50 protein-coding genes and 3 pseudogenes (2 of these 53 cut by a window edge) are annotated in these 57,512 nt (G+C 69.6%); 27 read left to right on the plus strand and 26 right to left on the minus strand.

Annotated features, from left to right (window positions below; translation table 11 throughout):
- From ABD378_RS19855 to ABD378_RS19880, 6 genes are all read right to left on the minus strand, one after another.
- Window positions 1-442 carry the 5' portion of a phospholipase effector Tle1 domain-containing protein gene (locus ABD378_RS19855; RefSeq protein WP_344522259.1) on the minus strand. 884 nt of this gene lie to the left of the window's left edge, so the window shows 442 of its 1,326 coding nt (coding positions 1-442); the start codon lies at window positions 440-442; its stop codon lies beyond the left edge, outside the window.
- A 521-nt stretch (window positions 443-963) separates the two neighbouring features.
- Entirely contained in the window at window positions 964-1,266 is a 303-nt protein-coding gene (locus ABD378_RS19860) for a hypothetical protein (RefSeq protein WP_344522260.1), read from the minus strand.
- Window positions 1,267-2,489: 1,223 nt separating this feature from the next.
- Window positions 2,490-2,639: a hypothetical protein gene (locus ABD378_RS19865; RefSeq protein ID WP_344522261.1), complete on the minus strand. Its 150-nt coding sequence runs from the start codon at window positions 2,637-2,639 to the stop codon at window positions 2,490-2,492.
- A complete protein-coding gene (locus tag ABD378_RS19870; protein WP_344522428.1) occupies window positions 2,603-3,673 on the minus strand; it encodes an ISAs1 family transposase in 1,071 nt (356 codons plus the stop codon). Before ABD378_RS19870 ends, ABD378_RS19865 begins: the two co-directional genes overlap by 37 nt.
- A 1,082-nt stretch (window positions 3,674-4,755) precedes the next feature.
- Window positions 4,756-5,445, minus strand: a complete 690-nt coding sequence (locus ABD378_RS19875; RefSeq protein WP_344522262.1) for an SH3 domain-containing protein — start codon at window positions 5,443-5,445, stop codon at window positions 4,756-4,758.
- Between the two features lie 121 nt (window positions 5,446-5,566).
- The gene (locus ABD378_RS19880) at window positions 5,567-5,881 is read right to left on the minus strand and encodes a hypothetical protein (protein ID WP_344522263.1); all 315 of its coding nucleotides are present in this window, start codon (window positions 5,879-5,881) and stop codon (window positions 5,567-5,569) included.
- A 502-nt stretch (window positions 5,882-6,383) separates the two neighbouring features.
- Here ABD378_RS19880 and ABD378_RS19885 point away from each other — a divergent pair.
- The 16 genes from ABD378_RS19885 (at window position 6,384) to ABD378_RS19960 (ending at window position 26,440) form a co-directional block, all read left to right on the plus strand.
- Window positions 6,384-7,196, plus strand: coding sequence for a peptidoglycan-binding protein (locus ABD378_RS19885; protein ID WP_344522264.1), 813 nt, complete (start codon window positions 6,384-6,386; stop codon window positions 7,194-7,196).
- A 117-nt stretch (window positions 7,197-7,313) separates the two neighbouring features.
- Window positions 7,314-9,173, plus strand: a complete 1,860-nt coding sequence (locus ABD378_RS19890) for a phage tail sheath family protein (RefSeq protein ID WP_344522265.1) — start codon at window positions 7,314-7,316, stop codon at window positions 9,171-9,173.
- Between the two features lie 29 nt (window positions 9,174-9,202).
- Complete coding sequence (locus tag ABD378_RS19895; protein ID WP_344522266.1) at window positions 9,203-9,724, plus strand: phage tail protein; 522 nt, start codon at window positions 9,203-9,205, stop codon at window positions 9,722-9,724.
- Between the two features lie 5 nt (window positions 9,725-9,729).
- A complete protein-coding gene (locus tag ABD378_RS19900) occupies window positions 9,730-10,443 on the plus strand; it encodes a hypothetical protein (protein WP_344522267.1) in 714 nt (237 codons plus the stop codon).
- Between the two features lie 1,783 nt (window positions 10,444-12,226).
- Window positions 12,227-13,429: a Pvc16 family protein gene (locus ABD378_RS19905; protein ID WP_344522268.1), complete on the plus strand. Its 1,203-nt coding sequence runs from the start codon at window positions 12,227-12,229 to the stop codon at window positions 13,427-13,429.
- Entirely contained in the window at window positions 13,426-13,722 is a 297-nt protein-coding gene (locus tag ABD378_RS19910) for a hypothetical protein (RefSeq protein WP_344522269.1), read from the plus strand. The genes ABD378_RS19905 and ABD378_RS19910 overlap by 4 nt, the downstream gene beginning before the upstream one ends.
- Window positions 13,719-14,357, plus strand: a complete 639-nt coding sequence (locus ABD378_RS19915) for a hypothetical protein (RefSeq protein ID WP_344522270.1) — start codon at window positions 13,719-13,721, stop codon at window positions 14,355-14,357. Before ABD378_RS19910 ends, ABD378_RS19915 begins: the two co-directional genes overlap by 4 nt.
- Before the next feature lie 45 nt (window positions 14,358-14,402).
- Window positions 14,403-14,729, plus strand: coding sequence for a LysM peptidoglycan-binding domain-containing protein (locus tag ABD378_RS19920; RefSeq protein ID WP_344522271.1), 327 nt, complete (start codon window positions 14,403-14,405; stop codon window positions 14,727-14,729).
- A complete protein-coding gene (locus tag ABD378_RS19925) occupies window positions 14,729-15,847 on the plus strand; it encodes a hypothetical protein (RefSeq protein WP_344522272.1) in 1,119 nt (372 codons plus the stop codon). The genes ABD378_RS19920 and ABD378_RS19925 overlap by 1 nt, the downstream gene beginning before the upstream one ends.
- Window positions 15,844-16,383 (plus strand): phage baseplate assembly protein V, encoded by a 540-nt coding sequence (locus tag ABD378_RS19930; RefSeq protein WP_344522273.1) that lies wholly within the window; start codon window positions 15,844-15,846, stop codon window positions 16,381-16,383. Before ABD378_RS19925 ends, ABD378_RS19930 begins: the two co-directional genes overlap by 4 nt.
- Before the next feature lie 7 nt (window positions 16,384-16,390).
- On the plus strand, window positions 16,391-16,744 hold the full coding sequence (locus ABD378_RS19935) for a hypothetical protein (RefSeq protein WP_344522274.1): 354 nt from the start codon (window positions 16,391-16,393) through the stop codon (window positions 16,742-16,744).
- 7 nt (window positions 16,745-16,751) lie between these two features.
- Entirely contained in the window at window positions 16,752-17,114 is a 363-nt protein-coding gene (locus ABD378_RS19940) for a GPW/gp25 family protein (RefSeq protein WP_344522275.1), read from the plus strand.
- A complete protein-coding gene (locus ABD378_RS19945) occupies window positions 17,111-19,816 on the plus strand; it encodes a putative baseplate assembly protein (RefSeq protein ID WP_344522276.1) in 2,706 nt (901 codons plus the stop codon). The genes ABD378_RS19940 and ABD378_RS19945 overlap by 4 nt, the downstream gene beginning before the upstream one ends.
- Window positions 19,813-22,959, plus strand: a complete 3,147-nt coding sequence (locus ABD378_RS19950; protein ID WP_344522277.1) for a putative baseplate assembly protein — start codon at window positions 19,813-19,815, stop codon at window positions 22,957-22,959. The genes ABD378_RS19945 and ABD378_RS19950 overlap by 4 nt, the downstream gene beginning before the upstream one ends.
- Window positions 22,956-25,076 carry a hypothetical protein gene (locus tag ABD378_RS19955; protein WP_344522278.1) on the plus strand — a complete coding sequence of 707 codons (2,121 nt, stop codon included), beginning with the start codon at window positions 22,956-22,958 and terminating at the stop codon, window positions 25,074-25,076. Before ABD378_RS19950 ends, ABD378_RS19955 begins: the two co-directional genes overlap by 4 nt.
- Before the next feature lie 53 nt (window positions 25,077-25,129).
- A complete protein-coding gene (locus ABD378_RS19960; RefSeq protein ID WP_344522279.1) occupies window positions 25,130-26,440 on the plus strand; it encodes a DUF6519 domain-containing protein in 1,311 nt (436 codons plus the stop codon).
- Between the two features lie 38 nt (window positions 26,441-26,478).
- Here the strand turns inward: ABD378_RS19960 and ABD378_RS19965 are convergent, their stop codons facing one another.
- Both ABD378_RS19965 and ABD378_RS19970 read right to left on the minus strand, forming a co-directional pair.
- Window positions 26,479-26,826: a hypothetical protein gene (locus ABD378_RS19965; protein ID WP_344522280.1), complete on the minus strand. Its 348-nt coding sequence runs from the start codon at window positions 26,824-26,826 to the stop codon at window positions 26,479-26,481.
- Between the two features lie 309 nt (window positions 26,827-27,135).
- Window positions 27,136-27,630 carry a hypothetical protein gene (locus ABD378_RS19970; protein ID WP_344522281.1) on the minus strand — a complete coding sequence of 165 codons (495 nt, stop codon included), beginning with the start codon at window positions 27,628-27,630 and terminating at the stop codon, window positions 27,136-27,138.
- A gap of 263 nt (window positions 27,631-27,893) precedes the next feature.
- On the opposite strand from ABD378_RS19970, the gene ABD378_RS19975 reads away from it, so the two are divergent.
- Entirely contained in the window at window positions 27,894-28,421 is a 528-nt protein-coding gene (locus tag ABD378_RS19975; protein ID WP_344522282.1) for a peptidoglycan DD-metalloendopeptidase family protein, read from the plus strand.
- Window positions 28,422-28,617: 196 nt separating this feature from the next.
- On the opposite strand, the pseudogene ABD378_RS19980 reads toward ABD378_RS19975, so the two are convergent.
- Window positions 28,618-29,198: pseudogene (locus ABD378_RS19980) on the minus strand (IS5 family transposase); the annotation flags it as partial.
- Window positions 29,199-29,488: 290 nt separating this feature from the next.
- On the minus strand, window positions 29,489-30,121 hold the full coding sequence (locus ABD378_RS19985) for a TetR/AcrR family transcriptional regulator (RefSeq protein ID WP_344522283.1): 633 nt from the start codon (window positions 30,119-30,121) through the stop codon (window positions 29,489-29,491).
- Window positions 30,122-30,252: 131 nt separating this feature from the next.
- On the opposite strand from ABD378_RS19985, the gene ABD378_RS19990 reads away from it, so the two are divergent.
- Window positions 30,253-31,374, plus strand: a complete 1,122-nt coding sequence (locus tag ABD378_RS19990) for a serine hydrolase domain-containing protein (RefSeq protein WP_344522284.1) — start codon at window positions 30,253-30,255, stop codon at window positions 31,372-31,374.
- A 254-nt stretch (window positions 31,375-31,628) separates the two neighbouring features.
- On the opposite strand, the gene ABD378_RS19995 is transcribed toward ABD378_RS19990, so the two are convergent.
- The 6 genes from ABD378_RS19995 to ABD378_RS20020 form a co-directional block, all read right to left on the minus strand.
- Window positions 31,629-32,486, minus strand: a complete 858-nt coding sequence (locus ABD378_RS19995) for a carbohydrate ABC transporter permease (RefSeq protein ID WP_344522285.1) — start codon at window positions 32,484-32,486, stop codon at window positions 31,629-31,631.
- Window positions 32,483-33,469: a carbohydrate ABC transporter permease gene (locus ABD378_RS20000; RefSeq protein ID WP_344522286.1), complete on the minus strand. Its 987-nt coding sequence runs from the start codon at window positions 33,467-33,469 to the stop codon at window positions 32,483-32,485. The genes ABD378_RS19995 and ABD378_RS20000 overlap by 4 nt, the downstream gene beginning before the upstream one ends.
- Complete coding sequence (locus tag ABD378_RS20005; RefSeq protein ID WP_344522287.1) at window positions 33,466-34,782, minus strand: ABC transporter substrate-binding protein; 1,317 nt, start codon at window positions 34,780-34,782, stop codon at window positions 33,466-33,468. The genes ABD378_RS20000 and ABD378_RS20005 overlap by 4 nt, the downstream gene beginning before the upstream one ends.
- Before the next feature lie 71 nt (window positions 34,783-34,853).
- Window positions 34,854-35,696: a sugar phosphate isomerase/epimerase family protein gene (locus ABD378_RS20010; protein ID WP_344522288.1), complete on the minus strand. Its 843-nt coding sequence runs from the start codon at window positions 35,694-35,696 to the stop codon at window positions 34,854-34,856.
- Window positions 35,693-36,715, minus strand: coding sequence for a Gfo/Idh/MocA family protein (locus ABD378_RS20015; RefSeq protein WP_344522289.1), 1,023 nt, complete (start codon window positions 36,713-36,715; stop codon window positions 35,693-35,695). Before ABD378_RS20015 ends, ABD378_RS20010 begins: the two co-directional genes overlap by 4 nt.
- A gap of 111 nt (window positions 36,716-36,826) precedes the next feature.
- The gene (locus ABD378_RS20020; protein ID WP_344522290.1) at window positions 36,827-37,966 is read right to left on the minus strand and encodes a GntR family transcriptional regulator; all 1,140 of its coding nucleotides are present in this window, start codon (window positions 37,964-37,966) and stop codon (window positions 36,827-36,829) included.
- A 122-nt stretch (window positions 37,967-38,088) separates the two neighbouring features.
- On the opposite strand from ABD378_RS20020, the gene ABD378_RS20025 reads away from it, so the two are divergent.
- The 5 genes from ABD378_RS20025 to ABD378_RS20045 all read left to right on the plus strand — a co-directional run bounded on the left by ABD378_RS20025 (window position 38,089) and on the right by ABD378_RS20045 (window position 44,129).
- A complete protein-coding gene (locus ABD378_RS20025; protein WP_344522291.1) occupies window positions 38,089-39,123 on the plus strand; it encodes an NAD-dependent epimerase/dehydratase family protein in 1,035 nt (344 codons plus the stop codon).
- Window positions 39,123-40,184, plus strand: a complete 1,062-nt coding sequence (locus ABD378_RS20030) for a dihydrodipicolinate synthase family protein (protein ID WP_344522292.1) — start codon at window positions 39,123-39,125, stop codon at window positions 40,182-40,184. Before ABD378_RS20025 ends, ABD378_RS20030 begins: the two co-directional genes overlap by 1 nt.
- Before the next feature lie 95 nt (window positions 40,185-40,279).
- The gene (locus ABD378_RS20035; RefSeq protein WP_344522293.1) at window positions 40,280-41,197 is read left to right on the plus strand and encodes a polysaccharide lyase; all 918 of its coding nucleotides are present in this window, start codon (window positions 40,280-40,282) and stop codon (window positions 41,195-41,197) included.
- Between the two features lie 80 nt (window positions 41,198-41,277).
- A complete protein-coding gene (locus ABD378_RS20040; protein WP_344522294.1) occupies window positions 41,278-43,080 on the plus strand; it encodes a glycoside hydrolase family 20 zincin-like fold domain-containing protein in 1,803 nt (600 codons plus the stop codon).
- Entirely contained in the window at window positions 43,077-44,129 is a 1,053-nt protein-coding gene (locus tag ABD378_RS20045; protein WP_344522295.1) for an acyltransferase domain-containing protein, read from the plus strand. The genes ABD378_RS20040 and ABD378_RS20045 overlap by 4 nt, the downstream gene beginning before the upstream one ends.
- A 152-nt stretch (window positions 44,130-44,281) precedes the next feature.
- Here ABD378_RS20045 and ABD378_RS20050 read toward each other — a convergent pair whose 3' ends face one another.
- Entirely contained in the window at window positions 44,282-44,920 is a 639-nt protein-coding gene (locus ABD378_RS20050; protein WP_344522296.1) for an HAD family hydrolase, read from the minus strand.
- A 381-nt stretch (window positions 44,921-45,301) separates the two neighbouring features.
- Between ABD378_RS20050 and ABD378_RS20055 the strand changes: the two genes are divergently transcribed.
- Window positions 45,302-45,721 (plus strand): FKBP-type peptidyl-prolyl cis-trans isomerase, encoded by a 420-nt coding sequence (locus ABD378_RS20055; protein ID WP_344522297.1) that lies wholly within the window; start codon window positions 45,302-45,304, stop codon window positions 45,719-45,721.
- Between the two features lie 221 nt (window positions 45,722-45,942).
- Here the strand turns inward: ABD378_RS20055 and ABD378_RS20060 are convergent, their stop codons facing one another.
- The gene (locus ABD378_RS20060) at window positions 45,943-46,284 is read right to left on the minus strand and encodes a restriction endonuclease (RefSeq protein ID WP_344522298.1); all 342 of its coding nucleotides are present in this window, start codon (window positions 46,282-46,284) and stop codon (window positions 45,943-45,945) included.
- A 234-nt stretch (window positions 46,285-46,518) separates the two neighbouring features.
- A complete protein-coding gene (locus ABD378_RS20065; protein WP_344522299.1) occupies window positions 46,519-47,214 on the minus strand; it encodes a L,D-transpeptidase in 696 nt (231 codons plus the stop codon).
- Window positions 47,215-47,400: 186 nt separating this feature from the next.
- Between ABD378_RS20065 and ABD378_RS20070 the strand changes: the two are divergent.
- Window positions 47,401-47,517 (plus strand): annotated as a pseudogene (locus tag ABD378_RS20070) (IS21-like element helper ATPase IstB); the annotation flags it as partial.
- Window positions 47,518-47,807: 290 nt separating this feature from the next.
- On the opposite strand, the gene ABD378_RS20075 reads toward ABD378_RS20070, so the two are convergent.
- The 4 genes and pseudogenes from ABD378_RS20075 to ABD378_RS20090 all read right to left on the minus strand — a co-directional run bounded on the left by ABD378_RS20075 (window position 47,808) and on the right by ABD378_RS20090 (window position 51,274).
- Complete coding sequence (locus ABD378_RS20075) at window positions 47,808-49,529, minus strand: chitinase (RefSeq protein WP_344522300.1); 1,722 nt, start codon at window positions 49,527-49,529, stop codon at window positions 47,808-47,810.
- Window positions 49,530-49,846: 317 nt separating this feature from the next.
- A pseudogene (locus ABD378_RS20080) lies at window positions 49,847-50,238 on the minus strand (transposase family protein); the annotation flags it as partial.
- 296 nt (window positions 50,239-50,534) lie between these two features.
- On the minus strand, window positions 50,535-50,723 hold the full coding sequence (locus ABD378_RS20085; protein ID WP_344522301.1) for a helix-turn-helix domain-containing protein: 189 nt from the start codon (window positions 50,721-50,723) through the stop codon (window positions 50,535-50,537).
- A 194-nt stretch (window positions 50,724-50,917) separates the two neighbouring features.
- Window positions 50,918-51,274: a DUF1801 domain-containing protein gene (locus ABD378_RS20090; RefSeq protein WP_344522302.1), complete on the minus strand. Its 357-nt coding sequence runs from the start codon at window positions 51,272-51,274 to the stop codon at window positions 50,918-50,920.
- Between the two features lie 737 nt (window positions 51,275-52,011).
- On the opposite strand from ABD378_RS20090, the gene ABD378_RS20095 reads away from it, so the two are divergent.
- Window positions 52,012-53,529, plus strand: coding sequence for a SpoIIE family protein phosphatase (locus ABD378_RS20095; RefSeq protein ID WP_344522303.1), 1,518 nt, complete (start codon window positions 52,012-52,014; stop codon window positions 53,527-53,529).
- Window positions 53,530-53,917: 388 nt separating this feature from the next.
- Here the strand turns inward: ABD378_RS20095 and ABD378_RS20100 are convergent, their stop codons facing one another.
- The 3 genes from ABD378_RS20100 to ABD378_RS44195 form a co-directional block, all read right to left on the minus strand.
- The gene (locus ABD378_RS20100) at window positions 53,918-54,457 is read right to left on the minus strand and encodes a GNAT family N-acetyltransferase (RefSeq protein WP_344522304.1); all 540 of its coding nucleotides are present in this window, start codon (window positions 54,455-54,457) and stop codon (window positions 53,918-53,920) included.
- A gap of 1,044 nt (window positions 54,458-55,501) precedes the next feature.
- Window positions 55,502-56,602, minus strand: a complete 1,101-nt coding sequence (locus tag ABD378_RS20105; protein WP_344522305.1) for an endonuclease/exonuclease/phosphatase family protein — start codon at window positions 56,600-56,602, stop codon at window positions 55,502-55,504.
- Between the two features lie 32 nt (window positions 56,603-56,634).
- Complete coding sequence (locus ABD378_RS44195) at window positions 56,635-57,057, minus strand: M15 family metallopeptidase (protein ID WP_386546422.1); 423 nt, start codon at window positions 57,055-57,057, stop codon at window positions 56,635-56,637.
- Window positions 57,058-57,496: 439 nt separating this feature from the next.
- On the opposite strand from ABD378_RS44195, the gene ABD378_RS20115 reads away from it, so the two are divergent.
- Window positions 57,497-57,512 carry the 5' portion of a cytochrome b gene (locus ABD378_RS20115; RefSeq protein ID WP_344522307.1) on the plus strand. 551 nt of this gene lie beyond the right edge of the window, so 16 of the gene's 567 nt are visible here — the first part of the coding sequence; it begins with the start codon at window positions 57,497-57,499; its stop codon lies beyond the right edge, outside the window.

Raw genomic sequence — 57,512 nt, forward strand, 5'->3', positions numbered from 1 at the left:
CGTATGTCTGGCGGAACAAGATGGAGGCCGTGCCATTCGGCTTCTTTTTCTTCCTCCCGCTGCGGTACAGGTCCCACGCTTCCTCGATCCTGCCGGTGTGCGTTTCGGGCAGGATGCCGCAGTTGCGCACCAGGCCGGCCAGGCTGCGTACGGTGAACGCTCCCCGGCTAAAGCCGAACAGGTACAGCTTGTCGCCGGGCCTGTAGGTGCGGACGAGCCAGTCGTAGGCGTGCAGGACATTGGCGGACAGTCCCCTGCCGAACGCGCCGCCCCGCAGGCGCATCTCTTGGGGTACGCCGACACCATGGCGGTAATACACGACCTGGTCGGCTTGCGGGCAGACGGATACGGCGACCTTGGTGACGTTCGTCGCGCTGGGCTGGTCGGCGAAGTTCCACGTGCCGTCACAGCAGACAATCAGACGTCGTCCCTCCTTGGCCATGGCATCCCTTTCCGGGAGAGTCGTTCGTGATCGCACGCGCTGGTTGGCGCGGCGCTGGGGTGCCCCCGTCATCCCGGGCACCCGGAAGGCCGAGGTTCAGCACGGTTGGTGCCCCTGCTGGCCCGCATGCGTCCGCAACCAGGCGATCAGAGAGTGCGCCCGTGCGCATCTGCGGCCTCCGCTCAGCTCCGCCACCTAGCGCAAGCGGGCCGGTCGGTGCCCCTGCCGCCGCCCCCAGCGTGGCCAGCGAAGTGCCGTGCGGCGTAGCCGCCTCGTTCGGCGGTAGTCCGAATGCGGTAGGGCGGGCGGGGAACCAAGCTGCCCATACAACCTGCACGAGGAGGTTCGTTCATGGCTACTTCCGATTGGGCAGTCGTCTCCGTCGAATCGCCAAGACCACCCGCGCCATTCGCCACGAACCCGAAATAGCACTCGCCATCCTGGGCATCACCAACAACCCAGACACTCACGGAACTTGATCAAACCCTGGGGGCTGGGATGGCACACGGAATGCTAACGAGTTACCATTCGATGCGGACGTGGACAATATTATTGGAGCCGGGGTCGCCACTGATCGTAATCTTGTAGTGCAGGTCAACGGCGGCGGGCACGGAAAACGACAAGCCCACATCATCGGTACCGTTCGTATCCGTTTCTTGCCTATCAGCGTAGGTTGCGCCTTGGTCATCCTCAGACCATATGTCGACGCCGATATGTGTTACGTATGCGCTAGAGAATGAGAACGATACAGAGGTCGAGCTTTGATTGACAATCTCACCATCAACAGGAGTGAAGCTCGACATTTGAAATGACGAAGTAGACATGATCTCCTCGCTAACTCCGGACGGGACCGCCATTTACCCCAGGCCCACCGTCTCGGGAACTCCACAGTACGGGAAGCCAGGGGATTAGGCGCTTATCGCCAACCATGATCATAGTGCTGCGAGTGCCGACTAACCGACCTGTGGCATCTAGCGGCACTCCCCTCTTCACAATTTGACGTCCGCCTGATGATGCTATGTTGAAGGACACATCGGCTCTGGCGACTGGGTGAACGTTATTCGCCCGTTTCGGGGAGCCAGTGCCCCTCTATCCAGGATCGGCGCAGTTATGACCAGTCAGAGTCAAATATGGAGAATCGGACTCCTGCGATTCCTTCTGGATTTTCACCGGTTCCGCCTGAGCAGGCCCCGCCCCCTTCCGCTGAAAGGAAATAGTGGGCGGCCGTCGGATATGGGGTATGTCCCATATCGCCTTGCTCCAAATCCCAATTGATAAGCTGCGTCTCTTGTCCCCCTGGCGCGATCGAGCCGAAAGTCCCATCAGCGAAATTTCCGGTCCCAAAGGGAGCTGCTGTAAGTCGCACTGTGCCGCCCGTGGCGATAGTGCGACTTGATTTGTTGAATATCGTTGCCAGGATCGTAGCGCTGGACGCGTTCGAGTCCACTACAGCGGCGTCGATCTCTGTCATTGCGCATCTCCAATCTCGCGTTTCTCAGCTGGTAGAAACCCATGCCCTTGTTGGCGCGTAGCGTCCGGCCCATCGATCGCCGTCGAGACCTCCAGGCAGTCGCCCACCGGTCATCTCGCCGATCGTGCCGCGGTCGGTCACGCTGGCGCGGTGGTCGTGTGTTATTTCCAGGATGAGCCATATGGCCGGTTCCGCAACTTCGCGCAACCATGCCACTCGGTCTTTGTCAACCTGGTTGAGAACGGCGCGAGTTGGCGTTGGTGCTGTGAACCGCAGGTAGTGGTGTGGGTGATGCGCCGGTGCGGGAAGTACGTGGGGGACACCCCGTATCTCCCCGTCGGCGACGGTCAGTTCCCTTATCCGGCGACGCTGCTGGACCTGCACTCCAAGCGGCTGGTGGGCTGGTAGATCGCCGACCCATATGCGCACCGAACTGGTCATCGACGCCCTCAGGACGGGAGCCTGCGCGGAGCGATCATCCACTATCAAAGGGGGAACCCCTGTGAAGTTCCGAATAAAGCGTCGGTTCGCGCGCATGGCGCCGATGGTCTTCCGGGATGGCCGTGCAGGGCTTGATCAAGTTCCGTGAGTGTCTGGGTTGTTGGTGATGCCCAGGATGGCGAGTGCTCGTTCGGGTTCGTGGCGCATGGCGCGGGTGGTCTTGGCGATGTTGTCGGCTCCGAGGATCTTCAGGGTGCCGATGGCGAGGTTGCGGATGGTGGCCATGGCGCGGGGTGCAGTGCCGGTGTGAATGGTCGAGGCGTCCTCAGAGAACGTGACATCTCGGATGTAGTGGGAAGAATTTTCGATTCCCCAATGCCCGCGAATGGCGGCGGCGAGGTCGATGGGGCGGGTTTGATGGGCGGCGAGGCTGGTGACCGCGTAGACGTTCTCGCGGGTTTCGGGCCGGCCGGTGGGCTTGCGGCGGCGGTGGACCCGGATGGCGAGGTGGGCGTGGGGGAAAGCGATGCCGCCGAGGTTGTCGGCGATAGCGCAGGTTTTGATCGAGCGGGACTCGCGGCGGCCGAGGCGGTGGCGGAGGCGGTGTGCTGGACCTTGATCGAGGTCCAGGGTAGGGCGGCGAGTTGGGCGTAGGCGGTGGGCTGGTTGGTCTTGATGACGGCGATGTAGTGGGCCTTCTTCGTCTCGACCAGCCAGGTGATGTTGGCCTTCACCGAGTGGAGGGCATCGAAGGTGACGACGGTGTCGGCGAGGTCGAGCGGTGCCAGCAGGGGTTTGAAGTGGCGCACTTCGTTGGTCTTCGCACCGACTTCGACCTGGGCAATCGTGGCGACGCGGTCGTGGGTGACCGCCGAGAGCAGGTGGCGCCGCGGCGCGGCCAGGCGGGCTGAGCCCGTGAGGGCCTTGCCGTCCACGGCGATGCTCTGCCGCGATCGGGTCTCGGGCATGTCCGCGGACGCGGTGATGCGGTGCCGGTCGGCCAGGTAGGCGCCCACAGCCTGGTCCAGGGCGTCGCCGTCAAGTGCCTGAAGGACGCGTCCGAGAGTGACCGGCTTGGGGCTGCACCGCCAGCCGAGCAGGTGACGGCGTACCCCGAGGGATGCCAGCAGCGAGTTCGTGGCCCGCTCGCCGAACTCGGCGAGTTCATCGATGCTCTTCGCACCGCAGACGGCCGCGCAAGCACACATCAGCAAGATCGCCGTCAGCGAGTACCACCGGCCCCGGCGTGAGCGCGGATCCGGAACCGATTCGAGGTAGGGGCCCAGGTCAGCGATCCGGTCCGCATCCAGCGGCCCCAGCTTCTACAGCACGGCAGGGATAGGGGAAGCTGCAACAGCAGGCAAGGGACGTCCTCGTGATCATCTGGCTTCGACACCACAATGATCACGAACCCCCGTGCCTGCTCTGCCATCCGCCCCTACCGGCCTGATCGTCAACCCTCCACGCAAGCACGGAACTTGACGGAGCCCTGGCCTTGGCAGAGTCACTTTCGGCAGCCAATGGCGCCTCGTACGACGGCTACTGGCCGAGCAGGAGCGCGAACGCCCTGCACAGTTCGTCGAGCTGGGGTAGTGGAGGGCGGTCATTCCTGCGTCGCGGACTGCCGTGACGTTGGCGGCGGTGTCGTCAATGAACAGGCAGCGGTCAGGCGGCCGCCGCACACCGGCACCCGCGGCTCGGCGAGCTCCAGCCTCACAACAACCTCCGCCTCGCACGATCACCCGATCCAGCGATCGCACCATATCTGTTGCACAGGATAGAGTCTGACGCATAACCGCTGAGCTGCACGGATTCTCCCGAAGCTCACCCGCGACAGGCATCTCCCCCAGAGAATCCGGCGCGATGCCAAGAGCCAGGCCCAGCTGGTGAGGCTGCGGGCGCTGGCGCTGTACGGCATCAACAGCACCGCGGGCGTAGCCCCCAACGCGAATCCGGCGGCTTCGCCGATTCCCACAGGGCTGCAGTCCAGAACCCTCAGCCTACTTCGGAGTTGGCAGCGGACGTGCGGCGGGTTCCTGGACTTGAGCATGCGCGCGCAGGGTGCCGAGAAAAGGTGGTGGGCATAGGCGGGTGTTCTTCCACGTTCGGCTCATGCAGCCGAACTGGCAAGCCTGGCTTGGTGTTGAAGGAGCGGGCCCGACGGATTGGCCACGGGCAGTTGCGCCGGGGCGTGCGGACATCGACTGCGACATCTTGGAGGGGCCTAGACTGCGGGCGACGCCAGCCGCCCGCGTCCGGGCCGCATAGCGCCAACCACCCCGCCCGACAGCAGCGGGCACGGCAGCTGCCCACGGGTCGGCACGGGGCGGCGTGCTGACGCTTAGTTATGACCGACGATCAGGGTCAGGCCGAGCAAGCCTTGAACTCGCCGTCACGAGGGTCAGCATTCACCAATGCCCGGAAGCCAGGCGTCCGGGTGGTCGATGAAGATGTTGGTGACATATCCGCCGAGGTCTGGGACGAACGCCCAGGCATCGTTGCTGCGGCCTGCGGTGTTGACCATGTCGCCTCTGGTCTGGCAGGACACCGTCACACGCGTCGGCCCCGACAGCACGGCGACGACAGGAGCGTCGAGGCGGGGCTGCGCCCGTACGTTGACACCCGTGCCCCACGTGACGAAGTTGCCGGCACTGCCGTCGCCGCCCCCACCGTCCGGAGCCTCATCCAGGATGGGCAGGCTCCAGTTCTGGGACTCGTCACAGCGGGGGTCGGCCACGACGGACAGATGGAAGTGCGCCTCGTGCGGGTTTGCACCCTCGTACGGCCCCCACTGCCAGCTCGTGTTGACAGCAATCCGGCGGTTGGCGATGACGTACTTGATCCGCGGATCGCGGCTGTCGAGCAGTTGGTCGGCCATCTGCTGGATGTCCAGGCCGTGCGCCGGATCGTGAGTGAAGTCGCGCGCGGTGACGATCCCGGGCCCGTACCACGGGTTGTGGTCGCTGTCGCGTCCGCGCTTCTCGTGGGCCGCATCGCCGATGCTGCCGTCAGCCGCGACGCTGCGTGCGGGGAAACGCGCGTCGATCTGACGCCGAAGGGTTTCCAGGCTGTTCGCGACTCGCCAGGACATCGCGACCTCCTAAGGCTTGTCCCGTCAATGATCTTCGAGTGGAGTTGGACACGAGTGTTCGCGGTGCCACCTGTCTGTCCAGCGAGGAGCGTGATGCACGCCGTTTCCTGCTATTGCGCGGTCATGCGCCGTCTGGAACGAGCTTCTTCAACTCTTCCCGCGGAATGATCAAGATTGGGGTCACGCCACGTTCGGCGATCCAGTGTGCGACCTCGCCCACGAAGTGGCCCACCTCAAGAACCCCCTCGAAGAAACGCGCGATCCCCTCTCCGGTAACCGCGCCCTCCATGTCGAAGTCGAGCAGAGGCAGCTCGCTGCCGTCGCTGGAGTTGGGCCCTGCATTGCCTGCTGCAGAGAAGCCGCCTTCTCCGGCCGCTCCGGACATGCCGCCTTCGTGTCCACCCGCCGCTTCGGCGGCTTGGATCTGCTCGAGCACGTCGGGGGCGAGTATCAGTATTGGCCCTCCGGACCCGTTGGCCTGCAAGAAGTCTCGGGCTTCTTCGGCTGTGCTGCAAGATGCCGATGGCTGAGTCATCGCTACCCCTCAATTCGCCGCTTACCTCTACAGGCCTTGACCTCTAACATTGGGATGGCCGCGAATGGCGTCCTTGGGTCAAGTACCGGGTCAGGCTCACCGATTACTCGTCAGACGTCACTGCTAATCCGGCGATTCCCGTGACGTTCCAAGGTTGGCCATCAAAATAAGCATCGAGCTGTCGGAGAAGCACCGCAACTTGGCATCTGACGCAACTGCATCCCTGCGGACTACCTGACGGGCCCGGTACGGACATCGAATTGCTGCCAAGAACTCCCCGGCTTCACACTGGAAACAACGAAGGGCGACCCATTTACGCCGATCGGAAGGCAGCACCATGCACCAGAGCGTTCGCGATTACTGGATCACCTTCAACGACCCGCTCGAAGGGCGGGTCAACTTCATGTACCTGGACGTAAAAGGGTACGTGAGCACCGGTATAGGCAACAAGATCGACCAGACGGAAAGAGACAACTCCTCGCCGACCGAGGGGGAACGGACCGCCTCCCTGGCAGCCGCCAGCAGGCTGCGCTGGCTGGTCAATGACGCGAACACCGAGGCGACACCTGAGGAAGTCGCCAACGAGTGGGACACGGTGAAGTCGCACATGGAGCTGGCCCCCCTCGGACACCTCAGCTTCCAGCCGCCCCTGACCCGCCTTCATGTGGACGACGACGAGATCGACCGCCATGTCTTCGAGAAGCTCGACGAAATGGAGGGCGTGCTCACCACGCGCCCGGAGTTCGGCGACTTCGCGTCATGGCCAGCCAACGCGCAGCTGGCCACGTTGAGCATGTGCTGGGCCTTGGGTCCCAAGTTTCCCTTCCCCAAGTTCCAGGGGCACGTGGCGTCGCGGAATTGGGTCGGCGCCGCAGACGAGTGTCACTTCACGCCGGACGTGGGCACGATCATCATCCGCAACAAGCTCGACCGCGCTCATCTGCTGCTGGCGGACAAGGTGGAGGTCCAGGGCCTGCCGACGGAACAGATCGCGCTGGACCTGTCCGATGTCTTCGGTGTCCAAGGCGCGCTTCTCACCCTGGGGTTCAAACCGTTGGCCCAGGACGGCGCGGACGGCCCTCGCACCCGGGGCAAGGTCACGGAGTTCCAGTCGGCCAACGGCCTTGCCCAGAACGGGGCCTTCAACGATCCGGACACCGTGAGCGGCCTCGCCTCCCAGCTCTCCGGCCTGGGGTTCACCGTATTCGGTGTCTGACCCGCGGGGACTTCGCACCACCCGGACGGCGTAGCCAGGTCACCACACAGAGTGCGGAATGGCGATTTGTCCTCTTATGGTGATCACGGATCGTGAGCAGCATCGGAAGGGGCCAGCGTGCCGGTCAACGTCACATACCCGGGTGTCTACGTCGACGAGGTCAAGAGTGCCGTCAAGACGATCACAGGCGTGCCCACCTCCGTGGCCGCCTTCGTCGGTCACGCGCCCCGCGGCCCGGTCGACCGGCCCGTACACATCACCGGCTGGGCCGACTACCAGGCCATCTTCGGCGGCTTGCGGGCGAACTGCCCACTGAGCTACGCGGTTTACCAGTTCTATCTCAACGGGGGCAGTGAAGCCGAGATCGTCAGGGTGGTGCAGGACGACAAGACCGTCCGCCTGCCCCTCGGTAAGAGCGCCGCCCGACCCGCGAAGGAGCCCGTCCGGCGCGTGTCCTCGTCTGCTACCGCAGCGGCCGGTGAGGGCGGGGAGTCCTCCGCCGGCGCCGGTGAGGACGAATCCTCCGGCGAGGACAAGAAGAAGGGCCGGGGCGAGCAGGAGTCCGGCGGTGACGCCAAGAGGTCCTCGGCCTCCGGCTCGTCGGGGACGGCTTCCGCCGAGGGCCCGGCCTTGCTGGCGGCTTCCCCGGGACGGTGGGGGCGGCATCTTCGCGCCCACGTCGACCACCACACCGCCGAGGGGGAAAAGCCGGAGGGCCCGCGGAAGCTGTTCAATCTGACGGTCCGCGATCTGGAGACGGGCGCTGCGGAGCACTATCTCAATGTCAGTGTCGATCCGGACAGTCCGCGCAACCTCACCCATCTGCTGGAATCCTCGCGGCTCGTGCGCGTCGACCCGGATGCCCTCATCAAGAAGGTACCCACTCCCAACGATGCCCCGGATGACGGAGCGGATCCCTTCGCCTTCGTCCCGAAAGACGGGACGGCAGCGCAGCAGCCGTACTGCTCCGCCCCTGCCGAAGCCGGTGACGACGGGGCCGACGGGGATGGACGGCCCCGGAATCTGGACCCGTACTTGGGCGACAGGGCCGCCAAGACCGGCCTCTACCAGCTGCTGAAGACCGACATCTTCAACATGCTGTGCCTGCCCGACAGCCACTGGCTCGACGAGCAGTTGCAGGCCAAGGGCGGTGGTGTGCAGCCACTGCGGGACGTGGCGCTGCAGTTGTGCGTCGAGCGGCGTGCCCTTCTGCTCGTCGACCCGACCTCGTCGTGGCCCAGCGGGCCGACAGGCGGCGGTTCCAACGCCGATGTCGTAGACGCCGTCGTGAAGAAGATGACGGAGTTGGAGACGCTGGGCGAGGCCGGCAAGAACGCCGCGGTGTACTACCCCCGAGTGCTCGCGCCCGACCCGCTGCTCGACGGTGCCCTCAGACCCTTCCCGCCCTCCGGCGTGATGGCCGGCGTGCTCGCCCGGACAGACGTCCAGCGCGGGGTCTGGAAAGCACCTGCCGGTACGGATGCCTCGCTGAGCGGCGTCAGTGAGCTCGAAGTGCCGCTGACCGACCTGGAGATCGGGCGGCTCAACCCGGTCGGCGTCAACTGCCTGCGGCGCCTGCCCGCGGCCGGTCCCGTCGCCTGGGGCGCGCGCACCCTCGTCGGCGCCGACCGGCTCGCCAGCGAATGGAAGTACCTCCCGGTGCGCAGGCTGGCGCTCTTCATCGAGGAAAGCCTGTTCCGGGGCACGCACTGGGTGGTGTTCGAGCCGAACGACGAGCCGCTGTGGGCCTCGATCCGGCTGAACATCGGCGCCTTCATGAACTCCCTTTTCCGAGCGGGCGCGTTCCAGGGCCGCACGCCCCAGGACGCCTATCTCGTGAAGTGCGACAAGGACACCAACCCGCAGAACGACATCGATCGCGGCATCGTCAACATCCAGGTGGGCTTCGCCCCGCTCAAGCCCGCGGAGTTCGTGATCGTGCACATCCAACAGCTCGCCGGCCAGATCCAGGTCTAGGTCGAGATCCAGCTCCAGGAGGACGACCCATGCCTGAGGTCAAGCGCCGGGACCCGTACAAGAACTTCCGGTTCCGGGTGAAGTTCAGCGGGGAGACCGACTACATCGCGGGAATCAGCAAGGTCAGCGGGCTGAAGCGCACCACCGAGGTCATTCGGCATCGCGACGGCGGAGACCCCGGCACCAGCCGGAAACTTCCCGGCCGGACGGAATACGAGGCCATCACCTTCGAACGCGGCTGCACCGTCGACACCGCCTTCGAGGAATGGGCCAACCGCGTCTGGAGCCTGAAGAACTCGGCGGGCGGGCTTGAGACTTCTCTCAAGGACTTCCGGCGCGACCTCATCATCGACGTCTTCGACGAGGGCGGGCAGCAGGTGCTGTCCTACTCCGTCCACGACTGCTGGGTCTCCCAGTATCAGGGACTGCCCGAACTCGACGCCGGATCCAACGGCGTGGCCTTCGAGCACATCAAGGTGGAGCACCACGGCTGGGTACGGGAGCACACCAACCCGCCGCAGGAACCGCAGTTCTCCGACACCGCAGGGTGAGCGGCGTGCCACGGCAGCTGACCGAGGCGAACGTCCTCGACGTGTGGGAGAACGGGCTCGCCGGGCCGCCGGCAGCTCGTTCCCTTCTGTTCGCCTCGATGGCGGCACCTGGCGGGAGCAACGTCGCGGACCTGCCCCTAAGTGCGCTCAACTCCCTTCTGCTCGAGCTGCGCCGCGGCGCCTTCGGCGACGCACTGCCGTGCACGGCGGACTGCCCGGAATGCGGCGAGAGTCTCGATGTCACCGTGGCGGCGGCCGAGTTGCTGCCTCCCGGCGGTGGCGCCGCCGTGGCCGCCACGGCGACTGTGAAGTCGTACGGCAGGACGGTCACGTATCGCGCGCTGACCGGCCGGGACGTCCGCTCCGTCGATCCCGCCACGCCCCGCGCCCGCCAGGCCCTGCTGCGTCGCTGCGTCCTGCGCGTCGACCCGCCCGCCGACGACCTGCCCGACGAGGTTCTCGAGGACGTCGCCCGGCGGCTCGCCGACGACGACCCCGGGGCCGATGCCGTCGTCTCCTTGAACTGCCCGCAGTGCGAACACAGTTGGGATGCCGCCCTCGACCTCGCCGAACACCTGTGGACCGACGTGTCCGAGTACGCGCGCCGCCTCCTGCACGAGGTACACGCCCTCGCTCGCGCCTACGGCTGGACGGAGGCCGACGTGCTCGCGATCAGCCCGACGCGGCGGCAGTTCTATCTGGAGGCGAGCACCGGATGAACGACTTCGTGGACCGTCTCCTCAGGGCACCGGGGCCGAGGTTGAGGCCGCTCGCACCGAACGCGTTCGATCCGGGCGCTCCGCGGCTGCCGGGATCTGAGCAGGGGGCGTCGGTGTACGCCCCTGAGGTCGATGTCGATGTCGAGGTCGAGGTCCCGGTCGAGGGGGAGGTGGAGGCGCAGGCGCTGCCGTCCGGGAAAGGGGTGGTGGAGCCGATGCAGGGGCTGGAGGCGGGAGTTGGGGAGCTCTCGTACGAGGCGGCTCCCAGCGAGGCGGCTCCCAGCGAGGGGATGGGCGTGGTCGGGGGTGAGGATGCGGAGCTCAGTACGGCCGGTGGGGCAGGTGGGCGTGGGGGTGCCGTGGAGGTCGCACGCCCCGCCGCCGGCGAGAGCGCACATCCGGTTGGCGGGGAGGGTGTACGGGCCGTCAGCGGGGAGGACGTACGACTGACCGGAGGGAGCCCTTGGCCGAGCGCGTCGTCGCAGCCGACGTCAGATGCCGAGCCCTCTGCAGAGGCTCGCGGTGGCGGCCATCGTGAGCGGGGTGACGGTGCACGGTCGGCCTCGGGGAGGGCGATTCCTCCAGCCCTCGGGAGTCGGGTTCCTGACGAAGCGACCGTGTCCGAAGCACCACAGGCACAGCGGCCGCAGCCCTCACGCACAAGCCCCGCCGCCGGCCACGGCACCCCACGGAACGGCTCGGCCACGGCAGACCCCGGCCCAGACCTCACAGCCAACATGCCACCCGCACCACACCCAACCCACCCAGAGCGTCCCGCCCCCGCCCAGACGCCTGGCCCCGCCGTCGGCAACAGCGTCCCGCCAAACGGCTCGACCACGACAGACCCCGGCCGCCAAGACCCCACAGCCAACAAGCCACCCGCACCACACCCAACCCACCCAGAGCGTCCCGCCCCCGCCCAGACTCCAGGCCCCGCCGTACGCAACAGCACCCCACCGAACGACTCAGCCACGACAGACTCCGGCCAAGACCCCGCGGAGCATCCCACTCCCGCCCAGACGCCCAGCCCCGCCACCGCCCACAGCACCCCGCCGAACAAGCCCCCCACACCACAGTCAACCCGCCCTCCCGCTCGCGCCCAGAAGCCCACCCCACACCTCCCTCCTGTGCCGACAAGGGCCGGCGCAGCGCCTCAAGGTGACACGGTGTCTCCCGGGAAACCGGGCGCGCCATTGCGGAAGTCCGAAACGCGGAGCGAGGGCTTCGGCGTATCCGCCGGGAGCTCCGCCACATCTCCCTCCCCGGTGCCCGCCGAGGCTGCCCACGCCGCAGCGCGACCAGCCGCATCACCGGCCCGAACGGCAGCGCCTGAAGGATCACCGGTCCCGCCGACGCTCTCCCCGTCACCGTCACCGTCACGGTCACCCGCACCCGCTTCGAACCCGCCCCCATCAGCGCCGACGCCGTCACCAGCTTCGGCACGTCCACAGGCCCCGTCGTCACCCTCACCTACGCCTACGCCTACGCCTACGCGGACATCGTCACCGTCGCCGTCGCCGTCGCCGGAGTCTTGGCCAGCCAAGCCCTCCGCGTCGAGTTCCCTCCGCCGGTCACCCCCGACCCGCCCCAAACTCGCACTCGGCCCCGCCTCCGACTCCACCACTGCGCAGAGCTCCCCGGCGCACTCCACCATCGTCCGCGTCACCATTGACCACCTGGTCGTCCGCACCGCCCCTCCCCGCCCCATCGACGGCCCTGCCCCAACCCCCGCTCCGCACCGCAAGCCCCGGCTCAGTCTTGAGGAGTACCTCGGGAGGCGGGCGTGAGTGATGCGCTGGCGATCGCCGCCGTGACCGAGACGCTGCGGGCCGTGCTGCACGGGGACCTCCAACGGACCGTGCCCGGAGCGGAGGTGACGGTCCGGCATCCGGGGGATGTCGCCGCGGCCATTGCCGAGGGCGACGGCACGAATGGCGTGCTCAACCTCTTCCTCCACCAGACCGGCATCGATCCCGCCTGGCGCAACGCCGATCCCGACGGCTCGCGCCCCGGCGAGTCCCGGCATCCCGCGCTGCCGCTGGTCCTGCACTACCTGTTCACCGCGCACGTACCCGCCGGTGAGGATTCGACCGTCCCCGAGCGGCTGCTTGGTGCGGCCATGGCGGCCTTGCACGAGCGGCCGCGGCTGCGTGCCGACGACCTCAAGGGCGCCGCCGGCTTCAGTGATCTGCATCTCCAGCACGAGCCGGTGAAGGTCACCCCGGCGATGATGACGGCCGACGAGATGCGCCTGCTGTGGGCGGCCCTGGGCCACAGTTACCGGCTGTCCGTTGCCTACGAGGCACGTGTCGTGCTCATCGACAGCGCAACGCCCGGCCGGGCACCCCTGCCGGTACTGCGGCGCGGGGCAGCCGGGACCGGGCCCGAGGCGATGCCTATGGCGGCCGCGCACTGGCCAGTACTTCTGGCCGTCGTACCGTCGACCGCCGCGTCCGGCTCTGACATCAGGCTCAGCGGGAGCGGATTTCAGGCGGGGACGCCGACCGTTCGTCTGACGCACCCCCTGCTCGGCGGGCCGATCGTGCTGCCGGCCCGCGCGGACGAGGCCGGCTTGTTGCGCGCGACGCTCGGCGAGGAGCTCGGCGCGGGGCGCTGGTCGGCCGTCGTCGTCGTCACCGCGCCCGACGGCAGTGTACGGACCACCGAGCCACGGCGCTTCCACATCGCGCCGCGCATCACCAACTCGCTGCCGATGAACGCCGAGCGGGCCAAGAAGGGGACGGTGGCGCTGGTCGTGGAGTGCGCGCCCGCCGTGCATCCCGGCCAGCGGGCCGAGCTGCTGGTGGCGGATCGGCCCGTGCTCGCGGAACCGTTCACCCGGGAAACTCGGACGCTGCGGTTCCGGATGGCCGCGGGTGCGCCAGGGCGGTATCCGCTGCGGTTGCGCGTCGACGGGGTGGACAGCCCGCTGATCGATGTGGAGGCCGGGCGGTTCGACGCCGACGCGGCGGTGGTGATCACATGACGGCGGCCACGCGGGTCGAACTGCACATCCGTCGGCTGGTGTGGGACGGGGCCGGACCACCCCCCTCGCCTGCGGCACTGTGCGCGACCGTCGAGTCCGAACTCGCCGTGCTGCTCGGCGACTCCCCCACCATCGGCGCCGTCGCCCCGGCCGCACCGACGGACCCCACCCTCGCCGCGCACGCCCGCCAAATCGCCCGCGCCGTCCACGAGACACTCCGAGCCGGGCAACCGCCGGACCACCGCTCCCCCCAGCACCGCCCCCGACCAGAGGCAGGAGCCCCCACGCCATGACCACCCCCGCCCCCCGCCGCGGCGGCTTCGTCCTCCTGGACCCCGAGCAGGGGCAGGTCCTGCGGGTCATGCCCTTCCAGTACAACCCCGACAGCATCACTCGTACGCTCCAGCCGCGCGGCATCGGCGCCGCCGCCGGTGACCGGCTTGAGGCGTTGCGGTTGCACGGGCCGGCCCGGGAGACGTTCCGGATCGACGCGGAGTTCGACGCCGTGGACCAAGCGGCCTCGAAGGCCACGCCGGCCCCACCCACGGGGTCGGGTCTCTCCGCGACGCTGGCCGCGCTGGAGAGCGCCGTCACCCCCACGAGCGCCCAGCTGACCCGGCAGAACGAACTGGCCGGCCAGGGAATCCTGGAGATCGCACCCGTACAGGCCCCGCTGTCCGTCCTGGTTCTGGGGCGCAGGGTCCTGCCCGTGCGGATGCTGGACATCGCCGTCACGGAGGAGGCCTACGACGGGGAGCTGAATCCCATCCGGGCGCGCGTGACGCTGACGGTGCGGGTCCTCACCGTCGACGACGTCGGATTCGGCCACAAGGCCGGCGGCCTCTACCTCCAGTACCAGCAGAACCGGGAGCGCCTCGCGGCAACGGTCGCGAACAGCCCGTCGACCGTCGGCTACCCGGGCGGCTGAGCCGCACCCGCGCCGCGTACCCATCACCATCCGGAGGAGGTCGGCATGTTCGAGCCCAGCAGCAGGTACCACGGGGTCCCCACAACGACCCACACCCTTGCGGACGGCCGGACCGTCACTCACCTGCGCCGTCGTCTGCTGCCCCGGCCGGAGGAGCTGACGGCGGTCGGCGAGCACGTCGTCACCGCCGGAGAACGGCTCGACGCCATCGCGGCCCGTCGCTGCGGCGACCCGGAGCAGTCGTGGCGGATCGCCGACGCCAATCCGACGCTGCGGCCGGACGAGTTGACGGCCGTGACCGGCCGGAGACTGCGGATCACCCTGCCCGCCGAGGCTTCGGCGGCGGCTGCTGGCGGCGAACGGGCGTGGTGATGAGGCCAAGCCCGCAGGTGATGCTGCTCCTCGGCGACACGGTGCCCGCTCCGGCCCTGGCGGCGTTCGTCGATGCGCTGCACGGAGTGCGGATCACCTCGGCCAGCGGGGCGACGAGCGGCTTCCAGCTGACCTTCTCGGTCGCTCCCGGATCGCCGCTGTCCCGGGCGGTCCTGCCGGACGGGGCGCTGCACACGAAGAAGCGGGTCGTGGTCGCCGTGGTCCTCGCGGGCCGGTGCCATGTGCTCGTGGACGGTGTGATCACGCATCAGGAGCTGCACGCGGCGCGGGCTCCCGGGGCGTCGTTCCTCGTCGTCACCGGTGAGGATCTGTCGCTGCTGATGAATCTGCGGCATGTCCGGCGGGCGTTCCCCGGGCTCTCGCCGCAGCTGCGGGCGACAGAGGTGTGTGCCGCGTACGCGCAGTACGGCATCACGCCGAAGGCCGTGGCGCCGGTGCACTCGGACCAGCCGAATCCGCTGATCGACATTCCGGTGCAGGCGGCGACCGATCTCGCCTACCTGCGGGCGATCGCCGCGGACGTCGGCCATGTCTTCCATCTCGAGCCGGGGCCCGCCCCGGGGGTCAGCACCGCCTACTGGGGGCCGCAGCGCCGCGAGGGGGCCCTCCAGCCGGCCCTGACGACCGGGTGCGGCGCGGCCGACAACGTGGAGGAGCTGACGTTCTCCTTCGACGGCCTTGCCACGTCCCGCTACGGCACGCACCGGCTCGAACCTCCGTCCACGACGGCCTCCGAGGCGAGCGCGCCCGAGCCGCTCGTCCTGCGCGGCCCCCTGGCGGCCCGCCCTGCCGAGGCACTGCGCGTCGGCATGCTCGCCGGGCAGACCGGCCGCTCCCTGACCCGGACCCTGCTGGCCGGACTCGGCCGCGAGGTCGCCGCCGACGCGGTCACCGGGCGAGGGACCGTCGACGTCCTGCGCTACGGCCATGTCCTGGCCGCCCACGCTCTGGTGGGCGTGCGCGGGGCGGGAGCGGCCTACGACGGGCGCTATCTCGTGGCCGCGGTGACCCACGAACTCACCCGGGACACGTTCAGGCAGCACTTCACGCTGGTCCGCGACGGACTCGGCGCCGACACCCAGGTGGTGACCGTATGACAACAGCGCAGACGCACACGACGCATCAATGGCACGGCCTGTACGAGGCCGTAGTGGTCGACGCCAAGGACCCGACCGGGGTCGGGAGGCTTCTGGTGCGGGTGCCGGAAGTGCTTGGCGACGAGGCACAGGTGTGGGCCGCCCCGTCCACCCCGCTGGCCGGTCCGGACTGCGGCATGTACGTGGTGCCGCCGGCGGACTCCGGTGTGTGGGTGCGGTTCCTCGACGGGGACCCCGAGCGGGCCGTGTGCGCCGGGTACCGGCGGGGCGGGTCGCAGGACGTGCCGTCGGCGGCGAAGTCGGCGCCGCCCGGCATCCCGCAGATCGTCCTTGCCACCCCTTCCGGCAGCGCCCTGGTCATCAGCGACGTGCCTGGTCCTGCGGGCGGAATCAAGCTCCAACTGCACGGTGAGAACGGGCCGTTCATCAAGATCGACGAGATGTCGATCGAGATCTCCTGCGGGTCCGGACTCGCCACGCTCAAGCTCGTCGGACCCCAGCTCACCGTCAACGACGGTGCGCTGACCGTGTTGTGAGGATGCCATGCCCGGACTGCTGCTCCACTACGGCGCGTTGATGATGTGCGCCCATCCGCCCGGCCTCGTCACCATTCCCGCGCCGGTGCAGCAGCGCGTTCTGGTCGGCCCCCAGCCCGTCGCCACCAGCGCCGACACGTTCCTGGTGGCGGGCTGCAGCTTCCCGGCCGCCACGCTCGGGGCGCCGCCCTGCACGAGCATCGTGTGGCTGCACACCTCCACGCGCGTGTTCGTGGGCGGTCTTCCCGTGCTGCTCCAGCCGAGCCCGCCGGTCAGTCCCGGCCCCGCGATGGGGGTCGGCACGCCACCGCCCAATCCCCCTATGGTGCAGGCCATGCAGCTACGGGTCCGGGGGATGTGAGCGCGTTATGGACGTCGCCTTCCCCTATCGCGTCGACGCCCGTGGCCGCACGGCGTCGGCCGCCTACGCCGACCACGTCCGGGACATGGTCGAACTGGTCCTCTTCACCAGCCCGGGCGAGCGGGTCAACCGGCCCGACTTCGGCTGCGGCCTGCTCGACCTGGTCTTCGCCGGAAACAGCCCCGAAGTCGCCGCAACCCTGGAGGCGACCGCCCAGGCGGCCCTGCAGCGCTGGCTCGGCGACCTGCTCACGGTGGAGTCCCTCACCGTGACCGCAGACGAGGCGACGCTCCATGTGCGGGTCGCCTATGTCCTGATGGCCACCGGGGAGAACCACACACTGACCGTGAGTGGGGGGACCGGCTCATGACCGTGGCGGACGGGCGCCGGAGCGGTCCGGCCGGCATCGAGGAGGTACGGGCACACCCGGACCGGCGAACGCTGAGCGTGAGGTTCTCCGGGGTGCTGCCGCGGCACGTGGACCGCGCCAGCTTCGTGATCGAGGGCGGACAGCGGGTCGTCGGCATCCGCGTACTGCGGGTCGTCCCCGAGCTCGGCGAGGAGCTGGAGCCCGGCACGGAGGAGTCCGGCAGCGGTGCGCCCGCGCAGCGGTTCCGGCTGTTCCTCGACCGCCCCGGGGACGAGTCCACGTACCGCCTGCGCGTCCTGGGGCACGGTTTCCACGGCGCCCTCGACCGGGCCGACTTCACTTTCCGGCCCACCGCCCACCGCCCGGAGGACATCTCCGGCACAACCCGGGCGCCGGGCCGCCCCGCACCGTCCATCGACTACCTGGCCAAGGACTACGCCAGTTTCCGGCGCCTCCTCCTGGAGCGTCTTTCCCTCACCCTGCCGCAGTGGACCGAGCGCCACGTCCCCGACCTCTGGGTCACCCTGGTGGAGCTCCTTGCCCATGTCGGAGACCGGCTGAGCTACCAGCAGGACGCCGTCGCCACCGAGGCGTACCTCGACACCGCGCGGCTGCGCACCTCGGTGCGGCGGCACGCACGCCTCGTCGGCTACCCAATGCACGACGGCTGCGCGGCCCGCACGGTCGTGTGCGTGGAGACGTCCGCACCGCGGTCGGTGCGCACCGAAGATCTGGCCTTCGCCGCGCAGCCGGATGACGCGCTGCGCCCTACGCTCGGCCCGGTGCTGTCCGTCGAGGCCCTCGTCTCGGGGCCGCATCCGGTCTATCGGCCCTTGGAGCGGCGCGGGATGCGGCTGCGTCCGGAGCACAACGGCATCGCGCTGTGGGCGTGGCGTCAGGACGCGTTCCAGCTGCCTGTCGGCACCACGCGGGCAGCGCTGCTCGACGTGGAGCGTGCGCTGGACCTCGCCCCCGGTGACCTACTCGTTCTGGAAGAGCTGCGGGCCCCCGACGGCGGCCCACCCGACCCCGGCCACCGGCAGGCGGTCCGGCTCACTCGTGCCGTCCAGGACCACGACGCGAACGACGGCACCCCTGTCGTGAAGATCGCCTGGGCCGAGGAGGACGCGCTCACGTTCCCGCTGTGGGTGGGCAACCCGCCCGGACCCGACGGCTGGACGAGCGCGACCGTGCTGGCCCGCGGCAATGCGCTCCTGGTCGAGCACGGTCTGGCGAACACCTGGCTGCCCGGCGGCGACACGGACGAGCTCATCGAGGTGCCGAAGACGGCCCGCCCCTTCAGGGCGGCGGTGCGCGGCGCGCCCGTCACCTGGTCCCCGCCCCACCCCCGCCCGGCGGACCTGGCAGCCGCCCAGGCCCGGCACCTGCGCGGCCTCGCCGTCCGGGCCCGTGAACTGCTGCGCGACCTGCACCAGCAGGCGGGCATCGACGACGGAGGCCGGGACCTCCTGGAAGCGCTCTTCGGCCCCTCCGGGCTCAGCGACCCCCACCGGGCCGCCCGCCTGCTCGCCCGCTTCGACCGCGTACTCGCCGCCCCGCTGCGCCGCCTCGAAGCCCTCGCCCGCCGCGCCGACTCCGGATACGTGCTCGACCCCGACGAAGCGGACTGGGAGATCCGGCGCACCTGGGGTGCCCGGGCCGCAGGCGGCCTGCACCCGGCCAACCCTTCCCTGCACGGCCCCGCGAGCACCGCCCTGCGCCCCGACCCGCGCGAGGCGCTGCCCGCGGTACATCTGCTGGAGGCGGAGGGAGCACGGGCTCGGTGGACACCGCGCCGTGACCTGCTGGAGAGCGGCCCGCGCGACCGCCATGTGGTCGGCGAGAGCGACGACGACGGGGGGCTCACCCTGCGGTTCGGCGACGACCGCTGCGGACGGTCGCCCCGCCCGGGCACCATGCTGCGCGCCATCTACCGCGTGGGCAACGGCAGTGCGGGCAACGCCGGCAGCGAGGCCGTCAACGGGATCGCGCACCGCGACGGGGACCTGGCGGGCCTGGTCACGCGGGTGCGCAACCCGGTGCCTGCGACCGGCGGCACCGATCCGGAGCCGGTGGCCGATGTGCGCCTCGCCGCGCCCCGCGCCCCCTTCCGTACGCTGCTACGCGCCGTCACCGCCGAGGACTACGCCACGCTATCCGAAGGCCGCCCCGGCGTGCAGCGCGCCGCCGCCACCCTGCGCTGGACCGGCAGTTGGTACGAGGCCGACGTGGCGGTCGATCCGGAGCGCACCGCCGTGGCGTCGCCGGAGCTCCTTGAGGACGTGCGCTCCGCACTGCACCGCTACCGGCGCATCGGCCACGAGGTCGTCACCCACCCCGCGCAGTTGGTGCCGCTCGATGTGGCGCTGTACGTCCTGGTCGACCCGCACCACGTCACCTCCGATGTACGGCAGGCACTCGAGCGCCGCTTCTTGCCCAGGTACGCGGGGTTCTTCGACCCGGCGGCGCTCACCTTCGGCACCCCGGTGCGGGCCAGTGCCCTGGTGGCCGTCGCCATGGCGGTGCCCGGAGTGCGGCACGCGGAGGTCACACGGCTGCGCAGGCGGCATGTGGCCGACGGCCCGGACGTGCCGCCCTCCGGGGAGCTGCGGTTGCGCCCGCGGGAGGTCCCGCGGCTCGACGGCGATATCACGCGCCCGGAGAACGGGCTGCTTGTGCTGCGTCTGAGAGGCGGACGATGAGCGCTCCTGAGCCGCCCTCGACGCCGGTGTGGAACCGGCCCGGACAGCCCGCGCTGTCGTATCGCGTCGGCACCCATCAGCAGTTCCTGGACGCCATGTTGGCCCGGCTCCCGCTGGCCGGGGAGGGACCCGGCCAGCGGGACGCCCTTGCCGCGCTCACGACCCGGGAGCCCGACGACGCCTCGATCGCCCTGCTCGACGCGTGGGCCGTGGTCGCCGATGTGCTGACCTTCTATCAGGAACGCATCGCCGACGAGGGGTTCTTGCGCACCGCGACCGAGCAGGAGTCGCTGGTCCGGTTGGGCCGCCTTGTCGGTCACCGGCCGCACCCCACGCTGGCGGCCGCCAGCCACCTCGCCTACACACTGGACGCCGGCACCTCCTGTGTCGTACCGGCCGGCTCGCAGGTACGGAGCGAACCGGAGCCCGGCGGGCTGCCGCTGGTCTTCGAGACCGCCGAGGACCTCACCGCGCGGGCCGACTGGAACCAACTGCCCGTGCGCACCACCGGGTCGGCCGGCATCGCGGCCGAGCTCGCCGGCATCACCCCGTCCATCGACGTCGAAGGGGTCAAGGCCGTCCTGCGCCCCGGTGACCGTCTGCTGTTCAAGTACCGGGATGCCCGGCTGAACGTGACCCGGGTGGTGGGGGACGTGGAACCGGATCCCGCGAGAGGGCGGACCGCCGTACGACTGCGGGTGCCGGACGCGACACGGCAATTGGACGGCGCGGTGGACGCGCTCATGGAGGACGTGGAGGAAACCGCTCGCCGGGCGCCCTCGCGCGGCCCCTTCGAGGAGCTCCTCGCGCTGCTGCGGGAGGTGCGGGACCGTGCCGAGGAGCTGCGCGACCCGGACACCTTCGCGGCCCGGCTGGACCGCAGGCTGCGCCGACTGCGCGAGCGTCTCGCCGACCTCGGCGGGGGTAAGGACGCCGACGCCCTGGCCAAGCGGGCCGCCGTCCGGCTCGCCACGGTGCAGGATGCCGTGCACCGTATGGCCGACAAGCCCGCGCGACCGGCATCGGCCGAAGCGGAGGCGCTACAGCGCGATCTCGGCAGTCCCGGCCGCCCGATGCTGCACGCCGTGGACCCGCTGCTGCGGGCGATCGAGCGGAGCGAGCCCGCGCCGCGCACCCCGCCCGCCGTCGCCGATGCGCTGGGCGCCGGCTCCGACGGCCTGCCCCGGCTGCTGGCCGGCAACCAGCCCCACCTCACCGCGTCCCTGTACGAGGCGCTGACCGCCGTCCACGTCCGGGCCGCCCCCCGGTGGGGGGTGCAGCGCTTCCGCGTCACGGCGGCCCCGCTGGGTGCCTCCATCCCGGACGACGACCGAGTGCGACGGCTGCTGCGCGCCGCCGTACGGGCGCAGCCGGACGAAACCGTTCCGCTCGCGACGGACGTTCTGCTCCTGGACGCGGTGCACGAGGAGATCGAGCCGGGGAGTTGGATCGGGGTGGGCGTGGTGGGCCGTCCCCGTACCCGTGTCGTCAAGGTCACCGAGGTCGGCCGCCTTTCGGTGGCGAACGGTCAGGACGCCGTACGGGTGACGCGGCTGCGCCTTGCCGGGCCGTGGACCGAGGACTGCGACGACATCGCCGCCCGGCGGGCCACCACCGTGTGGGCCGCGGGGGAGCCGCTGGTGCTCGCCGCCCCGCCCGATCCGACCGACGTGCAGGGCGACGCCCTCACGCTGGACGGCATCTTCGAGGGACTCGCCCCCGGACGGCTGCTCATCGTCTCCGGTGAGCGCACGGACGTCCTTCCCGGCTCCGGCACGGGAGTGCCGGGCTGCGAGCTCGCCGTCCTCGCGGGCGTGCGCCACGCCTTCGCCGACCGGGTGTGCACGACGCTGCTGTTGACCGCGCCGCTCGCGCACCGCTACCGGCGGGACACGGTCGTCGTGCACGGCAATGTCGTCCCAGCCACCGCGGGCGAGACGGTGACGGAGATCCTCGGCAGCGGTGACTCCGGCCGGGCAGGCCAGGTCCTTCCGCTGCGGCAGAGTCCGCTGGCGTGGCTGCCGTCGGCGACCGCCGAGGGCGGCGAGGAGGCGCTGACCGTCCGGGTCGACGACGTTGCGTGGCAGCGCACCGCCGATCTGGGCGAGGCGGGGCCCGCCGCCCAGGTCTACCGGCTGCGCGCGGGCCCGGACGGCAGGGCCGCCGTGGAATTCGGCGACGGCCTGCACGGCGCCCGGCTGCCGTCGGGCACGGAGAACGTCACCGCCCGCTACCGTGTCGGCGGCGGCCGCGCCGGCAATGTCGCGGCCGGGCGGATCAGCCAGCTGGTGAGCCGGCCGCCCGGCGTCAGCGGAGTCACCAACCCGCTGCCCGCGACCGGCGGGGCCGACGCCGACGGTCCTGCGCAACTGCGCCGGGCCGTCCCGCTGCGCCTTGCCGCCTTCGACCGGCTGGTGTCGGTGCGCGACTACCAGTCCTTCGCACAGGCCTTCGCGGGCGTCGGCAAGGCCGTCGCACAGCACTGCATGGACGACGGCCGTCCCGTCCTGCATGTCACCGTCGCGGCCGCCGACGACGCCCCGCTGGATGCCTCCGCCGCGCTGCTCGTCGGGCTGCACACGGCACTGCGGCGGTACGGCGACCCCCGGCTGCCCGTGCGGGTCGAGCCCTGCGAGCGCGTCCGGCTCGTGCTGGTGCTCGGCGTGCGTACGGCCCCCGGCCACCTGCCGGAGAAGGTCGAACGCCGCGTCCATGAGGCGCTGGCCACCCAACTGGGGTTCGCGGAGGCTCACTTGGCCCGGCCGGTGTACCTGAGCGCCGTCGTCGCCGCCGCGCACGGGGTCACGGGCGTCGACTCCGTGAACGTGGAAGCCTTCGGCGGCATCCCGGAGGGCGCCGACCCGGCCGAAGTGGTCAGGTTCGCCGAGCATCCCTCCGTCGCCTCCGGCGTGCCCGCCCTGTCCGCGGGGCCGCGCGCGGTGCGCGACCTCTCCCCCGTCGGCGGACCGCCGGATCCGGCCGCCGTCGTCGACGCCGCGCAGGCCCGCACGGTGTTCCTCGACCGCCGGGCCGCGCCTGGCCCGGCCGAGCGGCGGCCCCCGCGGCTGATGCTTCGTCCGGCCCAACTCGTCCTGCTCGACCCGGCGGTGCCGGGGACCCTGTTGCTGCGGAGGATTCCATGACCCCGGACGAGCTGTACGCGCTGCTGCCCGCCGTGCACCGCAGGCGCGACGAACAACAGGGCGGCCCGCTGCGCGCACTCCTCACGGTCGTCGCCGAGCAGGCGGCCGTGGTCCACGAGGACATCGAGCGGCTCTACGACAACTGGTTCATCGAGACCTGCGACAACTGGGTGGTGCCCTACCTCGGGGATCTCGTCGGGTACGAGATCCTGCCCCGCATCGCGGCCGCCCTGTCGGACGACACCTCCCGGGCCACCGGCCTTCCGGCCGCCGCCGTGCCCCGCAGGGACGTCGCCGACACGGTCACGCACCGGCGCCGCAAGGGCACCCTGGCTCTCCTCGAGGACCTGGCGTCCGGCGTGGCCGGGTGGCCGTCCCGGGTCGTCGAGTACCACCGGCTGCTCTGTCTCACCCAGCCGGTGCGCCGCTACTCCACCGACGGCCGCGACGCCCGCCGCAGGTCGGCGCGCGGTGCGCTGGTCGACGTACGCCGCACCGGGGTCCTGGACCGGCTCGGCGGCCCGTTCGACGACTGCGCCCGCACCCTGGAGGTCCCACGCGCCGGTTCCGCCCGCCGCCCCGGCCGATACGGCGTCCGGTCCGTCGGCCTGCACCTGTGGCGGCTTCGCACCTACTCCGTGACACGAGCCCCCGCGTACTGCCTGGATCGCGAGCGGGCCTGCTACACCTTCAACGTGCTCGCCATCGACACTCCCCTGTACACCGCCCCCGTGCCCGATCCGTCGAGCGGCCATGTCGCCGACGAGACGAACGTGCCGGAGCCCATCGGCCGCAGGGCCCTGGCCGAGCGGCTCTACGACTACTACGGGCCCGGAAAGAGCCTGTGCGTGTGGACCGGTCCGGACGCCGACCGCGATGTCGTACCGCTCGACGATGTCGTCGCCGCCGACCTGTCCGACTGGAGTTACCGTCCGGACCACGGGAAGGTCGCCGTCGACCCCCTGCTCGGCCGCCTCACGCTGTCGCCGGGCATGGCTCGCGCCCACTGCGTCCGGGTGACGTACCACCACGCGTTCTCGGGCGACCTCGGCGGCGGCGAGTACCCGCGCCCCGACCCCGCGGCGGCCGACGCCCCGGAGCGTTACCGGGTGGGCCCCGGCGAGGACCACACGAGCATCGCCGACGCGCTCGACCGCTGGACCGCCGGGAAGCGGGCGCACGGCGACAAGACGGAGGTGATCGTGGAGCTCACCGCCAACGAGGTGTACGAGGACCTGACCAACATCCGCCTCGACCCGGGAGACCGCCTGACCCTGCGCGCCGCGGACGGTGTGCGGCCCGTCGTCCGGCTGACCGGACGGCACGGCGGCGACGGTCAGCGCGCCCTGACCATCACGGGCGCCGGAAAGCCGACGGCGCGGATCGTCCTCGACGGTCTGCTGGTGACCGGCGGCAGCGTGCGGGTGCGGGGCGCGGTGCAGCGTCTCGTGATCCGGCACTGCACGTTCGTACCGGGCTGGTTGCTGGAGGCGGGCGGCAGGCCGCTGGCGCCGGGGGCGCCGAGCCTTGACATCGCCGACAGTCCGGTGCGTACCGAGATCCACCACAGCATCATCGGCGCCCTGTCCGTCGACGCGGGCGAGGACAACCACGTCGAGCTCTACGACAGCGTGGTGGACGCCGCCTCCGAGGACGGTGGTGCGGCGATCTGCGCACCGGGCGGCGGCCCCGCGGGCGTCCTCCTCACCGCCCGCCGCACGACTGTCCTCGGAGCCGTCCGCGCGCACGCGGTCGACGTGCTGGAGAACTGCCTCCTGGCCGGCGAGGTGTTCGTCGAGCGACGCGACCAGGGGTCCCTGCGTTTCTGCTGGCTGCCCAAAGACTCCCCGACCCCACCCCGGTTCCACTGCGAACCCGACCACTCCGGGGATCCGGACCGGGTGAAGTTGCGCTTCGCGGCCACCCGGTACGGCTTGCCCGGCTACGTGCGGCTCGCCGACGACTGCACCGACGCGATCCGCCGCGGCGGCGCCAACGGCTGCGAACCCGGCGCACTGCACCACCTCTTCCAGCCGCAGCGTGAGGACAACCTCCGCGCCCGGCTTGACGAGTACACCCCCGCCGGATGCGACACGGGGCTCTTCTTCGTCACCTGAGCCCATCGCACCCCGCTGCCCCCACTCCCCTCGGCCCAGGCAGGAAGCACCTCATGCACGGCGACTTCTCCCGCGTCACCTTCGATCCCGCCCGGCGTTTCTCCTCGGTCCTCTCCCAACAGGGGCGGGTCCAGCTCGATGCCGAGTTCAACGAGCAGTCCGCGATCCTCCTGCACTACGTGCGCACGCTCGCCGCCGATCTGCTGGGGCCGGCCTCATACCCGCCCGACAAGGACGAGGACGCCCTCGGTGGGTTCGGGGTCGACGGTTTCGACGGGGACACCTTCAGCGTGGCACCGGGCCGGATGTACGTCGACGGCCTCCTCTGCGAGTGCGACGGCACCGACTACTGGGACCAGCCCGACGGCCACCTCAACTCCGACCTGGAGGACGACCGGCTGCCGTCCGGGCCGTTCCTCGTGTACCTGCGGGTGTGGGAGCGCCTGATCACCGCGGCGGAGGCGCCCTGGATCCGTGAGGTGGCGCTCGGCCCGGGCGGCCCGGACACGACGGCACGCACCCGCGTGGTCTGGCAGGTGTGCCGGCTCCCGCTGGAGCACGGCTCCTTCCGGCCGGACATGCGCAGCGCCGTCGGCTTCCTGCGGGAGCGCATCCGGGGCGACTTCCACCCGCGCGGTCGGCTCGCCGCCCGGACCAGGCACCCCGACGAGGACCTGTCCCCCGGCTACCGCGGACCCGAGAACCAGTTGTACCGGGTCGAGGTGCACCAGGGCGGCCCGGTCGGGACGGCGACGTTCAAGTGGTCGCGGGAGAACGGCTCGGTGGTGCTGCCCGTCCGGAGGATCGCCGGTGCCACGGTCGAGCTGGAGACACTGGGCCGCGACGACAAGCTCGGTGTGGACATGGGCGACGTGGTGGAGATCGTCGACGACGCCGCGGTGTGCCGCTCCGCGTCGGACCAGCCCGACGCGAAGTGCGGACGGCTGTACACGGTCAGCAAGGTCGACTACGCCGGTCACGGGGTGGTGCTCGACGCCGAACCCACCGGCGTCGGCCAGCGCCCGTCCCTTCACCCCTTCCTGCGCCGGTGGGACAGCGAGTGCGGAGAGGAGGGAACGGCCCTTCTCGTACGGGAGGGCGCGTGGCTGCCGCTGGAGGACGGCATCGAGATCCGCTTCGCGAGCACCAACGGGCCCCACGTCTACCGCAGGGGCGACTACTGGACCATCCCCGCCCGGGTGCTCACCGGGGACGTCGAATGGTCCCGCAACCGCGAGGGCGAGCCGCTGCGGCGCCGCCCCCACGGGGTTCACTACCGCTACGCCCCGCTCGCCTACATCGATCCACGCGGCGACGGTTTCGAGCTGGTCGATCTACGGGTTCCGTTTCCGCCTCGGCGGTAGGCCGGCGGGGCGGCGGGTCAGGGTCCGGCGAAGAGCATTCAACGTCCGGCGAAGAAGAAGATGAAGATCATCCATGCGGCGAAGACCAGGAGGACGAGAAGGGCCACGACCCAGTGCGTGCCGCCGGTCGACACTTCGGCGCCGGTGGTCTGGTTGTACAGGCGCTTGACCCGCAGCGTGCCGCGTCTGGCCTTGCCCTCGGCGCGCACCCGGTCCCCCTCATTGACTGCGCCCTCGAAGGAGTCGCCGCGCATTTCCACCGGGACCAGTCGTACGGGGCGGCCTCGGCGGTCGTACACCTCCACGCGGAAGTTGCAGACGATGACCGTGCCGGTGTTGCCCCCGCTGCCGCGCACCTCGGTGCGCAACTGCACGTTGCGCGCCACGCCCTCGACGCTGCCGGTGCCCTGGAGGGTGCCGACGGGGAGCGGGGGCTGCGGTTCCGGCTCCGGCTCCGGCTCAACCGGGGGATTCCACCGGGGTGGTGGGGGGATGTCCGGCGGGGGTGGTGGAGGCGGTGGCTTCGGCCGCGCGAACACGGTCCCGGGCCAGTGGCGCCGCCACCCTCGCGTCACCGAGTCCTGGCCCTCGTCGTACGCCGCAAGCCAGGCACCGCAGTTGCGGCAGCGCTGGGCGTCGGGCGGCGCCTCGGCTCCGCAACGCTCACATGTCCAGGCGCCGTCCATTGTCGTGACCTAGTCGACGAGGTAGGTGACGTAGTAGGCCGAACCCTCCACGGGTGACGAAACGGAGGCGCTGTCGTAGTCCCGCAGGAAGAGGTCCTGCACGAAGTCCACCGGTACGTTCACTCCCAGCGGCTGTGTCTGGCCGGAGTTCGCCGAGCCCGTCGAGCCGTTGCCGGTCGTCGTGACGTACAGGTCGTCCGGGTCGGGCCGCCAGCCCTCCACCCGCCGGATCGCGTCGGCGACCTGCTGGGCGTACCGCTGCGGGTCATGGGACCCGTGGAATCCCGTCTCGTCGTCGGCGAAGAACGCGAGGATGTCATGGTGTTTTCCGGGATACGCGCCGATACTCACGGCTTCGCCAGAGCTGATTATGTTCCCGGGATTCCGGTCGTTCCAGGCGATGCTGCCTCCCGTGCGCATCACGTCATCGTTGAAGACATGGTTCACACCGGGAATGCTGATGACGTCGCCTGGTTCCAAGTCGGTCACGTTGGACCAGGTCATGACGGCCTCCGAGAGGCTCCGAGAGGCGGGAGCGCAGATTGAGGAACGCCGACTGAGGGCATTCACCGCCGCCGGATCACGGAAATTCGGATCAAGCGGGTACCGGTTCCAGTATAGGAGCGACGCCCTCGGGCAGCCACCGCAGAATTCGTTTCGCATTCCACAACTATCTTTTCCCGAAGGGTTATTGCAGTCGCCATCGACCAGGCAGGGAGCGAGACTTGAATGCGGTTGGGCCGGGGCTCGAAAAAGGAGCAGGACAGGTGTCCGCATTCACCATCGACATGTCGAACCCGTTCCCCAGCGGCTTCACCGCCGGCCTGGGCGGCCCCGGCACGGGGGGCCACCAGTCGCCCCACTGGTACATCCAGTACGGCATGGATCTCGGCGCCCCCGCAGGCACACAGGTCCACGCCGCCTTCGACGCCCACATCACCAAGTACAGCCCGCACGACCCGGCCACCGACAGTGGCAAGGTCTACGGCGCGCAGCTTTTTATGCGCTCCCCCAACGACGAGATGGGCGGCTTCTACACCCACCTCACCAACGTGCCGGGCGGGCTGGGCGTCGGTACACAGGTCTCCCGCGGGGATGTGCTGGGCCAGGTCCACGAGTTCGCGGGCATTGACCCGCATCTGCACCTGGCGCTGGTCGAGATCATCGGCGGCGCGCCCAGCGGCACGTACCAGGGCGTGGACCTTTACCGAATGTTCCTGGACACGGCCGACTCCGGCACGGTCACACCGGTCACCTTCAACCAGGACGGCTCACCTCCCACCATCGGCGCCTGAGTTGGGGCGGACAGATCTTCCACCTCGGGTCGATCCGCGGCATCCAGCAGGGGCTGGCCGCCCTCGGCTCGATCCCAGCGTCATCGACGGCATCGACGGGCCGAAGCCCCAAGGCGCGGTCATGGCGCGTTCCAGGCCGGTCAAGGGCTGCCACAGGACGGCGTATGCGCGGGCGCGACCCTTGCGGCCCGGTGGTGCGGTAGCCGGCGTCCACCCATGCCTTGCGTATCTGCGGGTGGGCGGCGGCGATGCGGGTGAGCAAAGTGACACCGGCCGCGGTGTCGGAGACGCTCGCGGCGGTGACCAGCACGGTCAGCAGCAGGCCCAGGGTGTCGCAGCCGAGGTGGCGTTTGCGGCCGATGATCCGCTTGCCCGCGTCGGTGCCCTGGTCGGCCAGGTGCACGTTGGCGGAGGTCTTGATGGTCTGGGAGTCCAGCACGCAGGCGGACGGTTCGCCGTCGCGTCCTTCGGGCCGTGCGGACCAGGTGCCGCAGCAGGCCGGTGAGCTGGGCGAAGACACCGTCCTCCTGCCAGCAGGCGAAGTAGTGGTAGGTGTGGTGGGCCAGGGCGGGAAGTCGTGCGGCAGGTAGCGCAGGGGACGCCGGTGCGGTCCACGTACAGGATCGCGTTCATCAGCGAGCGCAGGTCGTGTTCGGGCGGGCGGCCGATGTCCAGGCCGCGGCCGCGGCGCTCGGCCCGCCAGGCGGTGAGCACCGGCTCGATCAGCTGCCGGCGTTCGTCGGACAGGTCGCTGGGGTAGCCGCTGTTGGCGGTCATGTTTCAGATGTACTGCGAGGTGGCCACCCCGACCAGCGGCCAAAGACCAACGAGCGGGCCCAGGTTGGGATCAGACAGGAGGCATCGGGATCAAACAGCCCTCTGGCGCCTCTCGGCGAACTGGTGGCTCACCTCTCACTTCAGTGTCGCCCTGCCAGCCTCCTCGAACCATCACGTAACGGCATTAGACAGGGCGAAACGCTCAGTTAGTGCGTGTTTCTAAGCCCCGGCTCTGAGCAGCGCTGGGCCTGAGGCTGGCGTTGTGTCCCAGGGTGCCGCCTTGCGGATCTCTAACCGAGCTGGGCGCGTCGGCAGGTTCCGGTGAAGACGCGGCCGAGTTGGTCGTCCAGCGCGGCGAGGACAGCCGGTTTCGATGTGCCGTCGGGGTCTATGTGCGTGTGCAGGGCGAGTCCTTCGGTGAACGCGACGATTTGCAGGGCCTGGTCAGCCGCGTCGATTCCCTGAGCGACCTCGCCGCATACCGTGCCATTTCCGATGGCTTGGGCGACGCGTGAGCGGATGCCCACGAGGGTCTCTCTCTGGACGGCGGCCAGGCGGGCGCTGTGCGCGGCCTGGTCTGCAAAGGCGAGACGGACCAGGAACTCGGCGCGGCGGGCGTCGTTCAGCGGCATGAGCTCGGCCAGCGCCTGCCGCAGCATGTCGGCGATGGTGTGGCCCTCGGCCTCACCTCGGTTCACCAGCTCGTCCACTCGTGCGGTGAAACGCCCGTTGACGCGGGTGAACGTGGCCAGCAGCATCTCGTCCTTTGCCGTGAAGTAGTGCTGCACCAGGCCGACGGACATGCCCGCTTCTGCGGCGGTCCGCGCGACGGTCACGGCGGTGAGGCCGTGTCGCACGATCAGGCGTTGGACGGCGTCGGTGATCTGCCCGTGTCGGGCGTCATGGTCGGCAACTCTCGGCACGTGAGGACGGTATCGCGTGCTATAACCGTACGTCTATATTGCTATCGGAGAGGGCCCTAGCGATGATCCGACGACGCTCAACCCGCTTGTTAGGGCTGGGACTTGCTCTTGCTCTCCTGCTGCCCCCCGGTATGGCCAGCGCGGGCCAGGCCAGTGACGGACAGACGGCCGGCAGCCGCCGTGACCCGGCCCTGCAGGCCCTGGTCGACCAGGTGGTGGCCGACCCGAACCCCAACCCAGGCGCTTTCCTGCTCGCCCGCCGTGGCTCGGACGACCGTTTCGGCGCGGCCGGCGTCGCCGACCGTTCCGCCGGCACGCCGATGGCACCGGACCTGAAGTTCCGCACCGGGAGCGTCACCAAGACCTTCACCGCAACGGTCGTCCTGCAACTGGTCGCCGAGCACCGGTTGCGACTTGACGACACCGTGCAGAGCTTGCTGCCCGACCAGGTCCGCACCGACAACGCGCTGTCCGGTGCGCCCATCACTGTCCGCCAGCTGCTCAACCACACGAGCGGGCTGTACGACTACATCGACGGGCTGCTTCCCTACTTCAGCAGGCTTGACCAGTACTGGCCCCGCGACCAGCTGATCAGCATCGGTCTTGCCCAGCCCCGGTACTTTCCAGCTCCCGGCACCCGGTTCCGGTACTCCAACACCAACTACCTGCTGCTCGACTTGATCGTCGAACGGATCACCGACCGCGACCTGCGCACCAACCTCGAACGCCGCATCTTCGCCCCCCTCGGGCTGCGCGGCACTTCGTACCCACTGGCACAGACCGCCATCGACGGAGGCCATGTACACGGCTACGCGGACGTCTCGCTCCTGTTGCCGAACGCGCCGGACCCAACCCGGTTCGACGTCACCGAGTTCAGCCCATCCGAGGCTGGTGCGTCGGGCGCCCTCGTCACGACTGCGGCCGACATCGCGCGCTTCTACCGGGCCTTGCTGCAAGGACGTCTCCTGCCCCCAGGCCTGCTTCGCCGGATGCTCACCGACACGGTCCCCACAACCGGCAGCGCCCCGCCCACTGTCGCCTACGGCCTGGGGGTCTACGTCTACGCCACCAGCTGCGGCCGTGCGTACGGCCACGGTGGCAGCGCACTCGGGTACCTGACCTTCGCCCTCAACAGCCGCGACGGGCGCGACCAACTCGTCGCCCACACCAACTGGAACTCGTTCGCCGACACCGGGATCGACGAGGACTTCTGGGCTGCCTTCCAGCAGGGTTACTGCGGAAGGCCTGGGTAGATCCCATCGGCGCCAGATAGTAAGGACTGACGTCGCGCAGGACTGCGGCGCGGTCCTTGTGGCGGGGCATTCACGAGCTGCGCGTCCGCATGGGCGACGTGGCGGAGTAGGGCTCAGTTGGCAATCAGATCCGATTCGGCTTCAACCTGCTCCCCCGGCTGAAGAACGTCGGTGCTGTCGACCAAGACGATCGACGACGATGTGATCAGCCTCTGCCGTTACGGTTGCAAAGCCCTACAGCGACCGTCGCGGCGTCACTTCACGCTGCCGGCCGTGAGGCCCGAACGCCAGTAGCGCTGCAGCAGAAGGAATGCCACGACCAGCGGCAGCAGCGCCAGCAGGGAGCCGATCACCATCAGCGGGTAGTAGTCCGGGTTGATCGGGGCGGTGGAGTTCCAGCTGTACAGACCGAGGCTGAGGGGGTACAGCGACGCGTCGTTGAGCATCACCAGGGGCAGGAAGAAGTTGTTCCAGATCGCGGTCAGTTGGAACAGGAAGATGGTCACGTAGCCGGGGGCGAGCATCCGCATTCCCACGAAGAAGAAGCTGCGCAGTTCGTTCGCGCCGTCGACCCTGGCGGCCTCCAGGACTTCGTTGGGCACGTAGGAGGCAGAGAACATCCGCGCCAGATACACGCCGAAGGGGTTGAACAGGACCGGGATCAGGACCGCCCACACCGTGTTCGCGAGCCCCAGGTCGGAGGCGAGCAGGTACAGCGGCAGGGCGAGCACTGTTGCCGGAACCATCACCGAGATCAGGATGAGGGCGAACAGGGGCCGCTTGCCGGTGAACTCGAACTTGTCGAAGACGTACCCGGCGGCGGTGCTGACCAGGGCGCCGACCGCGGCGCCGCCCACTGCGTAGAGCAGGCTGTTGCCGTACCAGGTCAGGTACGCGCCGTCGTCCTGGGTGACGAGGGTGCGGATGTTGTCCACGAGCGCGAAGTGGGACAGGTCGAAGAAGTCGGAGGCGAACAGCGCTTGCGCGTCCACCGTGGAGGCCATCAGCAGCCACAGCAGGGGCAGCAGCGCGTACAGAACGCTGACGCCGACCAGGACGTTTGCGACGATACGGCCGTACGGCCGGGTGGAGGAGGCGGTGGTGGTGCTCACGATCGGGCCTTCCTGGGGTTGGGGACGCGCCGGGCGGTGCGGGCCGATCCGCGCGTTACCACGTAGGACAGGGCGCAGCAGACGAGCAGCAGGAGGACCGAAGCGGCGGATGCCAGGCCGTAGTTGTTGCGGGTGAAGGCCGCGTCGAAGATGTACATGTTCGGCGTGTAGCGCGGGCCGACGAGCGGGGTGGCCCGGCTCAGCAGCATGGGCTCGGTGAACAGCTGGAGTGCGGCGATCGTGGTGAAGATGGCCACGGTGGACAGCGTGCCGCGGATCAGTGGCACTTTGATGGTCAGCGCCGTGCGCACCGGGCCCGCGCCGTCGACTTGGGCGGCCTCGATGAGTTCGCGGGGAATGGCCCGTAGCGCGGCGAAGAAGATGACGGCGGTGTAGCCAAGCCCGCTCCACAGTGCGATGTTCACCAGGGACGGGATCAGCATGCGCAGGCCGAGGAAGTTCACGGTGAGGTCGGCGTTGCTCAGCAGGTCGAGGACGGGCGAGATGCCGGGCGTGTAGAGGTAGAGCCAGATGACGGTGGCGATGATGCCGGGTACGGCGTGTGGCACGAAGAGCACGGTCTGGCTCAGCTGACGGGCTCGTACCAGGCCCGAGTCGAACAGCAGGGCCAGGGCGAGCGCACCGGCCAGGACCAGGGGGATGAACACCAGCGCGTACACGAGCGTGGTGCCGACGCCTTGTACGAAGCTCGGGTCGGCCAGCACGGCCGCGTAGTTGCGCAGCCCCACAAAGGTGGTGTGCGCGTTGCCGAAGCCGAGGCCGGTGTGGGACTCGGAGAAGAAGCTCAGTTTGACCGCGTACAGCACCGGGATCAGGAACACGGCGAACAGCAGCAGGGTGAAGGGCCCGAGGAGCACGCCCACTGCCTGGCGCTGCGGACGGCGCGAGCGGGTCGCGGTGGTGGTCGGAGCGCTTGGTGCGCTCGTGGTTCGGAGCTTGCTGGGGGCGGTGGATGTACTCATGTCTGCCTCACCTTCAGGCCCAGGCTGCGCATGTCGGGCAGGGTCTCGGCCTGCGCGGTGCGCAGCGCTTCGGTGATCTTCGTGCCGTAAGAGAGCCGGGCCAGGCCGTTGTGCAGGGACGTGGCGGTGGCCTGCATCCGTGGCCCCCAGGTCCAGCCTGTGCGCAGCAGGCGGGCCTGGTCGGTCACCAGGCCGTACAGGTCCTGGCCGTCGTAGAAGTCGGTCTTGAACTGGCGTGAGGCGGCTTCGACTTGGTTCTTCGCGGCGGGGAAGAGGCTTGATCGGCCGCTGGAGAGCCGGGCGGTGATTGCCTCGGGTGTCGTCGACATCCATTCCAGGAAGCGCATAGCGCGCTCTTTGCGCGGGCTGTCGGCGGTGATGGCGTGCAGGGAGACGCCGTCGGTGCCCAGGACCGGCTTGCCCGTGCCCCACTGCGGCAGCGGGGCCACGCGCCAGCGACCGGAGGTGCCGGGCACCGAGGAAGCCAGGGCCGCAAGACCCCACGGCCCGACCATGTGGGCCGCGACCCGGCCGCGGGCCAGCGCGGACATCCACTCCTGGCTGCTGCCGGGGGCGACGAGCAGCAGATCCTCGTCCATCAGCTTCTGCCAGTAGTCCGCGACCCGGCGGGTGGGCTCGTCGAGGAAGTCGACCACCCAGCTGTCGCCTTCGATGGCGAACCACCGTCCGCCGCTCTGCATGGCGTGCCCGGCCAACACGTTGTAGGCGTTGGGGTGGAAAGTAGTCAGGTGGATGCCGGACTGCCGCTTGAGTTTGCGCGCCGCCTCGTGGAACTCCTCCCAGGTGGTGGGCACATCGATGCGGTGCGCGTCGAATATGTCGGTGCGGTAGGCGAGCAGCATGGGGCCCAGGTCCAGCGGGATGCCGTACACCCGGCCGTCGAGCTTGCCGTTGGTCCATGCCTGCGGGCCGAGTTGCGTGCGCAGCCGCGGGGTGACCAGGTCGGTGATGTCGGCGCACACGCCGTCGATGGCGAAGGACGGCAGGTCGGCGTCGACGATGGTGACGATGTCCGGGGCGTTCCCGGCGCGGGCGGCGTTCGAGAGCTTGGCGTTACCGCCCGCCAGGCCCGAGGTCATGGGGGAATAGTCGACGGGGTCGTCGGGGTGGATGGCGTTCCACTTGGCAACCAGGGTGTCGGTGCCGCGCAGCGCCGACCAGAAGGTGACGGGTCCGTCGGGGTTGCCCTGGCCGGCCGAGGCACTGGCGCAGGACGTTGCGCCGACGCCGGCCAGCGCGGTCCATAGCCCGGCGGCCAGAACGCCGCGCCTGCTCGGTGGGCGGCTAGTCATGACAGCCGCCTCGGGAGCGGAAAGGGCGGAGGGAGGGCAGGGAGGACATGGGCGCACCTCTTCGGGGGCTTTCAGGGATGGACAGGACGACCGGATGGGGTGGGGCCGGCGGGAGAGGGCGGGGTGTCCGCGGGTGGATCGAGAGTGTCGAGTACGTGGTGGAAGGCGGTCAGTGCCTGGTCCAGATCGGCGGCCTCGGGGTACCAGGCGCGCTCCCACTCCAGGCTGATCCAGCCTTGGTAGCCGAGCCGGTGCAACTGCTCGACGACCGCGGCCAGCGGGAGGATGCCGTGGCCGGGCAGGACCGGACGCAGGTCGGTGGGTGTGGCGACGTCCTTGAACTGGACGTGCCGGATCCAGGGGCCCAGTACGTCGGCGGTGCGGTCCGGGGTCTCCCCGCCGCGCCAGGGGTTGACCGCGTCCCAGACCGCGCCCGCCGCAGGGGAGTTGACGTCCTCGAGGACGTCGGCGACCTGCGCGCCGGTGAGGAACTCGTCGTGTGTCTCCAGGAGTACGTCCACGCCCAGCTGCCCGGCCAGCGGGGCGGCCTGGGACAAACAGCGGACCGCCCGCTCGCGCCGTCCCTTCGGCTGGTCGGCTCCGCCGCCGAAGACCCGCACGTAGGGGGCGCCGAGCCTGGCGGCCAGGCGCAGGTGCCCGGCCAGGTCCTCCACCACGTCCGCGCGGTCGGCGGCGACCTGCACGTACGACGCCAGGCAGACGATGTCCAGGCCCGCCGCGGCCAGGTGAGCGGCGAGAGCGTCGGCTTCGGCGTCCGGCATGCCGGGGTAGGCCAGTTGGCCGGCTGCGCAGCGCAGTTCGACACCGTCGCAGGGTCCGGTCCGGGCAAGGCGGACCACCTCGTCGAGGCCCGATCCTGGGCAGCCGAGGGTGCTGAACGCGCGCCGGTTCATGCCGGTACTCCGTCGGCGAGCAGGGCGACCTGGCCGCCCTGCGCCGCTGAGCGGTACACGGCGAGCGCGGCGGCCACCACCGACCGGCCGTAGGCGGCGTCCACGTACTGGGCGCCTGCTTCGCCGCGAGCTGCGGCGACGAAGCCGTCCAACTGGGCCCGCAGCGCACGCTCCTGTCGACGCGGGTCGACGTCGAGCAGCCGGACGGACTTGCCGCCGCGCAGCAGGAACAGGCCCTCGGTGGCGGAGACGCGCAGCGTCGCCCGGTCCATGACCACCTCGGTCTCGTCGAGGTACGGGGCGCCGCGGCTGGTCAGGGCGAGGCTTGCACTGGTGCCGTCGGCCAGCTCCACCAGGGCGAGGGCGTCGGTCTCCACCTCGACGCCGTCCCGGCCCCGGACTACGCCACTGACCCGCCGCACCGGGGAGCCGGTGAACCACTGGATGCGGTCCAGGCCGTGGGTGCCGACGTTGAGGACGATGCCGCCGCCGGCCAGCTCCCGGTCGAAGAACCAGGAGGGCCGCGAGCCGGGCTCGTAGTGTGCCGAGCGCCGGTGGGTGACCAGCACGGGCCGGCCGAACTCCCCGGAGGCGACCAGGCGCCGCGCCTCCTGGGCCAGCGGGTCGAAGTGGACGACGTGGGCAACGGCGAGCAAGGTGCCGGCCCGGTCGCAGGCGTCGATCATCCGGGTGCAGTCCTCGACGGTCGTCGCCATCGGCTTCTCCACCAGGACGTGCAGCCCGGCCGCTGCGGCGTCGGTGACCATCGGGGTGTGCAGGGAGTGCGGGGCCGCGACGATGACCGCGTCGAGCTCAGCGGCCGCGAACATGTCGCGGTGGTCGGAGAAGACGGGCACACCGGCAGGCGCTAGGTCGCGGGCCGCAGAGTGGCGCGTGTCGCATATCGCGGCTATCTGGTAAGCCCGGGCGTCCGCGGCCGCCCGGACGTGGGCGGCGCCGACGCCCCCCGCGCCGATCACGCCTATGCGGAACCGACCGGTGACCGGGTCGCTGCTCATGCAATCTCCTGTCGAAAGGTGAGGAAGGACCGAACGACGCGCGCGGTGCGCACAGTCGCGGCGCGAGGGGCGAGTGGATCGTGAAGGAAATGAGAGTGACGGAACGGGAGTTCAGGTCGGCACCGAGGTCTGGGCTGCGCCGCAGGAGGCGCGGACCACCAGCCGGGGCTGGATCTCCACGCGGTGGCAGAGCGCATCGTCACCCGCCTCCATCCGGCGCAGCAGGAGCTGGGCCGCCAGCGCGCCCACCTCGGACTTGGGCGGCGAGACCGCGGTGAGCGGCACGTCGCCGACCTCCGCGACCTCGTCGTCGTAGGCGACGACCGCGAGGTCGTCCGGCACCGTGAGCCCCTGCCGCCGGGCCTCGACCACCAGCGCCGCGGCGTCCCGGTCGCCGTGGCAGAAGACGGCCGTGACGCGTGCGGCGGCGCAGGAGCGCACATACGCTGCGATCTCCGCGGGCGCCCACCTCTCCTGCCGGGCCACCGCGCCGTCGACGACGTCGAGGCCGAGCAGCGCCGCGGCGTCGTCGAAGCCTTGGGCGACGAGCGCCGACGTGCCGGTACGCCTCCTGCCCAGGTGCCCCACCCGCTGGTGACCCAGGCCATGCAGGTGCCGCAGGGCGAGACAGACGCCACCGCCATGGTCGGTGCCCACATACGAAGTGGGGTCGTCCGGCTCCGGCGCCGGGGGCCTGCGTTCCACCAGAACATGGGGCAGCGGGAGCTCCCGCAAATCGTCCACATACCCCTGCGGGTCGCTCATGATGTGCAGGTTCGGCACGAGCAACAGGCCCTGCACGCCACTGTTCCGCATCGCCCGCAACTCGTCCCGCTCGACGTCGAGGTCGTACTTGGACGACGCGAGGACGACACCGACGCCCGCGTCCCGCAGCACCCGTTGGATCCCGTCCACGACCCGCGGGTAGTAGTACGTCGTCGACGGCACGAGCACACCGATGAGCCGACGGCCCCCCAATGCCCCCGCCGGCTCGGCGGGCGGGTCGGCCACGGGCGTGACGAACGTACCCGCGCCCTGACGACGCTGGACGATCCCCTCGGCGGCAAGTTCCCCGACGGCGCGGCGAACCGTGTTGATGCTCACCGAGAGCGTGTCGGCCAGTTCGCGCTCGACGGGAAGCTGGGCACCGGGAGCCCAGAGGCCGTTTTCGATGTTCATGCGCAGCCGCTTCGCGACGTGCAGGTATTTAGGGCCTCGAGGGAATGAATCATTCTTTCCTGCCGACTTCATGCCAGGAGATTGCGCCAAACATTCTCTTGCGTCAATAGATCCTCGATGCTTTTCTGGCCGTGCGACAAGAAATCAGAAAATTCATTCCCCAAATAGGAATGAATTTCGGCGCGGGAGAAGTGATGAGCGAATTGCTGACTGAGGTCCGGGAACTTCAGGAGGAACTCGGCCGGCCGGGACCCGACTTGGTGGCCGAGGCCCGTGCCTGGCCCGGTGACGTGGTGATCCTGGGCGCGGGCGGGAAGACCGGCTCCGGGATCGCGACCATGGCCCGTCGTGCGCTCGACGGCGCGGGCCGCACGGACTCCCGGGTCCTCGCGGTGTCCCGGTGGACGGACCCGGCGGCACGGGAGGAACTCGCGGCGCACGGCGTCGAGGCGGTCACCGCCGACCTGTCCGACCCGGGCGCCCTGGCCGCGCTGCCGGACGCCGGCGCGGTGATTCACCTGGTGGGTGCCAAGTTCGGCACCGCCACCGCGCCCGAGCAGGCGTGGCTGACCAACACGGTGCTGCCCGACCACGTCGCCCGGCGCTGGCCCGGAGCCCGGATCGTCGCCCTGTCCACGGGCAACGTGTACGGGATGACCGCCCCTGTCGAAGGCGGCTCCCTGGAGGGGGACACACACCGGCCACAGGGCGACTACGCCATCACCTGCCTCGGCCGCGAGCGGGTCTTCACCCACGCCTCCCGCACCCGGAACACCCCCGTCGCCCTGATCCGCCTCAACTACGCCGTCGAGCCGCGCTACGGCGTGCTCGCCGACCTCGCCCGCACCCTCCTCGCCGGGCAGCCCGTCGCTCTGGACACCGGCGCCGTCAACGTCGTCTGGCAGCGCTACGCCAACGAGGTCGTCCTGCGCAGCATCGGACACGCCCGCGGCGGCACGCCCTTCACCCTGAACCTCACCGGACCGGAGACGGCCGGCATCCGCACGCTCGCCCTGCGGCTGGCCGAACGCCTAGAGGTAAAGGCCGAGTTCGCCGGGGAGCTGCCCGGGACCAGCCTGCTCAGCGACGCCACCGCCTGCCACGCGCTGTTCGGTTACCCGGATCGCACCCTCGGGCAGCTGGTCGACCTGCAGGCAGCCTGGCTGCTCGCAGGCAACGAACTGTGGGACAAGTCCACCAAGTTCGAGCGCAGGGACGGTCGCTTCTGATGGTGCCCACCCTGCCCCCGGGCACCGCCGAACTCCTGCACCGCGGGACCGTCATCCCTGCTCACCCCCTGGCCCTGCACGCCGACCGCACCCTGGACGAGCGCCGCCAACGCGCCCTGACGCGCTACTACATGGCGGCCGGTGCCGGTGGTGTGGCCGTCGGTGTCCACACCACCCAGTTCACCGTCCGGGACCACGGACTACTGCGCGCCGTGCTCGAACTCGCCGCGCAGGAAGCCAGCCAGGCCGTCGGCGACCGGCCCTTCCTGCGGATCGCCGGTGTCTGCGGACCCGTGCGGCAGGCCGTCCAGGAGGCCCATACCGCCCGCGAGCTGGGCTACGACGCCGTCCTCGTCTCCCCGGCCGGGCTGCCCGAGGCGGACCTGGACGCGCTCCTGGACCGCAGCGCCGCCATCGGCGAGGTGCTGCCCGTGATCGGCTTCTACCTCCAGGAGGCCGTCGGCGGCCGCTATCTTCCCCGCGCCTACTGGCAACGGCTGGCCGACCAGGAGTCGACCGTCGCCGTCAAGGCCGCTCCGTTCGACCGGTACCGCACCCTCGAACTTGTCCAGGGCATCGCCGCCTCCGACCGCGGCGCCGACGTGGCCCTGTACACCGGCAACGACGACAGCATCGTCGCCGACCTGCTCACCCCCTACCACGTCTCCGGCCCCGCGGGCCCGGTCGTGCGCCACTTCACCGGCGGGCTCCTCGGCCACTGGGCGGTGTGGACCCGCTCCGCGGTGCAGCTGCTCGACGACATCCACGCCGCCCGCACCGGCGACCCGGCCGCCCGGCAGCGCGCCGTGGCCCGGCTGGCTGGGGACACCGACGCCAACGCGGCCGTCTACGACGTGCGCGGCGGCTTCGCCGGCTGCATTGCCGGAGTCCATGAAGTGCTGCGCCGCCAGGGCCTGTTGACCGGCACCTGGTGCCTGGATCCCGCGGAAGGCCTCTCGCCCGGCCAGGCCGAGGAGATCGCCCGCGTACACACCACCTACTCCTGGCTCCGAGAGGAGGACGTGTTCGTCGCCGAGGGGCTGCCCCGCTGGCTGTCGTGAGGCCAGCCCCTCGAGCCGCAACTCTCACCAACCCCATCAGTCCCCATCGCCGGGACATACACCGGAACACACACCGGAAAGAGGAAAGACGAACGATGAAGACGAAGACGAAGACCCTGCTCCTGGTCGGTGCCGCGACCAGCGTGCTCGCCACCCTCGCCCTGACCCCGCAGGCCATGGCCGAACGCACCGAGGAGACGCGCACCGCCGCCTTGAAGCAGAACGGCTTCGAGCGGCCGGCCGCGGGCAACCCGTACACGATCTCCGAATGGGCCACGGACGGATGGAACCTCGCCGACAGCGGCTCGCCCCAGGGCTGGGACACCCGTACGCGCGTCGACAGCGGCACCCCCGCACACAGCGGCAGCAAGTCGCTGCGCGTCTTCTACCCCAAGGGCCAGATAGACCCCAAGAACTCCGGGGCCCTTGCACCGTTCAGCGTCCCCAAGTCCCGCGAGTACTACCTGTCGTTCTGGGTGAAATTCAGTGACGACTTCAGCTGGGGCACCACCCAGTTCGCGGGCAAGGTCGGCATCGGCCTCGCGGGCGGCAAAGCCTGCTCCGGCGGGCAACCGTGCACCGGCACCAACGGCTTCACCTCGCGCCCGATCTGGAGCAAGAGCAGCGGCAAGGCAGCTGTGTACTACTACAGCATGGAGCACGAGGGCGAGTACGGAGACGACATCGTCCTCCAGAAGGACGGCGCCGACATCCAGTGGCCCAAGGGGAAGTGGGTCAACGTCGTCCAGCGTCTGAAGGTCAACACCGTCACCGGCGGGCAGGCGAACCCAGACGGCGAGATCGAGATCTTCTACAACGGCGAGCCCGCCGCCAAGAAGACCGGCCTGCGCTTCGTGACCAACGACGACCAGATCGACAAGGCGTACTTCTCCAGCTTCGCCGGCGGCGGCACCGCCGAGTTCGCCCCGGCCAACGACGGCTACATCTGGTACGACGACATCAAGGTGTCCACCAACCGCGCGGACATCTGCGAGCTGAACAGCTGTCGCTGAACCACCCCACCGACCGTGCCGGGAGGCCCCAGCGGCCTCCCGGCACCTCAGCTCACCCCGCGCCGCACTGGAGAACCTCCTTGCCCACCACCCCGTTCCCCGTACCCCGTTCGCTCACCACCTTCCCGGGCGGCGCCCCCGCCGACGCCCCGGTGACCACGACCCTCGACCCCGCGCTACCCGCCCAGGGCTACCGCCTGCGCACCGGCCCGGAAGGCGTACGCGTCCGCCACCGGGACCCGACCGGACTGCGCTACGCCCTGCAGACCCTCGCCCAGCTGCGCGCCGCACCCGACTTCCCCGAAACCGGCTACGACATCTCGGACCACCCCGACTTCGAGCGCCGCGGCTTCCTGCTCGACATCAGCCGGGACCGCGTGCCCACCCGCCGCACCCTGGCACGCTGGGTGGACATCCTCTCCCTGGCCCGCTTCAACCAGTTCGAGCTGTACACCGAGCACACCTACGCCTTCCGCGACCACCAGGAGGTCTGGCAGAACGCCTCCCCGCTCACCGCCGACGACCTGCGCTGGCTCGACGCGCGCTGCGCCGCGGTCGGCATCGACCTGGTGGTGAACCAGAACACCTTCGGGCACATGGAGCGCTATCTCGCCCACCCGGCGTACGCGCACCGCGCCGAGAACCCCGACGGCTTCGAGCGCGGCGGAGCCCACCACCCGCCGAGCACCCTCGCCCCCACCGCCGCCAACGCCGACTTCGCCCACAGCCTGCTCACGGAGATCACCGCCCACGTCCGCGCCCGGCGTCTGAACATCGGCGCCGACGAGCCCTTCGAGCTGGGCACCGGCCAGTCCCGGGACCGGGCGCGCCAACTTGGCCTGGGCAGGGTCTACTTCGACTACGTCACCACCGTGCTGCGGCCCTGGCTGGACGCCGGTTACACCGTGCAGTTCTGGGCCGACGTCTTCGCCCACCACCCCGAGCTACTGGACCAGGTGCCGTCCGGCGCGATACCCGTGATCTGGCAGTACGACGCGCCACGGCACACCGCGCAGGTTATGGACGCCAACAGCGCGGAGGTCGGTGCCTGGCAGCAACGCGGCGCCGACCTCAACCGCCTGCGCGACGGCTTCGCCGCCCACGGCAAGCTCCTCAGCGACGCCGGGCTCCCCTACTGGGTGGCGCCCGGCGCAGGCAACTGGAACGGCATCATCGGCCGTCTCGACAATGCCGTGGAAAACATGGTGGACGCCGCCGAGGCGGGCCTGGCGCACGGGGCCTCGGGCTACCTGCTCACCTCCTGGGGCGACAACGGCATGTGGGACCCGCCCTCCGTCGCCTTCGGCCCCGCCGTGTTCGGCGGCGCGGCGAGCTGGTGTCTGGACACCAACCGGGACCTCGACCTCGGCGCCGTTCTCGACGACCACGTGCTGCTGGACGCGGCAGGTCTCGCCGGGAGTGGCCTGGTGCGTCTGGGCAGGGTGTATCGGCTGTTCGGGATCCCGCTCCTGAACGGATCCCCCGTCGCGCGGGCGCTGTTCCCCGACCCCTCGCTGCCGCTTCCGGACCTGCCGACGCCCGCGGCCTTGGACCTAGCTGCCGGCGCCCTCGCGGAGAGCCGCCTCGACCTGTCTGGCACCGACCTGGCCGCAGCCGACGGAGACGTCGTCGTACGCGAACTCCGGCACGCGATAGACCTCGCGGAGTTCGCCGTGGACGTCCTGCGCGCCCGCGTATCGGTCGGAGCCGATGCCGACGCAATCCCCGCCGACACCGCCCGCCGACTGCTGCGGCGCCTGGACCCGCTGCTCGCCGAGCAGCGTGCCTGCTGGCTGCTGCGTTCGCGCCCCGGCGGCCTCGACGACAGCCTGACGCGGATCGACCCACTGCGCCACCAACTGCTGCGGGCGGCACACCAATGACGCACACCCCCACGGCACCGGACGTCGAGGAGTGGCTGAACGTGCTCGGCCGACAGGAGGCCGCGGGCGACATCGCCGACCCTGAGCCCGTGTCGCCCGACGAGGCCCGCCGCCGCATGCGGCTCCTCGCCGTCCCCGCCGAGGACCATGGTCGGGTCCTGGCGACACTGCCGGACCCGGCGCGCGCCCCTGCCCGGTGGCAGGCACTGCGCCACTGTCACCGGGCCCTGTTTTCCCAGTCCGCGCCCGCCCCACGGGAGACAGCCTGGCCTGACGCACCCGCTGCGCTCGGGGAAGCCGGACGCTACTTCTACGTCCACCTGTACCTGTTGGCACTGCCGTTGGCTCTGGAGCGGCAGCGCCGTCTGGGTATCCCCGACGACATCGTCGCCGCCACCTTCGCCGACGTCGGCGCCAAAATGATCACGTACCGCCTCGCCCACCGCACCGGCGGCTTCGACCGGCAGCGGTGGGTGATGCGGCACTTCCGCGGCACGCTGCACCGACTCGGGCGCCTGCAGTTCGAACGCACCACGCTGGACACAGCAGCACTCGGCGGCCCGCCCGGGCCGGATGGGCCCGCGGACGGCGAGCGGGTCCTGAGCGTGCACATCCCCGAAGACGGGCCGCTGACCCCAGCCCGGTGCGCAGCGTCGCTGCGAGCCGCGCGGGACTTCTTCACGCAGCACTTCCCCGACGAGACCGTCCAGTTCGCCACCTGCAGCTCCTGGCTCCTGGACGACCAGCTCGCCGCGTACTTGCCGCCCCCTTCGAACATCCTCCACTTCCAGCGGCGCTTCACCCGTTTCGGAGGCCGACCTGTCGGCGACGACGACGTCCTGCAGTTCGTCTTCCACGTCCCGCTCGGCACGACCGACTTCGACCGGCTGCCACAGCGGACCACGCTGCAGCACGCCGTAGTAGGCCACCTACGGGCCGGGCGCCACTGGCGACTCTCACACGGCTGGACTCCCCTGCCCGCACCATCAAAGGCCACCGCACGCCCCGAGGCCGATGCCATCAACTCGCGGCAGACGCCGCCGAGTTGATGGACTCTTCACCCCATACTGTAGGAGGGGATCACGAAACATCGGCAACAGATCCCAACATCCTGCAAGGGGCATAGCGGGAATACTTGCCACCGCCCAGGCACGCGCTGGCCCTCTGCGCGTGGCTCAACGCGAATGTCGCAATCCGGAAACTAGCGCTGCCCGGCAACCCACGCAGGCAGAGCCGTCAGTCCGTCGAGCCGCAGGTCCGCTCCGCCGTCGTCACCGTCATGGAGAAACGCCCACGGCCCGCGACGCAACAGCGCCGCCTGCAACCCGACCTTCCTGGCCGGGGCCACATCCCGGTCGACCCGATCTCCGACATACAAGATTTCCTCCGCCGGGAACGGCACGGCCGTCACCACTCGCTCGAAAAACCTCAGGTCGGGCTTGCTGACCCCCCACTCCGCACTGGTCGCCACCAGGTCCACCGCCAACCGAAGGGACCGCAGATCTTGCCCGGCCCGCGCCGGCTGGTTCCCGGCTATACCCACCCAGACACCGAGACGGTGTAGTTCCTGCAGACAGGCTCGGGCATCCGAGTAAAGATCTTCTTCGCGGACCCGATCCGGCACCCCGGCCTCCTCCCGCAACCGGACCTCGACCCGGAAGTCAAAGCCGGGCCGGACCATCTCGAACGCCTCAGCAAAGCCCCCACCACGGGCAATCGCCGCTCCGACCAGCGCCGAAAACGTGTGCCGCGGCACCCCCAGCCAGTCAGCCCAGCCACCGAACAACTCGGTCTCATCGACCAACGTCTCCCCGACATCGAACACCACAGCACGCACCATGCCCGTCACCCTAAGCAGAGCGTCAACCGCCCCTGAACAGCCGGGCATCGATCACCGCAGCAACGGGCAACGACCTCCACAACCCGCCCTCAGGGGCTGATCAGAGCTACTCGAGAACAGCCCTGGCAGGGGTCTTGGACGTTCCCGCTGCCACGGTCGAAGAGCTCCCCTGGCCGCACTGGCTGCCCACTTTCGAACAGCCCGCCCCGTTCAGCCCGTCGGGAAGCCGGGCCGCCTTGAGAGAGGTTCAGGTCACCCGCATGGCACCAGGAGCCCCTCGGAGCACGGGCATTGCCGGTAGCGTGATCGCCTGGCGCATGGAATGTCCATGTGGCCGGCCGGCCCGTGAGGGGGACTCCGGTGGCGAACGATGGGACCGTGATGAGCGAACTGACGAAGCCCACAATCAAGGTTCCGGAGGGTGACGCGCCCACCGAGCTGACGACCCGGGACCTCGTGGTGGGGGACGGACCCGAGGCTCGGCCGGGCAGGGTCGTCCGAGTTCACTATGTAGGAGTCACCTTCGCGTCCGGGAGGGAGTTCGACTCGTCCTGGGAGCAGGACCGGCCGTTCAAGTTCGCCGTGGGCGGTGGCAGGGCCATCAAGGGCTGGGACCGGGGCGTACGGGGAATGAAGGTCGGCGGCCGGCGCGAGATCATCGTTCCCCCGCGTCTCGGTTACGGCAAGCAGTCACCCTCTGCGTTGATCCCGGCGGGCTCGACGCTGATCTTCGTCGTGGACCTGCTTTCGGTCGTGGACGGGACCGCCGCAGCGCGGCCCGGCTCGATGGGCTCGGCCTGAACCTGGCGCTCCTGGCGGTCCGGTGTGAGCAACCCCGGTCATCTATTCGGGGTCCCTTCGAGCTCCGTGGCATAGGCGGAGGGGCGTCGGCAGCCGGCACCCCCCGCGCCGCCGCCCGCTCAACCGGCCGTGTCTCGCAGGCGCCTAGGCCCTGCATTCCCCACTGCCCGACCACCGTTCGGCCGGCGCCGCCTCCTACCGGCTCAACTCCACGACTTGGGCTATCGGTTCGGCCGGGAGCTCCCGGGGCCGGGGTGTTTGCGGCCATCGGAGAGACAGCCGATGACATCGACACCCAGGTCGCCGCTCGTGCCGCTGACGACGACCCTCGTGCAGTCCTCCCGCCGGCACAGGTCGGCGACGTACGTCTCAAACTCCTGCCAGGACAGTGCATCGACCTCCGCCATCGACAGCTCCCGCGCCCTCGCCTCCTCTTGCGCCCGCCACTGCCGGTCCCGCCCAACCGCGAGTCGGTGCGCACGCCACAACCCCCATCCGGCTCCGCCCACCACCGCGATGACGAGCACCGCCACCAGGACGGGCCACACCATCGCCCAGTTCATGGCCCCGCCCTCCGAGTAGCCGATCCCCGTAGCGCGAAGGCCAGGGTGTCGATGGCCCGGTTGCGCAGCCCCAGCAATGAGCGTCGGCGGCGCCCACGGCCGGGCGCAGGTGCTCGACCAGAAGGGCGGGGTCTGTCCGCGGCCGCGGACCTCGGAATTCTTTCGCTTCAAGATGGCGCAGCTTCATTCAGCAGCGCCCCTCGCTCGGGCCGTCCGATCCGCGGAAACGGCGGATCAGGTGCCCGACTTGCGGCCGTAGACGAAGACGTCGTCGCCCTTGCGCAGCATGTTCCAGTACTGCACGGCGTCCTTCTTCGTCATGTTGACGCAGCCGTGGGAGCCCGGCGGGGACCAGACGCTGATGCCGACCGAGTGGAACGCCTGGCCACCGTCGAAGAACTGGCTGTACGGCATCGGCACGTGGTAGATGCTCGACACGTGGTCGATGTTGCGCCAGTAGACCTTCTTCAGGCCCGTGCGGGTCTCGTGGCCGTTGCGGCCGGTGCGCACCGGGACCGGGCCGTACTTGAGGGTCTTGCCGTCCTGGATCCAGCTGAGCTGGAGCGTCAGGTCGACGCAGGCGATGCGCCCTTTGTCGGTCGGGCACTTACCCGCCTTGTTGGGGTTGTTGCCCACCGCTTTCTGCTTGTTCATGAGGTTCATGACACCCCAGGTGACGCTGCCCGCGTACCCGGCGTTCGGGGTGATCTTGTGCTTGGTCTGAAAGGCCTTGATGACCTTGCAGTCGGCCGCCGACTGCTTGCCGTCCACCGGACGGCCGAGGAACTTCTCGACCTGCTTCTGGTACGGCCCGGTCTGTGTCGAGCACGACGCCGCCTGAGCACTGCCCGTGCCGAGCGCCACCGTGAGTGGGGCCACCAGCATGGTGATCCCCAGGGCCACGGCTCCTCGTCTGCGTATGTCCCCCACTGCTGCCAACTCCTCGTTCGTCATTCGTCCACGTGTCGGATCCCACCTGCTAGACGACGCGGCCCCGGGGTTCGTTGTAGGGCGAATCGCCACAGGTGTGTAACAGGGGGCGATTTGTCGCCGGGTACGCGACGCGTGGCGGGTTGCCAGAAACGTAAGTGGGCTCATCACGTTCACCGACCCGGGATCTGCCCGGCGATCGTCGACCGGCTCACCTTCAACGCCGCCATCATCCAGACCGGCACCGAGTCCTACCGTCTCGCCCACACTGAAGCCGAGGCCGAACGAGCCGAAGCAAGGTGAACAAGGCGGTTCGCAGCAAATCCCGTTGCGTCACCACGGCAGTGACCCGACTGTGTCTCTAGGGCTGTTGCAGCCACAGCCTGAACGGTCGTTGACCTATCGAATCGAAGCCGGAGGTATGAAGGTTGCTCGTGACGATGACGATCACCGAGCTACGTTCGTGCACGACCGCTACTGAGCGGCCGACAGAAGGACTCGGCCGCGTTACCGCACTTCGTCAAGATCCTGGGCGGGACGGGCCGTGATAGGTCTGCCCGCCCCGCCAGGTCATCCGTTCGCTCACTCGCTCGCTACGGAAGGCTGTGCACCTTCGGGCCCACGGAGTTCGACCACGTGCTGCCCGCCGTCGCGTCCCAGTTCGTGGACCACGTCATGGCGCCCCGCAGCCCCGGGTAGGTCTTGGACGGCTTGAAGGTGCCGCAGCCGGTGCCCCGGGTCAGGCAGTCGAGGGCGTTGTTCACGACCGACGGGGCCACGTATCCGCTGCCCGCCCCACGCGTGGACGCCGGGACGCCGAGCCCGACCTGCGACGGGTCGAGGCCGCCCTCCAGCTGGATGCAGGCGAGCGCGGTCAGGAAGTCCACGCTGCCCTGACTGTAGACCTTGCCGTCACAGCCCAGCATCGACCCGCTGTTGTTGTACTGCATGTTGACGACCGTGAGGATGTCCTTCACGTTCAGCGCCGTCTGGAAGTACCCGCCGGACGTGGACTGCATGTCGATGGTCTGCGGCGCCATCGTGAGAACCATCTTCGGGCCCGCCTTCGCGGAGAGCTGGCGCAGCGCCTTGGTCATGTAGGTGGGGTTGAGGCCGTTCTCGAGGTCGATGTCGACGCCGTCGAACCCGTACTCCTGCATCAGCGCATAGGCGCTGTTCGCGAATGTCGTCGCGGAGGTGTCACTGTTGACCGAGATGGTGCCCTTCTCTCCGCCGACCGAGAGGATCACCGACTTGCCCGCGGCGCGCTTCGCAGCGATGTCTGCCTTGAAGTCGGCGGTGGAGGCGTAGCCGACGGCGGGGTCCAGGTTAAAGGTGATCTGGCCCGGCGTGGTGGTGGCGTCAGCGAAGGAGACGGCGATGATGTCGTACTGCGACGACACGTCCCGCAGCTTCTGCACGGTCGCGCCGTTGTCGAAGTTCTGCCAGTAGCCGGTCAGCGCGTGCTTGGGCACGGTACCCCCGCCTCCGCCGCCGCCCTTGGCGGTCCGTGCGGACACCGCCGTTGACTTCGCGGACTCACCGGCCGCGTTCGAGGCGCTCACCTGGAAGCTGTAGGCGGTGTCCGGCGTGAGACCGGTGACGGTCGTGGAGGCGCCGCCGACCGAGGACACCTTGGTGCCGTCGCGGTAGACGGTGTATCCGGTGGCCGTGGACACCGGGGTCCAGGACAGGTCCACCGACGCGGACGTCGCCGTGCCCGCCGCGAGGCCGGAGGGCACGGCCGGTATCTCCACCGGGTCGGTGCCGCCGCCCCCGTCGGGCCCAAGGACACTCACATCGTCCACGTAGTACGCGCTCTGCCCGTACCAGCCGTGCGTGTACACGGTGACCGATGTGGTGTTCGCACCGGTCGTGAAGCTGGTGGAGAGCTGCTGCCAGGACGAGTTGCCCGGCGTCCAGGTCGACACGTCGGTGGTACCGGTGCCACGGGCACCCAGGTAGGCATAGCTGCCCTGCACCCAACTGCTGAGCTGGTACGTCGAGTTGGGCTTGACCGAGACAATCTGGGAACACTCGGCGGTGCCCTGGCCCGTTGGGGTGGCCTTGAGTGCCTTCGCGCCGCCGTGCACGGGGGAGGTCACGGCGGCACCGCTGTTCGCGGCGCAGGTCCAGTTGCTCAGGTCCGCCTCGAACCCGGCGTTCTTGGCAACGTTGACGTCCGCTGCTTCAACGTCCGCCGACTGGGCGGGCGCGGCGAGTGCGGTGACAGCAAGTACGGCGGCCGCACCGACGGCGATGGCCGCGCCGATTCTGCGGCGAACACCGGGTCTGCCCTGACGTACACGGTCCACGAAGTGCCTCCAAAGAGAGGTGAGGACGGAAGTGAACGACGGGGCCGCCGCCGCTGTGGGCATAGTTGGTCCAGACCAATCAGGTTGTCAAGACCTTTGGCGCGACGACCCAGCCGGCTCAAGGAAGCCGCCACCCACCTGACCGACGTCCTTCGTCGGGACGAGGCGGCCGACGGTGCAGTCACCCCGCACATGACCGCGGCGACGCCTCCAACGACCCGCCGTACACCTCGCCCGTGGACATGACCCTGGACACATGGTCGACACGTTCGACTGAAGGCGTTCCGCGATCGTCAGGGCCTCATCCAGCAGGGAAGCGGCGCTGTCTGGGGCGCCCGGTCGGCGGGGATCAGCGTCCCGTCGACGATGACGAAGTCGCCCTCGCCCAGGCCCACCAGGGCCTCGTGCAGGCCCGGCGCCCAGGCAACCAGGACCTCGACGGTCTCGTCCAATCACTGCCATGCTGTTGCCTCCGGCACTCCGAACCCGGCTCCCACCTGGGCGAACGTCTCGTTCTTCCGTAGGTGGGCCAGGGCGAGCTGGGCCTGCTTGAAGTAACCCAGCTTCCGCCACGGCGAGTTCAGTTCACGCCTTCGGGCGTAGATCAGCCAGGTGACATGCTCAACCAGCTCATACGGGACGTCGAGCATGGACGGATACGGAACCAACAGAGCCCCTCGGCCGCCGGTGTGATGAGTGAGATCACCACGCCAACAACGAGGGGCTCTGTCACGTCACTACCCTCGTTGACCAGCCCAGTTCACCCCTGCAGCACAGGATGAAAAGCGATCACCGGGGCGGCGAGTGGGGTGGAGATAATCCCGAGCAACGCGTTCAGGCACTTGACCTTGCTCTATCCATTACCGGCACCTTGCTTGGCACAGTCGTAGGTACGGCGGATCGTGTCATCGATGTCCACGTAGGCCACCGCCTGGGTGCCGGGCAGCACCCTGGTGTGCGCGGCCAGGGCGGGTAGGAACCGCCGGGCCACGGCGTGCAGTTGCTTCACATGGCCGTGGGCGAAGGAGTGCTCGGAGGTGATCCGCCGCGGTGCCCCGCCCAGCGCGGGTCCAGGCGCTCCGGGCCGCGCTCGTTGAAGGCGTGGATCACATCGCGGACGGTGTCAGGATCCGCAGCGACCAGATGCGCGATGGCCTCATTGGTGTTCCCCGAGGTCGAGGCCAGGACCATCATCGCGCAGCGCACCTTGACCGTTTGATGCAGGCCCCGCCGCACGATCCTCAACAGAAGGCGGCCCTCCCCTCGGTCAGCCGCCGTGCGCGTACAGGCTTGGACGTGGCGAAGCTCCTCCCGAAGCGAAGGGCAGACCGCACCTGCTCCGGAACCGAGATCCTCACACCACAACCCAGCGCACCACCACGGGCAGCCTAGAGTCCCTGGCGGGCCAGTGCCGCATCCATCAAATCCCGCAGCTCCGGCCGGCGCAGATCATCCGGCCGGCGGATCTTGACGTGCCGGTGGAGCTTGCCGCTGCCCTCCATCAGACCGGCCGGGTCGGGTAGCCTCGCGCCGCCGGCGATGCCCAGCGTGACATGAGCCTTGGCCGGGGCCACCGTGAACACCAGGCCCTTGTACCCCGAGCCCGTACCGAAGCCGATGTCGTTGCCGTCAACCGTGATGACCGCGTCCGGGAACCGGTCCAGGGCCAGCTCGCACGCACCGCGCCCCAGCTCGGCGACCGCCTGCTCGCGCGCTGCCAGGACCTGCTCGATCCGTTCGTCCATGGCTTCACAGTGCCACAGGGACACGCGGGACCCGGCTCGTTGAGGAGACCATCGCCGCCCCGGCAGCCGAACAACACCGCTGCGGACGCCCACCCGAAATTGTCGCCAATCGCTGAGTGCCGGGGACAGAGCCTCCTGCCCCGAGGAATTGGGGAGTTCCGGCCGCCGTCATCACCCCTCCACGGCCGGTCCGCCTCCGCCACAGGCGCAATCGCCGCAGGAAGCCCCCGACGCCCCCAGGGTCCAGGGCCAGTGGCATCGCCGATATGAACCGCGTGATCCGATATCACCGACTACCCCAGACTGCGCCATCCAGAGCGGCCCTGGCACCGGTGAGCGAACACCCGCGCCCCTGCCGCGCGGCCTGGAGAGCCACCCCAGTACGACCCACCCGAGATCAAACGGTGGACACCGGGCAGCGCGGTCAGTTTGGTCGCGCGGCCGCCTGGTGCCCGGTCGAGCGTATGAGGAGTTGACGATCTTCGCCCGCCGCTCGCCGCTCGCACTGGCCCGCTGGCTGGCTGGCTGGCTGGCTGGCTGGCTGGCTGACCATGCGGTGCAGGCACGGCCCCCACCGCATCCCCAAGGAGCCCGCAGGCGCAACTCGGGGCCTGGCCCGCGCCTGGGCTGCTTGCGCACGTTGCGGAGGGGACAATGGAGCAGTCGGGCGTGGGTGCCGGCACACGGTCTGTACCGGCGGACGACGGCCTGCGCGGGGGCCGGAAGGAGCCTGGGCCATGGGTGATACCGAACCCTTTCAGGGCGCTCCCGACACTGCGGCTGTGGTGCCGTCGGGACCCGGTGGCCTGCTGGATGTGCTGAATGTGGCCGCTGTCCTCCTGGATGCCGAGGGCCGGATCGATCTCTGGAGCCCTCAGGCCGAGATCCTCTTCGGCTACAGCGCCGAGGAGGCCCTGGGCCAGTACGCGGGCCATCTACTGATCGACAAGGAGCACCTCGACACGGTGCTGGCGCTGTTCGCCAAGGTCATGGAGGACGGAGAGAGCTGGGCAGGCGTCTTTCCGGTCCGGCACAAGGACGGCAGCACGCGACCGGTGGAGTTCCGCAATATGCGGCTGCAGGACGACCAGCGCGACTACTGGGCCCTGGGGCTGGCCACCGACCTGACGACGCTACGGCGGGTGGAGCGGAGCCTGTCCCTGTCCGCACAGCTGGTGTCCCAGGCACCGATCGGACTGGCAATGCTGGACACCGGCCTGCGGTACATCTCCGTCAACCCCGCGGAGGAACGGATGAACGGTGTGCCTGCCGCCGAGCATGTCGGCCGGCACGTCCATGAGGTGCTGCCCTTCCTTGACGCGGCGTTCGAACGTGCCATGCGCGACGTCCTGGCCTCCGGGGCACCGATTGTGGACCAGTACACCGTGGGCCGCACAGCGGCTGACCCGGACAATGATCACGCTTGGTCGATCTCGTTCTACCGGCTCGAGTCCCCCGACGGGAAAGTGCTGGGAGTGGCCACCTCCAGCGTGGACGTCACCGATCGCCACCGCGCCGTGGAAGAACAACGCCACACCGCGCTCACCCTCCAGCGCAGCCTGCTGCCCCACCCTCCTCCACAGCGGCCGGGGCTGGAGGTCGCCTTCCGCTACCGCCCCGCCCAGGCGACCATCGAGATCGGCGGTGACTGGTTCGACGTCATCCCCTTGGCCGGCGACAAGACCGCCCTCGTCGTCGGCGACGTCATGGGCAGCGGGGTGACAGCCGCAGCCGCTATGGGACAGCTGCGCACCGCCACGAGAACCTTGGCTGATCTCGATCTGGCCCCCGCCCAGGTCCTGCACCACCTCGACCACATCACGGACGGCCTCGACACCATCGCCACCTGCGTCTATGCCGTCTTCGACCCCCGCACCGAGCAATGCCACATCTCCCTTGCCGGGCACCTGCCGCCCGTCCTCCTCCGTCCGGACGGCACACGCGAGCTCCTCGACCTGCCCACCGGCGCGCCCCTGGGCGGTTGCGGCATTTCCTTCGACTCCACCTCCATCGATTTGAGGCGGGGAAGCCAGCTCGTCCTCTACACCGACGGCCTCGTCGAGACTCGCCACCAGCCGATCGACGTACGCCTGAACGCTCTCCTCGACGTTCTCGACGACCCCGACCGCCCGCTGGACACCACCTGCGACCTGCTGCTGCACACCCTGCGTCACAGCGGAGAGCGCGACGACGTAGCCCTACTCATCGCACGGGCGGGTCCCAGCCCTGCGGGCGATGCGAAGAGTGGGGCCTAAAGCCTTGACCTCAAGGGTTGAGCTTCCAGGTTCGGGTGCGTCCGTGCCGATGTGCTGTGCGCGGCCGGCGCCCGATCGACGAGATGAACCGGCAGCGCGGATCCACTGAGTACCGGAGCCCGGTGCCGTCGCGGATGCGATGATCCGCTGAGCCCGGCAGGAAAGTGGCTGGGTTTCGGGCATCGACTGGGAGCGGCGTGAGGACTCGCCACTGACCGAGATGACTCCTCCAGCACTGCCATGAGGTCGACGATTTCACCGCTCGCTGGTGCCGCCGATCTGTCGGTCCGCGGGCCCGCAACGCAGCTTTGTCCACGAGTTCGACCGTGCTGGGCTTCGTCCCAGCAGTGCCTGTCGCGTTGGGGCTCCGGGGCCGTCGAGCACGAGTTCAGGCGGACGGCGTGGCCGGGGACCGCAAGCCGAGCCACTGCTCGGCGTCCCAGGCTTGGAACCGCTCTACCTCGGTAAACCCCAGCTTTGCCGCGAGGCGCATCGAGCCGACGTTGGCGGTCTGGGTGGTGAGCACCACCGGCTCGCCGGGAAGGGCGCCGTCGAACCAGGCGAGTGCCGCCGCGCACGCCTCGGTGGCGTACCCGAATCCCCAGGCCCGCGGCAGGAAGAGGTAGCCGAGATCGGTCTTCCCGACAGCAGCCGGGCGATGGTGCTCCGCTGCTCTCCTGAGCAGGATCTGGCCGATCATCGCCCCGTCGAGATCGACGACGAAAATCCCGGGCCGCAGCCCGGGTACCTCGGGCATCTCACGCTCAAGTTCGTCACGCGGCTGGGGGCCGCCGAGGTAGGTGTGCACCTCTGGCGACGCCAGGAGTTCGATGAACGCCGCACGGTCCCGGGCCTCCGGCTCTCGGAGCACGAGCCGCTCGGTCTTGATCGGGTCAGGCGGCCAGGCGACGGGTTGGCGTTCGGTCATGCCGACCAACTAATCAGCAGGCTCAGCAACGATCAAGGCTCGCGGACCGATCAAGCCAACGGCCTGGGTGCCACACGCGCCAACGGGGCCGTGCAGACCCGATCTGACCATCCGCCAGTGATCAGGCATGGCCAAAACCTACAGCCTGCTGATCAAGGACCGCTCTGCGCTCCCCACCTTCCCCAGACAATTCAAAGACCAGGCGAGTGGGGCGAGGAGCAGCCCCGGCCGTCTTTCAAAGGTTCCCATCAGTCATGGGCGGCCTGGAGTGCTTCGCCCACTGTCCCGGTGATCACACGTCACCCAGAAGCCTTCATGGCGACCGGCGATCCGATCAAGTACCTCCAGTTCGCTGCCGAGTTGGGCCGCGGGATCCGGGGCGGCACCTGGCCGCCCCGGCAGCAAACTGCCGACCGAGGTTGAAGCTGGACTCCGCTGTCAACGCCTGGGTGCCCCTGCGGCGGGCGAAGGTGCACGGCCCCCACGGCGAGGTGACCGGGCACCGCGTGATCCGCGACCACAAGGCCCTGCGACCGCTGCGGGCCATGCCCTCTGCCGTCACTCAGCGGCACCTTAGCTACGTCGGCACGGACTGCCTGGTCACCTTCGACGCGAACCTCTACTCGGCGCCGGCCCGCAGAGTCCGCCCGCGTCAGCTGGCGGACATCAGGGCCACGAAGCCCCAGATCACACTGCACTCCACCGCCCCCGACACCCGCGAGGCTCAACTCCGTGTCGCATGCGACTCCGCTCCGACCTCAGCACTGAGATTCCGACACGAAATCTGGGGTCCTACCCGAGGTGGGCTCGTCCAGCCCGGCTGATACGAGGTGGCTGCCTCTGGAGGGCCGAAGCCGCCAGCCAGCAGGAAAGCGTCCAAGTCACGGGCGACCATCAGCGACCACGTCGCCCGGGACCCCGCGCTGTCGGACAGCTGCCCGCCCTGGTCGACGCAGCCTTCGGCTCCGTGGCCCGGAACCGGGCCCACAGCGGCGAGGCTCCGGACCGGGAGGCGCGGGACAGAGCCGTCGGCTCTACGCCGGTTCACCAGCTGATTGCGGCCGCCACCGGCAGGTGGTCGCTGCCGGTGGCCGGCAGCACCCACGCGCTCGTCGGCTCCACGCCGCGGACCAGGATCTGGTCGATCCGCGCCACCGGGAACTTCGCCGGCCAGGTGAAGCCGAAGCCGTCCCCCGCCGCGTCCTGGACCGAGTGCAGCTGCGAGGTGATACCGGCGAACGCGCGGTCGTCCGTGGTGCCGTTCAGGTCGCCGAGCAGCACCACCCGCTCGTTCGACTCGGCGGCGAGAGCCTCGCCGAGCGCCTGGGCGTTTCTGTCCCGCGAGTCCGTCCAGAAGCCCGCCCTGGAATTTACCCGTACGGACCCCAGGTGAGCCACGTACACGGCTAGGGGCCCCTGGTCCGTGGCCACCGTGGTGCGCAGCGCCCGGTTGTCGGCCATCTTGCTCTCGACCGACTTGGTCTCCCCCAGCGGCCCGACGTCCTGCTTGATGTCGACCGGCTGGGTGTTGGACAGCGGCCGCTTGCTCCACAGCCCGACCGTGCCCTGCACCGTGTGGTGCGGGTACGCCTTCGCAAGCCCCTTCTCGTACGCGCCTCTGGCCTGCGGGGTCAGCTCCTCCAGTGCCAGCACGTCCGCACCGGAGGCGACCAGGTCGCGGGCGGCGCCGACCGGGTCGGAGTTTTCGGCGCTGACGTTGTGGCTGACCACGGTGAGGTCGCCGCCCGGGTGGGACTTGTCGCTGAGCAGCCCGCCGAAGAGATTCAGCCACACCACGACCGGCAGCAGCAGCGCGACCACCGCGGAGGCGGAGCGGCGCCACAGCGCCCCGGCCAGCAGCGCCGGGATGAGCAGGCCGAACCACGGCAGGAAGGTCTCCACCAGGCTGCCGAGGCCCCCGATCCCGTTCGGGATCTTCGCGTGCAGCAGCATGAGCAGGCCGAGCAGCAGCGCCAGCGCCGCGAGCACCAGGCCGCGCTTCCAGGGCCCCGGCCGGGAGCCGATGAGGATCGCCCGGCGGATGCGCGTGCGCCAGATACCGGAGCTGGTATCCCGGCGGTCGGTGTCCCGGCGGTCGGTGTCGCCCTGTCCGGTCTCCGCCGTGCCCACCTGTGCCGTGTCCATCTGAGTCGTCGTCTGTCCTCGCTCGCGGCCGGTCACTCGTGCATCCTCGGGTCCTGGGTGGGGTCGGCGTACATATGCGGGCAGCCGCCCTCGATCGCATTGGTGCGCAATTCGTAGTGCCAGGGTTCGTTCTTATAGATCTGGCACAGCCCGTACTCGGCACCGTGTTCGGACAACCACGCCGTCGCATCGGATTTCCCGATGTCGACCGCCTCCCCCGACACATGAGGAGACGTTTTCGCGGTGGCCACCCATCGGGCGGCCTCGGCTTCGGACCCGTACTCGGCGACCGCCTTGCGAAGAAGCTGATTCTGGTACTCCGGGGGACGCCAGCCGCTGTTGACGTAGAACTCGACTCCGTCGTCTAAGGCATCCGCTGCAGCCTGGCGGAGGCCCTTGAGCAGGCTCGGATCGAGCTTGGTCACAGCCGGAATCGCGTCATCGAAGACCGTCACGCCGTCGGGGACGGCACCGCCGGCCTCGCCGACAGCACCACCGTGCTCACTGCGCGGAGTATTCGAGGGTGATGGAGCTGAAGGAGGCGAGTTGATCGGAGACAACAAGGAGGCCGAGGAGGACGAGGAGGACGAGGAATTCGGCCGCTGGCAACCAAGAGTTGCGGTGATCACTCCTATGACGACCATCAGGCCGACGCCAAGAGGGCGGCGAACCCGGAGGGTCGATATTCGCGCTGATGGTGAGGTTCGAGTCATACCGCCAGTCAAGACAGCGGGGCGTTGCCAGCACGTATGCGGGTTTTGATATGTCGACGATATGCGCCGACTCGTAGCGTTAACGGCATGTGTGTATTGCTCGTCGAAGACGAACGCTGCGCAGACCGAGAGTGAGGTGCACCGCTGACTAAGGAACCCCGCGGGAGGGCACGTTGGAGGGATGAGCTCCCACCTGC

The organism is Streptomyces rectiviolaceus, from assembly GCF_039533825.1.
GTDB lineage: Bacteria > Actinomycetota > Actinomycetes > Streptomycetales > Streptomycetaceae > Streptomyces > Streptomyces rectiviolaceus.

Excerpts from the sequence above, each read along its gene's own strand:
- ABD378_RS19860 (WP_344522260.1), bottom strand. The coding sequence starts at position 1,266 with ATGTCTACTTCGTCATTTCAAATGTCGAGCTTCACTCCTGTTGATGGT.
- ABD378_RS19865 (WP_344522261.1), bottom strand. The coding sequence starts at position 2,639 with ATGGCCACCATCCGCAACCTCGCCATCGGCACCCTGAAGATCCTCGGA.
- ABD378_RS19875 (WP_344522262.1), bottom strand. The coding sequence starts at position 5,445 with ATGTCCTGGCGAGTCGCGAACAGCCTGGAAACCCTTCGGCGTCAGATC.
- ABD378_RS19885 (WP_344522264.1), top strand. The coding sequence starts at position 6,384 with ATGTACCTGGACGTAAAAGGGTACGTGAGCACCGGTATAGGCAACAAG.
- ABD378_RS19895 (WP_344522266.1), top strand. The coding sequence starts at position 9,203 with ATGCCTGAGGTCAAGCGCCGGGACCCGTACAAGAACTTCCGGTTCCGG.
- ABD378_RS19910 (WP_344522269.1), top strand. The coding sequence starts at position 13,426 with ATGACGGCGGCCACGCGGGTCGAACTGCACATCCGTCGGCTGGTGTGG.
- ABD378_RS19915 (WP_344522270.1), top strand. The coding sequence starts at position 13,719 with ATGACCACCCCCGCCCCCCGCCGCGGCGGCTTCGTCCTCCTGGACCCC.
- ABD378_RS19920 (WP_344522271.1), top strand. The coding sequence starts at position 14,403 with ATGTTCGAGCCCAGCAGCAGGTACCACGGGGTCCCCACAACGACCCAC.
- ABD378_RS19925 (WP_344522272.1), top strand. The coding sequence starts at position 14,729 with ATGAGGCCAAGCCCGCAGGTGATGCTGCTCCTCGGCGACACGGTGCCC.
- ABD378_RS19930 (WP_344522273.1), top strand. The coding sequence starts at position 15,844 with ATGACAACAGCGCAGACGCACACGACGCATCAATGGCACGGCCTGTAC.
- ABD378_RS19935 (WP_344522274.1), top strand. The coding sequence starts at position 16,391 with ATGCCCGGACTGCTGCTCCACTACGGCGCGTTGATGATGTGCGCCCAT.
- ABD378_RS19940 (WP_344522275.1), top strand. The coding sequence starts at position 16,752 with ATGGACGTCGCCTTCCCCTATCGCGTCGACGCCCGTGGCCGCACGGCG.
- ABD378_RS19945 (WP_344522276.1), top strand. The coding sequence starts at position 17,111 with ATGACCGTGGCGGACGGGCGCCGGAGCGGTCCGGCCGGCATCGAGGAG.
- ABD378_RS19950 (WP_344522277.1), top strand. The coding sequence starts at position 19,813 with ATGAGCGCTCCTGAGCCGCCCTCGACGCCGGTGTGGAACCGGCCCGGA.
- ABD378_RS19955 (WP_344522278.1), top strand. The coding sequence starts at position 22,956 with ATGACCCCGGACGAGCTGTACGCGCTGCTGCCCGCCGTGCACCGCAGG.
- ABD378_RS19960 (WP_344522279.1), top strand. The coding sequence starts at position 25,130 with ATGCACGGCGACTTCTCCCGCGTCACCTTCGATCCCGCCCGGCGTTTC.
- ABD378_RS19970 (WP_344522281.1), bottom strand. The coding sequence starts at position 27,630 with ATGACCTGGTCCAACGTGACCGACTTGGAACCAGGCGACGTCATCAGC.
- ABD378_RS19990 (WP_344522284.1), top strand. The coding sequence starts at position 30,253 with ATGGCCAGCGCGGGCCAGGCCAGTGACGGACAGACGGCCGGCAGCCGC.
- ABD378_RS20000 (WP_344522286.1), bottom strand. The coding sequence starts at position 33,469 with ATGAGTACATCCACCGCCCCCAGCAAGCTCCGAACCACGAGCGCACCA.
- ABD378_RS20005 (WP_344522287.1), bottom strand. The coding sequence starts at position 34,782 with ATGACTAGCCGCCCACCGAGCAGGCGCGGCGTTCTGGCCGCCGGGCTA.
- ABD378_RS20010 (WP_344522288.1), bottom strand. The coding sequence starts at position 35,696 with ATGAACCGGCGCGCGTTCAGCACCCTCGGCTGCCCAGGATCGGGCCTC.
- ABD378_RS20015 (WP_344522289.1), bottom strand. The coding sequence starts at position 36,715 with ATGAGCAGCGACCCGGTCACCGGTCGGTTCCGCATAGGCGTGATCGGC.
- ABD378_RS20020 (WP_344522290.1), bottom strand. The coding sequence starts at position 37,966 with ATGAAGTCGGCAGGAAAGAATGATTCATTCCCTCGAGGCCCTAAATAC.
- ABD378_RS20025 (WP_344522291.1), top strand. The coding sequence starts at position 38,089 with ATGAGCGAATTGCTGACTGAGGTCCGGGAACTTCAGGAGGAACTCGGC.
- ABD378_RS20030 (WP_344522292.1), top strand. The coding sequence starts at position 39,123 with ATGGTGCCCACCCTGCCCCCGGGCACCGCCGAACTCCTGCACCGCGGG.
- ABD378_RS20035 (WP_344522293.1), top strand. The coding sequence starts at position 40,280 with ATGAAGACGAAGACGAAGACCCTGCTCCTGGTCGGTGCCGCGACCAGC.
- ABD378_RS20045 (WP_344522295.1), top strand. The coding sequence starts at position 43,077 with ATGACGCACACCCCCACGGCACCGGACGTCGAGGAGTGGCTGAACGTG.
- ABD378_RS20050 (WP_344522296.1), bottom strand. The coding sequence starts at position 44,920 with ATGGTGCGTGCTGTGGTGTTCGATGTCGGGGAGACGTTGGTCGATGAG.
- ABD378_RS20055 (WP_344522297.1), top strand. The coding sequence starts at position 45,302 with ATGAGCGAACTGACGAAGCCCACAATCAAGGTTCCGGAGGGTGACGCG.
- ABD378_RS20060 (WP_344522298.1), bottom strand. The coding sequence starts at position 46,284 with ATGAACTGGGCGATGGTGTGGCCCGTCCTGGTGGCGGTGCTCGTCATC.
- ABD378_RS20085 (WP_344522301.1), bottom strand. The coding sequence starts at position 50,723 with ATGATGGTCCTGGCCTCGACCTCGGGGAACACCAATGAGGCCATCGCG.
- ABD378_RS20090 (WP_344522302.1), bottom strand. The coding sequence starts at position 51,274 with ATGGACGAACGGATCGAGCAGGTCCTGGCAGCGCGCGAGCAGGCGGTC.
- ABD378_RS20095 (WP_344522303.1), top strand. The coding sequence starts at position 52,012 with ATGGGTGATACCGAACCCTTTCAGGGCGCTCCCGACACTGCGGCTGTG.
- ABD378_RS20100 (WP_344522304.1), bottom strand. The coding sequence starts at position 54,457 with ATGACCGAACGCCAACCCGTCGCCTGGCCGCCTGACCCGATCAAGACC.
- ABD378_RS20105 (WP_344522305.1), bottom strand. The coding sequence starts at position 56,602 with ATGGACACGGCACAGGTGGGCACGGCGGAGACCGGACAGGGCGACACC.